Below are 57,315 nucleotides of genomic sequence, written 5' to 3' on the forward strand. Positions count from 1 at the left end.
GACCCTCGTGGCGCTCTCAAGGAACACACCGAAGACGAGGGAGCTGTGCCTCCGTGAGGGGATTTCCTTCGTTGATACTCCTGGGAAAGGCTATGTCGAGGACGTTCAGTGGCTTCTGAGTGAGCTCGGCCCTTTTATAAGCTCCTCCGCAGACATTCCCTTCATCAAGCCGAGCGATTTTTATGCCGTTAAAAAGGCCTTTGATGGGAGGGAGAGCCTGACGGGAGTTCTGCCCCTTGAAAAAGCCCCAAAAGACCTTAAACCGCTCGTTTATCGGGGCTACGCGATAGTCGGCCTCAACGCGGTGGGCTTCGAGGGCGAGAGGTTCCTTGAGCTTGAGAACCCGCTTTTGGCCTTAAACGTCAACACGCCGGAAGAGTTAAAGCTCGCTGAAATGATAGCGGAGCTGGTGGGAAGATGAGCCGGGAGAGATAAAAGGTGCACTGGTCTTCATAGGCCTCATTCTCATCGCGGGCCTTCTCTTCTTTGGCTTCCTTCTCTTCGCGCTGGTATTCATAGCCCTGGCTGTGGTTCTATTCCTCGGGTTCTACGCCTACATCAGGATTAAGCTCTGGTGGAGAAGGAGACACCCGCCGAAGATACTGGAGGGGCCGGAGGACTATTTTAGAACACTTATCTTACTCTCTGCTGGGTCACTTCATCTCTCCTCTGAAAACAAAAACGTAGAGAAGAGAAGCAGCATCGCTAATATGAGCGCATCGAGTGTGGGGAACAAAGAGGGCACTTCCACTCTGTCGGGCATTATCATTAGGCTGACAATGTACTCCCCGGGAGGGAAAGAGCTGTGCTGCCTGTCACAGGACATGAGCGTGAGGTTGTATTGGGAAAGCGCCCGTTCAACCAGGTACCTCTTGTCCGCGGTAATCTCCTGGATTATCTTGCGCGTTTCATTAATAACGCTGAGTTCCTTGGGGGTGACGGACGGGGGGCATTTGTATCCGTACGTGTCTAGGTAACATTTCTTAGATTGAAGAAACCTTCCCGGGACATAGCCTGTGAACCTCAAGCTAACCCAGTTCCCTCTGAGGGATCGTTCTACCACAACTTCCGTAGAATTGACCTGCTCCAGTATTCTCTTCAGCTCCTGGGTGTTTTTAACGAAACACGAGATTCCAACGCTTCCGTTAATATCCTTGGGCGATGTCCAATCATAGCCCTTTTCGGGCATCCTAAGTATATAATTCCTTACGGCCTCATGGTCCTTTAGGGCTCTTTCGTAATTCGACAATTCGTACACAGGCACCATAAGGACAAGTATTGAGATCGAAAGTAGTGCCCGAATTCTTTTGTCATTTTCCACGAAGAGAATAACAAACAGTACCACCTCGACCCCCACAAGTACTGCCAGTTCCCATGACATATCTGGCAGATTCTTTTTCACAACGGATGACGGCTCTAGCACGGTGATCTCGTAGTAGCTCAAGCCCCTGTGGGACTGGATGAAGCTCCGGGCTCGTTTTATTGAGTTCAATTGCTCTTCCATTTTGTTCTTTTCATTAAGCAGGTAGTTACGAATGGGTTCCGGAAAATCGTAGTTGCTCAGGAGGAAATCCAAAGCCTCATTCCTTTGTTCCACCTCTTGCGGGTTCCCATAACCGTAGGGAGGAAGCTCCGCTTCGTTCCAGTAGTCGGCGAGTTCTAACGCTCTCCTCATATCTTCCCTTCTCATTAAAACAGTGGCACTGAACCCATAGGAGAATACTACAACCGAGCGGTTCTGAATAAATGCGGAAAATTTCTTCGCGTTCTCCCAGTCCCCAAAGAACACCTGAATGCGGGAGGCATTTGTGAGATATCTCGTGTAGTAAAGGGCTGGAGTTTCGTTGGGGAAGACCAGCGGAGGGTCTAAGGGACGCTCCATAACCCCACTAACCTTACAACTGAGGTGTATGGCCACAGACGACAAGATGATGAGAGTGACGATCGTGAGTAAAGATACTAATTTCCTCTGCAACATGTTAGCTAATGTATAACTCGAAATCCTTAAATTTTTCGCTCATTTAAACAAAACGTTTAGTAAGGATCCAACGTTAATGTTATCCCCCACAACCTTCGCGAACCTCTCTATCTCTTCTTCTATGCTCCACTCTTCAACCTTCACTGGCTCAAGCCCCTTCTCAGCTCTCAGTATATTGAGAAACCTCTCCGTGAAGGCGAAGTTGTGGAAGATTCCGTGGAGGTAGGTGCCGAAGGCCCTCTCCCCTATCGCGCCCTCCGGCTCGAAGGCTTTGGCCCCGTTTATGGAGGTTATTATTGAGAAGGGGTTCCTGCTTGCGGAGCGCCCCATACGTATTTCGTACCCCTCAACGATCATCCCCCTCGCCGGTTCCCAGAGCACCTTGGCATTCAGGTGGTTCGTCCTCTTCTCCCGGGAAAAGACGGTTTTGGCCGGCAGGAGGCCGATGCCCTTAACTTTACCTCTCTTCGATTCAACCTTATCGATTATCTCCTGTCCAAGCATCTGGAAGCCGCCGCAGATTCCAACGACGAAGGAGCCCTCCCTGTGGGCTTCAATTATTGCATCCTCAATCCCGTTTTCCCTCATCCAGAGCAGGTCTTCAACGGTGTTCTTGCTTCCAGGAACGATGATGAGGTCGCCCGTTATTTCCTCCGCCCTCGTGACGTAATCCACGCCGTTCGCCCAGTGGAGCGGTTCAAAGTCCGTGAAGTTGCTTATGTGGGGAAGCTTGATTATCTGAATATGGAGCTCGCCCTTAACCCTCGGGAACTCAGCGAGCGAGTCCTCTTCAGGTAGGCGGTGCTCGATGTAGGGCACAACGCCGAGGACAGGTCTTTCATATTTCTCTTCGAGGAACTCGAAGCCCGGCTTCAGGAGGGAAAGGTCACCCCTGAACTTGTTGAAGACGAAGCCCGTAACGAGGTCACGCTCCTCCTCGCTCAAAAGCTCCATAGTCCCTACTATCTGGGCGAAGCTCCCACCCCTGTCTATGTCCGCCACTAAGATGACGGGAGCGTTTACGGCCTTCGCAACGCGCATGTTGGCTATGTCGTAGTCCTTGAGGTTTATCTCCACAGGAGAGCCCGCACCCTCGATTATCACAAGGTCGTGCTTCTCCATCAGCTCCCTCAAGACCGCAACGGCCTTTTCAAAAAGCTCGGCCTTCTTTGAGAGTATGTAATCCCTTGCCAAGACGCTCCCTATCGACTTGCCCATGAAGACGACCTGGCTTCTCATGTTCCCTTCTGGCTTGAGGAGGATTGGGTTGAACTTCACGCTTGGCTTTTTCCTGCAGGCGAGCGCCTGAAGGTACTGGGCGCGGCTTATCTCTCCCCCCTCAATGCTTGGGGCAGAGTTTAAGCTCATGTTCTGGCTCTTGAAGGGGACCACATCGTAGCCGAGGTTCGAGAAGATCCTGCAGAGGGCAGCAACGAGGAGCGACTTTCCGGCCCCTGACATTGTCCCCTGAACCATGAGCGCCTTCCCCACCTTCACACCTCCGGGTAGAGAACTTCGGGAGGCTCAACGCTCCCCTTAACGCGTACCCTATCTGTTTTCGGCAGGATTTTTCTCACGCGCTCTATGCACTCGTCTACATCCTTAAAATTCGCTCCCTGGACGAGCGGGTCAATCCTGAGGGGCATGTCCGGGTTAAGGGACGCTATGAAGCGGGCTATCCGCTCTATCTCGTCACACTCCACAAGGCCCGGCACAAAAACGGTCTCTGCAACGAGCTTCCCGGTTTTTGCGTACCTCTCAAAGTTCTCAAGTGCCCTTTCGTTTGAGACCCCCGTTATCCCGCGGTGCAGCCTGTCATCGAGGGCCTTTATGCTGAAGGTTATTCCCTCCGCTAGCTCCACCATCTCGTCATCAAGGTTCTCGCCGTTCGTGACGAGCCACGGTTTTATTCCCTCCCTCCGAAGGGCGCGCATTAGAGCCTTAAGCTCCGGGTCGAGGGTGGGCTCTCCTCCACCGAGGAAGGCTACCCTCGCGCTGGCTTTCATCAATAGTTCCACGGCATCATCAACGGAGAGGTATCTAACTCCGCGCTCCCAGAGGATGTCAAGCCTCTTCTTAGCCCCATCCGGAAGGCAGAGGCTCCAGCGCGTTACCTCACGCCACACGCAGAAGGAACAGTTCCAGTTGCAGCCATCGAAGAGCACGTAGGCGCTTCCGCTCCTGAACCTCACGATGTGGTAAACCCTCATGGAACCACCCAAAAGGAGAAAAGGGTCAGCCCTCGACGGGGCAGCTCACGGGCTGGAAGGAGTACCCGTAGGCCTCGGGGTGGATGAAGTAGGAGAGCTCCTTTAGAGCATCCACGAGCCTGGGCCCCGGCCTCGAGATGGCGTTGTCGTCGCTGACCACGTATATCCTCCCGTTCTTAACGGCGTTTGTGTTCGCGAGTTCGCTCTTGCACACTTCCTCCGGGGTAATCCCCGAGTGGGCAGAGAGTATAATCACGTCGGGGTTCCTGGCGAGCACGTCCTCCATGCTAACCTGTGCCCAGCCGTTAAGGTCGCTGAAGATGTTCTCACCGCCCGCGAGCTCTATAAGGTCCCCCTGGAAGGTGTTCTTGCCCGGGGTGTAGATGGGGTTCCACCAGCTTATGAAGAACACTTTGGGCCTCGTTGCGTTGGCCACCCTGAACTTAACCCCCTCAACCTCGGCCTTCATGAACTCCACAACGCCCTCGGCTTTGCCCTTCTCGTCGAGGACATCTCCCAGGAGCTGAACAGCTCTATAAACCTCCTCCATGTTCTTGGGGTCGAGAATTATGACAGGCGCTATCGCTTCAAGCTGGTCAAGGTACTTGAGGTGCATCGAGGTTCCTATGATGAGGTCGGGCTGGAGGGAGGCGATGACCTCTATGTTGGGGTCGCTGAAACCCCCTATTATCTCCCTTCCGCCCTGCACTCCAGGGGGGTAGTCGTCGAACTTCGTTACGCCGACCACACTATCCAGAGCACCGAGGAAGTAGAGGGTCTCCGTGACGCTCGGGGCAAGGGAGACTATCCTTTGGGGCTTTTTCTCGATTTTAACCTCCCTGTCCGCGAAGTCCTTAACGGTCAGGGGGTAGTGCGTGGGAGCTATTGTTTCCGTAACGGTTTCCGTGGTTTTAACCTGCTGTGTGACGGTCTGCGTCGTGCCGTTCCCTATGCAACCGCTCACGAGGACGGCAAAGACCAAAAGGGCTACTCCAAGGAACCTCAGCCTTTTCATTCCAACCACCTGGATTATTTGTCCAGTATGCGTGGGGGCAAAGGGTATATAAACCTATTGGATAAAAATGCCAGCCGGTGATAGCATGTTCGTGCTCGTGCTTGGGAACACAGAGGTTAGCACAATACCGGGAATAAGCGTTGCTGGAGCCACACCGGAGCTCACAAAGCTCACCCCTCCGGCCGATGCGGAGTTTTTGTTTTTTGAGAAGCCGAGGATCGTTGATGTCATTCCCGTGACGCCCGAGGGTCATCCAACTCCTGCCATAATAACGAAGGCCGCGAGGGAACTCGCGGGATTTCCCGTCATGGTGGTCAGGGGAGGGACGTACCTGGCACCGCTGATCCCTCACGTCCACATAAGCGATGCCGTTGGGAGGGACTTTCGGAAGGGGCCGGCCCTTCCGGAGGCGGGGGAGATAATAGCCCGCGCCAAACTTTTTGGAGAAGAACTTGGCAAGGCCCCCCTAAAAGAGCTGGTTATAGGTGAATCAACTCCCGGGGGAACCACTACCGCCCAGGCCGTTCTCTGGGCACTTGGATACGACGCCAAAACAAGTTCTGCCGCCCCCGAGAACCCACAGAGCCTCAAGGAGGAGGTCATAAATGAAGGCTTCAAAAGGGCCGGGGTAGAGAGGGGCTCCCTCGAGGACAGGCCCCTCGAAGCGCTCAGACAGTTTGGAGACCCTATGATGGTCACGGTTGTTGGCCTTGCGCTCGGCTTTAAAGGGCAGGTTGTTTTGGCCGGCGGGACGCAGATGCTGGCAGTTTCGGCCCTCCTGAAGGCCCTCGGCGAGGAGGTGGGCAGGTTTATGATAGCGACGACGAGGTGGGTGCTAAGCGATGGGAGCGCCACATTCTCCAGCACGGCCCGGGAGATAGGTGTTATGACCTACTCAGCCGACCTCGACTTCTCTAAGAGCGAGTTCAAAGGCCTGAGGGACTACGAGAGGGGCTACGTCAAGGAGGGCGTTGGCGCTGGTGGAGCCACGTGGTTGGCTATCAAAGCGGGCTTCTCGCCAGAGGACGTCTCGGCCAAGGTGGAGGAGCTCTACAGGGGGCTCATGGAGATGAAAGCTCCCTGAGGAGCTGACTTTCGTCCAATTTCTCTTTTGATCTTCGTGCTTTCCTGAACTTCAAGCCCGCTTCAGCGCCACGAGCCAGTACCTGCTTTCCCTTGGCCCCATATCCCTCTTAAGGTTCCCGTATACCCTCACATCGTCGAAGCACGACCCTGCCATAAGCCTCATCTCCCTCGGCGTGTAGACGTTGAGCTCATCGTCCACCATGAAAGCCCTAACGCTCCCGTCCGGCCTGATTATCTGCACGAGCCTCTTGAAGCGGAGCTTTTGAAAGGCCGGCTCGAGCTCCCGCCAGTCGGTGATTACAATCCCTTCTTCCCCCTTCCTCTCGTCCCACACCGTGGGATTGGCCCTTCCGCTATAGTGCCACGCCGGGAAGTCCGCTATGAACACACCTCCCGGTCTGAGGGCCCTCTTCACAGAATTAAACAGTTGTTTAATTGCAGACTCATCGAAGTATGTAATCGATGAGAAGAACATGGTCACGGCGTCAAACTCGTCCTCGAAGTTTATGCTGAGCGCGTCCCCCTGGAGGAACTCGACGCTTAAGCCCCTCCCCTCCGCCTTCCGCCTCGCGATCCTTAGCATCTCCCCGTGAAGGTCCAAACCAACGACGTCGTATCCCCTCTCCGCGAGCTCAAGGGTCGGGATTCCCGTGCCGCAGGCGAGGTCGAGAACGCGGCTAACCCTTCTTCCCGCGTCCTCCCTGAAGATTTCCTCGACGAAGTCAATCTCCTCCTTAACCCTCTCGGCCCTTCCTCTGTAGATGGCATCGTAGTATTCAGCGAGAGCCGTGTAGAGCTCGTGCATGGCACCACCGGAGTATGAAAAGCAGTTCAGGTTAAAAGCCTAACTCCCTTAGTGTTTCAATGAGAATATCGTTCTCCTCCGGCCTTCTCACCGAAAAGCGGACGTACTCGGGTAATCCAAAGCTCGTGCAGTCCCTGACGAGGATGTCCCTCTTTTTCAGTTCCTCGACGGCATTTCGGGCATCGCCCACGCGCTTTATGAAGAAGTTGGCGTCGCTTTTAACTCCAAGGGCCTTTTCCATCCGCTTCTTCTCCTTCCATATAAGGGGCATGGTCTTCTTGAGGTGCCTGAACTTATCCTCCAGCAGAAACTCAAGGAAGGCCACACCCGTCGAGCCTATCCCCCACGGCATCCTCACGCTCCGGAAGGCCTCCGGGAATCCAAGGAGATAGCCCACCCTTATGCCGGGCAGTCCGTAGCTCTTCGTGAAGGTCCGGAGCTTTACGATGTTCTCCCCATCGGGGCTTTCGGGATTTTGCACGAAGTCTATGAAAGCCTCATCGAGCACAAGGAGGGCGTTTTTCTCTTCGACGGCATCCAGGAGGGGTTTGAGCTCCCCCTCCCTGTAGAACCGTCCATCGGGGTTGTTGGGATTGCAGAAGAAGACGATTGAGCCTTTTTCAACGATCCGGGAAAGTCCCTCCGGGTCGTTCGGCCCTTTGACGACACTCGCCCCGAAGACCCTCGCGGCCCTCTCGTACTCGCCGTAGGTGTGCTCCGGGATTACGACCTTCTTTCCCTTAAGCACAATGACTCCGAGGAGGTAGAGAGCCTCCGTAATACCAGCGGTTACCGTTACATCCTCACCGATTAGAGAGGACAGGCCCTCTTCGAGGGCTTCGTAGTAGGGGTAGCGGTTGCTTATCTCTTTGGCACGTTCGAACACCTCACCCAGCCATTCCGGCGGATACGGGTTGAGCGAAGCCGAGAAGTCGAGGAGCCCTTCCTCCCTTGCCCCACCGTGGTAGGTTTCGAACTTCAGAGGTTCAAGCACGGACACACCCCCGTTGAGAGCAGTGAAAAGGTTATTAAAACCCATTCGGCAACGATGAAGGTGGAGACCCTCAAAGCCCGTTTTATGTCCTCAACGCCGGGCTCTCTCCCCGGGAACCGGTAAACCCCTCCCTTCTCAAGCCACACCCCGAGGACTGCACCCATAGCTGCTATAGGCTTGTCGGAGTTTATTTTAAAGCGCGCGAGCCTCCAGTAGCGGAGCACCCTTCTCCCTCCGAGCGGGAGGTAGAGGAGCACGGTGATTCTAGCCGGGATGAAGTTTAAGATGTCGTCAAGCCTGGCCGAGAACTTCCCGAAGTACTCGTAGCGCTCGCTCATATATCCCAGCATGGCATCAAGGGTGTTCACTGCCCTGTAAACCATCGCCCCCGGCAGGCCGAAGAGGAGGAGGTAGAAAAGGGGAGCGATGACGGAATCGTTCAGGTTCTCGGCGAGGCTCTCTATGGCCGCGGAATTCAGATACGCCTCATCGAGGTTTGAAACGTCCCTGCTGACTATCATTGATACTGCCTTCCTCCTTTCCTCGATATTATCCACCGCCGTTTTTGATACGTGCTCGTGGAGGCTCCGTATGGCGAAGGAGCTCTTGAGGAGGTAGATGGCCAGGAGGTAGTTCAGGGGGGAGGGCGCGTAGAGGGGAAGGAAGGAGAGGGTGAGCGCAAAGGCCACCACCACTCCGGCCGTGAAGAGGCCCGCGATGAAGTCAATAATGGGAGAGCGCCTTTTGTAGAGCGCATCCATATAACCCGCTACCCTGCCGAACCACACCACCGGGTGAAGCCTCGATGGCGGCTCGCCGAGGATGAAGTCCCAGAGCAGGGAGGCTACTATGAGGAGGGTCATGGGCCTAGTGGATATTTTATCCTTTTTAAGCCTTGCCCACCAAAAGGTTTATTGGTGCCGGCCCATAACCTTCGGAGGGTGTTAGGATGGAGGATTTTAGGGAGAGGGGACTGGCATTCTACAAAGCCGCCAGAGAGACTTTTGAAAGAATAAAAAGAGAAGAACCGAGTGTTGACGGCCTTCTGCGCCTCCAGTCCAACGTCCTCCTCAACCTGGCGGACGCTTCGCTCTACCTCTTTGCCGCGGGGGACTTCGAGGGAGTGGAGGAAGTGTACGGACTTTTCAGCGAGGTTATGGACTTCCTGCGGGAGAACGGGCTTTTCCTGAGCGATGGGACCCTTCTCCAGCTCGGGGCCCTCGAGAAGGTAGATTTGGAGAGGGGCTTTTCCCTCGACAGGCGCTTCTCTTCCCTCGGTGTCCCAAAGCCAGTCCAGGTCTGGGCCAACAGAATCATAAGGTTCCACAGGTACGCGGGGCTGATAAGGGAAGGGAGGGAGATACCATCCGGCTTGATAGGCGACCCGTTCTATGCACTCTTTGCCACGAGGGACGAGAACGACCGCTCATTCGGGGCATTCATAACCGCCCTGCGCAGGCTTTTCGAGCACTCGAGGGTTTCGTGGAGGCTCATGGCGGAGCTTCTGAAGTGGGAGCTCCTCCTCGGCACCCTAGAGCCGGGAAGGAGGTACGAATGCCCTGATGGGGTGTGCGAGACGTTTGAGGGGCACTTTGAGGTTTCCGCAGGCTTCCGGGAGGTCAGGCTCTCGGATGAGGTGAGCATCTACGAGCGCCGCGAAGGGGGGAAGAGGATAACCCTCGAGCTCGCCGAAGGGAGCGCGGAGATGCCCCTCGGTGAGGTGGTTGAACTCATAGGGATCGGCAGAGGTGTCGGCTTTGTGGCGAGAAAGCTTCCTTAGGCCCTTTGAGGAGGAAATGCTCGCGTTGAGCAACGCACCCCACAACGGCGGCCTCTTTAGAGCGAGGGGATTCTTCTTCATGGGCGTGGAGAAGAACTACAGCGGGGATTACCGCAGGGACTGCCGCGAGTTCGAGGGTGCCCACGGGGTGGAGCGCTTCGTGGGCTTCATGACCGCCGCGAACATTCCGGAGGTTCTCTCCAAAGCGAGGAGTGGAAACGTTAGGGCCTACGTCACGGCCGGGATAACGAACCCCGCGATAGCCGGCGAGAGGGCTCCTCCGTGGGAGCCGGGAACCATAAACCTCGCCATCATTGTTGAGGACGGTCTCACGGTTGGTGCGCTGGCCAACGCGATAATGACCGCGACGGAGGCAAAAACCTACACCCTGCTGCGCCTTGGGTACAACGCGACTGGAACGACGAGCGACGGGATTGGCGTTTTTGCCTTCGAGGGGGAGAAGGAGTGGACGGGGACAGCCACGGAGCTCGGGCTGAACATCGGCATCGCCGTCAGGGAGGCCCTCGAGGAGAGCATAAGGAAATGGGAGGCGCTCACTGGAGGGCCCTGAGGACACCTACGACCCCTTCAAGGGGCGCGTCCGTCTTTATCCCCGTGGGGGAGAAGTGGGTCCTGCTGGCGTTAAAGCCTCCCTCCCTCAGGGACTCCACGACGTGGTCAGGCTTCCTCACCTCGAGGCCGTTCCTCTTGGCGATCATGGAGAGCTCGTAGAAGAGCGGGATGTCGAGCTCACCGTTTAGAATGCTCAGGAACTTGAGGGCCTTCTTTTTCTCCGCGAGCTCGCTCTTCTCGGCTTCTTCGAGCAGGGCCTCCACAAAGGAGTCATCCTTGAGCTCGCCGAGCCACATCGGACCGTGGGCCTTTCCCCGGGATGGGAGGAGCCCTTTCTCCACCTCAAAGCGGCCCGTTTTCTGGTCGAAGTAAACGTAACCGAGCTTCTCCACAGTCCCGTCCCCCGCCTTCGCCCCATCTTTGAGGCGGAGGAATGCCCTGAAGTAGTGGTCGCGGTAATAAGCTAGGAGAACCTCGAAGCCCATATCGTACTTGCCGATGTACCTCGCTATGGTTCCAAGAAGGATTCTCAGACCGGTCTCGTGGCACAGCTCGCCCCTCAGGGGAAGGGCGTTGTACTTCCTTATGCAGGCGCTTTTGTAGGCTCCGCAGAGCACGCCCGTGTCCGTGGCCGTTACCGCGAGGTAGCCCTTCCTCCTGACGGCCCTCAGAGAGGCGTCAATGAAGGGAAGGGGCGTCCCGAAGGGGTCGAGGTCAACGAACTCGAAGTGCCTGAAGTTCTCGTCCATGAGTAGATTAGCGTCGAGGTTGGTCACGACGAGCTCTCTGAGGCCTTTAAAGAGGGCCCTCTTTTCGGAGCGTTCCGGAGAAAGGCCGAAGTTGAGTGAAACGTTCCTGATTATGAGCTCGAAGGCGTCGGGGTTTATGTCGTTGAGCCAGACCTCCTCCACCTGACTCTCGAGGGCGTACCTTATCCCCCTTATCCCTGTGGCGCTTAGTGCATCGAGGGCGTTCCCAACTCTCAGAACCCTCACGGCGAGGACGCTTACGTCCCTGTTGAGCGCCATCACCGGGTTGTAGAAAACCGGCGCATCGTAAATCCTCTCCGCCTCGGGGACGAGAATCCTTGCTTTGCCCTCTTTTATCTCGCGAAGCTCCACGGTCTCACCGAAAAAAGTTTGGGAGGGGATTTTTAAACCTGTCGTCACCTTATGATGACTTCATCGCCGAGGGCCTGACCTGGAAGTCCAACCTCAAAGTAGACCCTCACAACTCCCTTCTCGCCGTGGGGCCTCAAAATCTTCCCCGTGATCCTCTTTCCCCTCGGGCTCTTCCATACGACCTTCCTGCCGATGTAGCGGGAGGCCTCCTCCCTCGTCCTCACTCCCTCAATCTCCACCAGCATGTGGTGGTTCCTCTGGTTGTGCTTCCCTCTGGCGTAGTTTAGGATTACACCCCTCATCACTACACCACCTCGAGAATAACCTTCCCTGAGGGGTTTTTAAAAATTGCGCGCCAAAGCTTTTAAGCTCCCGGGAGTAGCATCACCTGGCGGATGAAGACCCTTGCCCAGTCTGAGCGATGATGACGTCGGTATTATCGGACGCCTGGGGAGGCGCACTGCCACGTTTTTCGCGCCTCCCCGTTAGATTATCCCCTCCGCGAAGAGCTTGTGGTATGCCTCGAGGAGGGCCTTTTTAACCCTCGCCGGGCCGTACTTCCTAAGCGCCGCCTTCAGACCCTGTTCGTGGATGTGGGAAACGATTATATCAACGTCCTTGCCCGCGGAAACTCCGCTCTCAACGTAGAGTTTGGCCACTTCCCCTGGCTCCCTGTAGTTTAAGCCTTTGAGGAGCTTTAAAGGGACGGGCTCCACCCGCTTGACCAGCTCGAACTCGATTACGCTCACCTTATCTTCGGCATCCAGCGGGCCGTAAATTCTCGTCAGGGCATTTAAAAGCTCCTTAACGTCCCTGAAGCCGTCCTTCCTTGCGTCCTCATTGGTGAGCTCCCCCACCCGCTTTTTGGTCACGCCTCTGATGAGCACCTTCGCAACGGCGGTGTCGCTGGGGCGCGAGACAACGTAAACATCCCTTCCAGGCTTCGCCTCGTAGTCGCCGAACCTTATCGTGGTCGTCTTCTTCCCAGAGAGTATTTTCGGGACGTAGGCGCTATCCACCAGCATGAACTTCCTTATTTGAACCCTCGCCACCGTTCAGCACCTCCAGAACCTCCGGGAGCTCCAGGAGGTCGTTTATCACGAAGTCGGCGTACTCCCTGTATTCAAGCTCCGCGTTTCTTCTCTTTCCGTAGCGGAACCAGACCGTGTGCATTCCCACGCCCTTGGCCCCGTAGATGTCGGAGTAGAGCCTGTCCCCCACCATCACCGCCTCTCCGGCACTCACGCCAAATACCTTGAGGGCCTTCTGGAATATCTTGGGATGAGGCTTTTTCACGCCCTCAAAGTCCGAGATTATGACCTCCTCAAAAAAGTCGTCCAGCTCAAGCCTCAGAATCTTCTCCCACTGCTTTATGGGGTCGCCATCGGTGATTATGCCAAGACGGTAGCCGGCTTTGCTGAGCCTAATGAGGGTTTTGCGCGCGTGTCTCACATCTCTGAGCTGGGTAAACTTGGTGTTGTGGTAGCCTATAACCCCAGCCGCCACCCATTTGGGGTTGTAAGGAATGTCAAGCCGCCTGAGGAGGTAGTCAAAGTGACGCGAGAAGTTGCTTCCGTATTCGTTTATGAGCTCAAGAAGCTCGTTGTAGGCCGTCTCGAAATCCACGGGGAGACCGTGCTTTATCATGTTTTCAATCGCGTTTCTCCGGGCTCTCTCGGCGAGAACAGAGGTATCGGCTATCGTATCATCCAGATCAAAGAACACAACCTCTATCATCCTCCCACCGATAAAAAGTAGGAGAGAGGGTATTTAACGGTTGCGAAGGGGCTCCCGGACGATGCTGAACTCCATCGGGGCGTAAAGGGAGTCCCTCAGTTCCTCAACCTTGCCGGCAAGCATCCCGTTGAGTTTCTCACTTCCGTTGCCGCCGACTTTGGCCGCTAGTACCGCCTCAGCCTCAAGGGCTAAGCGGTAGCTCTCGATGGCGTTCCAGTAGTACCTCCTCTCAATGGTGACGAAGGTGCCGTTCAGGGGTATGTGCTCCCATCTGAGCCCCATTACGAGAACTCCGCTTCCCAGGCGCTCGGCATCCTCCGCGGTGGAGAGGGCATAAATCCTTTTCCTGAGGGTTCTTGCACCTTCAAGTGCCCCCTCGTAGTCCCCCTCAAGGTAGGCGCTGTAGAAGCTGTTCCACTCGCTCAAAAGGCCGGGAGGGATCCCCCTGGCCCTTGCCTCCGGGACGGTGCCCTCTCCGTTCCACTTCCACCTCTCCAGGGCCCACGCGGAGTAGTCGGCGTACTTGAAGCTCACGTTGATGAATGCAATGCTGAAGTTCTCAAGGAACTCGGACATGTTGAAGTCCCCGTTTATCTCGTCCACATTGTTAGCGATGTAACTCTGGAGGGCCAGTATCTCGCTCTCGCTCCACCCCTGCTCTCTGAAGTTTTCAACGGTCTCAGGAGGAAGACCATTTTGGGATACCTCCTCCGCCATGGCCCGTAGCTCTTCCTCCGTGTAGTACAGCTGAACCCCCGAGGCTTCAAGCTCTTCCTTGGCCTCCCAGACGAGAGTGGATATTGTGATGGCGTTGTCTATCCCATCCAGCGTGGAATTTATGAGCGCGGGAGCCAGGGTTTCATTGGCGGTGGCGTTGAACTCAACTATTAGCCCCGCTGTGCGCTCGAGTATTTCCCAGAATTCCGCGTATGGGTCGGTGCTTTCGGCGCCGGCCGGGATGGAAAGGAAGATGAGGCCGAGCACAAGGGGTACCATCAGCTTTCTCATGCTCTGCATTTTAGCACCTCCAATCATTCCAAAGTTTTGAGGATAGGTGGGATTTAAATACTTTTTGGAAAAGTTAACAAGTCCTATCCCCCACCGAGGGAAAGGCATATTAGGAGAAAAGGTCAGAGGCCAACGTCGAGGTATGGGCCCTTCTTCCTCTGGCGCATCTGCCTGAAATATGCCTCCTCCTCAAGCCATTCCTGGATCAGCTTTTCTAGGGGCCACGTTAGTGAGATCGGCGTTGTCGTGGCGTATATAACCCTCCTGAAACCGAGCGCCCTCATCTTTGAGAGAGCCTCCTTAACCTCGCGGTTCTCCATGCCGTGCATGACGAAGAACTTCCTGTCGTGCCAGTCGCCGCTCCCCTCGAGTGAGGGCGCCCTGTCAATTATCTCCTTGAGAACCCAGTCCCTGCAGTAGCTTGGAACCTCGTAGACCTCCTCAAAAGCGGATTTAATCAGCTCGACCTCTTCCCCTGAAAAGCCTATTATGAGTATCATGAGACCACCTCAGCATTTCTCCGCGAGACATGACTTAACCTTTTCGAGGAGCCTCTCCATAACATCCCCCGCACTCCCGCGGAGGACGACGTCCGCCAAGTGCGTAATGCCCGTGTTCTCGGGGTTTACCTCTACGAGCCTGCCGCCCTCGTCCTTCACTATCATGGGAATGTATGCAGCCGGAAATACCTGCGCACTCGTCCCTATGACGAGGCAAACATCGGCCTTCTTTGCGAGGCTGACGGCTCTCCTCCATTCCGATTCCGGCAGGGGCTCACCGAACCACACCACGTCCGGTCTTAAGAGGGCACCACATTCCGGGCACCGTGGAAGGGCTTTTTCCTCTATGAACTCCTCAAGTCTGCCGCTCTCCTTCAGGTTTTCCCTGTAGGAGCAGGAGGAGCATTTGACGCGGTAGATGTTCCCGTGTAGCTCAACAACGGTGTTACCTGCCTCGCGGTGGAGGTCGTCTATGTTCTGGGTTATCACCGCCTTCAGGAGGCCCATCCTCTCCAGTTCCGCAAGGGCAAAATGAGCGCGGTTTGGTTTTGCCTCCATCATCTTCCGCATCCTCATTCGGTAGAAGTCCCATACGAGCTCCGGGTTCCGGGAGAATGCCTGGGGCGTTGCCACTTCCTCTATGCGGTAGTTCTCCCACAGGCCGTTCTTTCCGCGGAAGGTCGGTATACCACTCTCCGCACTAATACCTGCACCTGTGAAGGCTATGAGAAAGCGGGAGCGCGCTATCAACCGTGCGGCTTCCTCTATCATGGCTACCCCCAGGGATTTTATGTCCCCCGGTTTTATAGCTTTGCCTCCGGAAAGCTTAATTATCGGGAACTCCAAGGTTTGGGATAAGGAAGTGACGCAACCTCCGTGAGGGTCTAAAATGAAGTACAGAAGAGGGGCGAGTGCTGAGAGGGAGCTCATAAAGCGGCTTGAGGAGAACGGCTTTGCAGTGGTGCGCTCGGCGGGAAGTAAAAAAGTGGACATCGTGGCCGGCAACGGCAGGAAATACCTCTGCATCGAGGTCAAGAGCACGAAGGGGGACAGGATATACCTGAGCGATGAGGACATCGAAAAGCTGACCTCCTTTGCGGGCCGCTTTGGGGGGGAGGCGTACATAGCGGTGAAGTTCATCGGGGATGGGTGGAGCTTCTTCGAGCCCAAAAGCCTCCCGAAGAGCGGAAAGAACTTCAGGGTGGATAAGAAGCTCGCCAAATACAAGGCGCTCACGTTTGAGGAGGTTATAGGCGTTCAGAAGAGCCTCTTAGAGGTGGTGAAAGGTGAATAAGTGGATAATACCGTTCATAATAGCCATGCTCATTCTCCCTGCGTCATTCTCTACCGGAGAGGCCGTTATCGTTCTCCAGCCGCTCCAGACATCATTCACTGGCGAGCCGGGGGAGAGCGTTGACGTTGCCTTCAACATAACCAACATGGGCAACGAGACCGCCGGGAACGTTCTTGTACTCATAGAGAACCTGCCCGAGGGCGCTACATATACCCAGGCCGTTTTCAAGGACGTCGGTCCCAACGAGACAAGGGAGGGCCACGTTCAGATAATCCTCAACAAGGTTCGCGCCGGAGTTTACAACGTAAACCTCGTGGCGAGGGTCACGGGACAGCCGGGACTGTTCAAGGTGCCCCTCACTCTGAGGGTGAAGACGGTGGTGGACTACTCGCCCGTTATCGAGGTTGAGGACAGGTACCTCTACGGAAGCGACGTGACGGTAAGCTGTGAGGTGCGCTCGAACTCCAACGGGGTGATAAACGGCCTTATTGAGATAGAACTCTACAGGGGGAAGGAGCTCCTCAAAAGGATAGCCGAAAGCACGTACATCGCCCCCTACGACAAGAAGGAGTACCGCATCGTTCTGCCGAAGCCCGACACCGGGAGCTACCTCGTGGTGATGCACACCAAGTTCGGGAGTGAGGAGAAGACGGTGAGTAAGTCCTTCGAGGTTTACAGGAGGAACCTCGCCTATGAGGCCTACTTCGAGAACGGGGTTATAACCGTCAGGGTGTACAACGAAGAGGGCAAGGGGGTTGAGGGAATTCCCGTTAACGTGAACGGAATGGCCCTTAAGACGGACTCCAACGGCCTCGTCATGATCGAGGCAAAGGAACCAGGGAGCTACCGCATAACCATGGACTTCGATGGAAAAACCGTCGAGACCGTTGTGGAGGTAAAGAAGCTCTTTTTGGACTACTCCCTCTCCAACGAGATGCTTGAGGTGTACGTCAGGGACTCGAGCGGGAAGGGGATAGCCAACGTGAGCGTGTCCGCGGAGGGCGTTAAGGGGAGGCTTTACGGTGTCACCGACGAGGATGGAAGCGTCGCTTTCAAGGTCTCGCAGCTCGGCTACGGACCGGTCAGGATAAAAGCCCAGAGCTCACACTTCCTCGGCGATGAAAAAACCCTGAACATCCCGCGCCCCACCACACCGACCCCCACACCAACTCCCACGGTAACCGAGACAGTCACCTCCACACCAACGCCCACCGAGACGCTGAACGTCACAAACACCACGATACCCACGCTCCCCGTGGAGGAGGGAAGAAACTACGGCACGCTGGCCCTGATACTCCTCCTGTCCGCTCTGACCCTGACGGGGAGCTCCTACATGGCCTTCTTCAGGCCGGTTATAATGGAGGAGCAGCTGGACAGGTACTACTTCATAAAAGTGCGGGCGCCGAAGCTGAAGAGTATGAAGGAAGTTAACATCATCAGAGAAGTCAACGCCGTGGATGCCCGCGCCACAAAGGGAAAAGTAACTATAGACGGTAGCAGAATAGTGTGGGAAATCGAGGAGCTGGAGCCGGAAGAGGAAGCCTCCCTCCAGATCCTTCTTTAGATTGACCAGCTCCCCTCTTTTTTCAACACTTCCCGCGCCCTCAGGAGGCCCTGCCTGACACACTCCTCGATGTCATCTCCCCTCACGTATCGAGCAAGGAAGCCACCGGCGAAGGCATCGCCAGCTCCGGTGGGGTCAACTATATCCTCCACGGGCAGGGCAGGGAACTCCCTGAACTCGCCGTCGTAAACGAGCACTCCCCTCTCGCCGCGCGTTATTATGACGGTCTCCGCACCCCATTCCACCATTTTCATGGCGGCACTCCTGATGTCCCTCTCCTCCGTTATCGTAAGCGCCTCCCGCTCGTTGGGGAAGACGGTGTGGGAAAGGGAGATTATCTCCCTCATCAGCGCCTTTTCCGTCCGGTAGGCCTCCATGTAGGTGGGGTTGAAGTCCACGGCAACCCTCTTCCCTTCCAGCCGCTTGAGCACCTTGAGCTGCTCCTCGGGGGGTATGGGGCTTATGTGGAACACCCTCGCATCGAGGTACTCCTCCGGGATGGGTGTCTCTCCCATGAGCCTCGCGACCCCCATGTCCACGGGGGCATCAACGCTCCCGTCCTCCCTGTATATCATGTATATGTGGGCCGTTTTGCCCTCGAGTACCTGAACGCCGCGGGTGTCAACGAGTTTGGAAAGCCTTTGCATCCACTCCGTAGGGAAATCTCTACCGACCTTGCTCACGAGGCCGACCTTTGCTCCACTGAGCGCGGCGGAGGTTGCCACGGCCGCCGCCGCTCCCCCGGGACGGAGTATCTCCTTTCCTCCCGGAAAGATTATGTGATCTATAGAGATGTGTCCAAGAACCACCAGCTCCATACCGCTCCCCATGGTGCATGGGGGAGAGCGTTTAAAAACCTTCTCCGAAAGAATAGAACATGAACCACCGGAACGTTCTTTTCACCGCGTTCCTAAAATATGCCGGAGTGAATGTAAGCATGGTGGGGAAGATGGAGTGGAAGGCCGTTGGTGTAATAATGATGATACTCACCGCGCTCATACCACTGGGTCTCTCCAGCGACGAGCCGGAAGTTAGCGGGCTTATGAAGACCCTTGAGGGAGCACACCTGCTTGCAGAGGAGTGGATAACACCGCTAAAAGACGAGCTCCCCGCGGATTCCCCAATTCTTAAGGACTACTCTCTGGCAGAGGAGTACAGAACCAAGGCCCTCGACGCTTTCTCAAATGGCGACGAGGTTGCTGCAAGGGAGTACGCGTTGAAGGCGCTCCACAGCTACCGTCTGGCCCTTGAGGGGGTCAAAGAAAGCGGGGAGACTTACAACGCCAGCGCGGAGAGGGTGAAGGCTGGACTGGAAAGGCTTAACGCATACTTCACCCGGGCGGAGGAGCTTATACGCTCGGCTAAAAGGGGAGGCCTCGACACGTCGGATGCCGAGAAACTCCTGAGGGAAACAAGGGATTCCTACTCCCAGGCCCTGCACGAGCTCAAGGAGGGAAACGTCGAGGGGGCCCGCAAGAAGTTTGAGGAGGCCGAGTCAAAGAGGAGGGAACTCGATAGTGTTCTCAAGGAGCTTCAGGAGCGGAGCCTAAAGGAGCGGGAGCACGACTTCGTGAAGGCGTTTCTGGTAAAAACGGAGAGGGGATTGTGGGCCGCGAGAACCTACCTAGAGGCAGCTAAGAACAGAGGGCTGGACGTTTCAAGGGCCGAGGAGAGGCTCGCCAAGGTTGAGGGGGCCTATCTAGCGGTGAAGACGCTGGCCGAGGAAGGCAGGTGGGACGAGGCCCTAAGGGCGATGAAGAAAAACGCGCCAATCTTCACAGCTTTCTTTGAGGAACTCAGGCGCGTGGAGCACATAATGGACGGTAAAAGCTTTCCGAACGTCCAGAGCTTCCAGGAAAATCTGGGAGAGCGGGTGCGGAAGGATACCCTCGCCCTCGAGGCCCTGAAGAGGAGGGGCGTGAACACGGTTCCGGCCGAAATAGTGCTCAGGAACGCCGTGATGGAACTCCAGACCGGGAGGGAGCTCCTCAAGCGCGGGGAGCCCGAGAAGGCCAGGGAGCACTTCCTGAGGGCGCTGGCGCTGCTGAAGAGGGTGGAGGCATTCATAGGGGAGAAGAGCTGAGGTGGTAGAATGAAGAAGGCGGCTCTAATCACTCTCCTGCTCATAATTCTTCCCCTTGCGTCGGCCCAGTATACCGCTGAGCTCTCCCTAACGGTCTACAGGGACGGCTACGTCGGCGTTGATATAAAAATAGTCCCGGATGAGTACACGGCACAGGTCAGCATCCCCCTGCCCGGGAGCACCTACGAGAGCCTCTTCGTTGTGGATGAGGAGGGAAACCCCCTCGACTACTCCGTGGAAGGTGGCACGATGGTCATAAACACGGGGAACGCCTCCCTCGTGGAGGTGAGCTACTACACCCCCGACCTCACCACAAAAGCAGGCCCGGTGTGGACTTTGAGCTTAAACAGCAGCGTCCCCTTCACCGTGGTTCTGCCCGAGGGCACCACGGTCGTGGACCTGAGCGACGTGCCCCTCTCAATAGCGGGGGAGAACATAACGATGCCCTCCGGAAACCAGAGCATAAGCTACGTGCTGAGCGCGTCCGTTAACGTGGAGGAGCCGTCTCCCTCAGGCAGCTCATACACGCCCGCCATAGCTGTTATCCTCCTTCTCTTTGCAGCTCTCGCCGCGGGGGTTTACCTACGGCGCCCGCGGGAGAAAGGGGAAGAGAAACCCCTGGACAAAGATGCCTACCTAAAGAAGATGGAGGGGTTTGAGCTCAACGACTACGAGAGGGATGCGCTCCTCTACATCCTCGAGAGGGGCGGCAGGGCCAGCCAGGCCGAGGTAAGGAAAGCCCTCGACATACCCAAAACCACAGCGTGGAGGATGTTCAAGCGCCTCGAGAAACAGGGGCTGGTGAAAATCGTCAAGGGGTCAAAGGAGAACTGGGTGGAGCTCAAACCCTGAGCTCACGGCACTATCTCCACCTCTATCTCTTTTCCATCGCTGGTGTAGGCCTTAACGCTCCAGTACTCGAAGGGGAAGCCGATTATCAGGTGAACGCCCCCAAATTTTGAAAAGAAGTGAAGGTCTGCCTTCGATGGTCGAGGGAGGCCAGGGTGGGAGTGGACCGTCCCCTTCACGTCCTCGTCGTGAGGGAGGAGGTAGGTGTCGAAGAACACGCTCCCCCTGCCGTAGTAGCCCTTCGGGAGTATAAGCACCTCCTCGAAGATTCCATCCTTCTCCCGAAGCAGGCCCGCGAACTCGTTTGGGTAAAAGCTCCTGGCCATCTCAAGGAGGTAGTCGAGGAGCTCGCGCCTTATTCTGGCCTTCATACTTTACCCTCCAGCATGTCGAGGGGGGTGTAGAGGTTTATACCCTCCTTCCCCCTGCACATGTCCATGGCCTTATAGAGCTCCCTGAGGAAGAGCTCCCAGAGCTCCCCATCGCTTTTGAACTCCTCGAGGACGCGCTTCAGGTTCTCTTTTTCGTGCCTGAGTTCAAGGCTCGAGTGCAGTGCCCCGTAGTCTGCTTCCCCTATATCCTCGCGTATGATGTACCTCGCCAGGGCGTTCGCGGGGAGGGGTGATATGGGTATCGAGAGGAAGAGGGCGTTTCTGAGCTCCGTTTCTTTGTAGGGCGAGATGGAACGGAGCCCCCGAACGACCACGCCGTACTTCTCTGGTATCTCCGCCGTTCTCGTCACCATGAGCCTCCTCCTTAGAAGGCCCCTTTTGACGTCGAGCCTTATCCTGCCCTCCCTCACGAGGAGGGCCAGCGTAACGCCCACCGCCGCCGAAGCCGCTTCAAACGTGTCGAGGCGCTTCTGCCAGTCAAAGAACCTCGCACCCTTCTTGAGGGAGCGGTTCTCCTTCGCGAACTCCTCCGCAAAGAGGTAGATGATCGCCGCCGGTGATAACACCTCACTCACCCGGAATGTAAGCGATGGCCTCAACCTCTATGGCAACGCCCTTGGGGAGGTTGGAAACCTCAACCGCGGCCCTGGCCGGCTTTGAACTATTGAAGTACTCTGAATAAACCTCGTTCATCGCCCCAAAGTCGCCCATGTCCCTCAGGTAAACCGTCACCTTGACGACGTCGTTGAGGCTCCCTCCGGCAGCCTCGACTATGGCCTTAACGTTCTCGAGGGCCTGCCTCGTCTGCGCCTTTATGTCCCCCTCAACGAGCGCTCCCGTTTCGGGGTTTATGGGTATCTGCCCTGCTATGAAGAGGAAGCTGCCAGCTTTAACGGCCTGGCTGTAGGGGCCAACAGGTCTCGGAGCCCTTTCAGTAAAAACAATCTCCTTCATGCGAGCCACCGTAAAAATTTGGAGAAAAGGGGTAATAAGGTTTTTGAGCTATGCGAAGGTGTAGTAGTACTCCCCGATTTGCTTCTGCTCCCTGTCCTTAACGCTTCCTTCCTTGTTGGCCCTCGGCCTTCCGGTGTCCGGATCCCTGCGGAAGGTTATGCCGACATTAGCCAAAAAGCGGTTCATTCCCTCGCGCATCTCCATTGGAGGCAGAGCCCTTCCGTGCTTTCCGGGCTCGCCCTCGAAGACCATAACGCGGTCGCTTATGTAGTCTATCATGAGGACGTCGTGCTCGACCACGAGGGCGGTCTTGTTGTTCTTGGCCATGAGGTTCCTTATCGCCTTCGAGACGGCCAGCCTCTGCTCAACGTCGAGGTAAGCGGAGGGCTCGTCTATGAGGTAGAGGTCGGCATCCTTAAGGAGGGCCGCCGTTATGGCCACCCTCTGGAGCTCTCCACCGCTGAGCTGGCTTACATAGCGGTCGTAGAGGTCTGGAATCCCGAGGGGGTTGAGGAGCTCCGTCTTGTAGAAGTTGCTCATGAGCTTGGAGGCGTCTATCTTGCTCAGGAGTTCGAACACCGTCCCCTCGTAGTCGGCCTTTATGTACTGGGGCTTGTAGGAGACCTCAAGCGTCCAGTCAACCTCGCCCTCCGTCGGTTTCTCCACTCCAGCGAGCATTTTCACAAAGGTCGTCTTACCAATACCGTTGGGGCCAACGATGCTCACCACTTCCCCTATGTAGAGCTCGCCACCCTCTGCCTCGAGTTTAAAAGAGCCGTAGTCCTTCTTGAGTGCCGGGTACTGGACGAGAACGTCCCCTCCCTGGGACACCCTCTCGCTCGTCTTCGTGAAGCGTATCTCGTAGGGCCTGAAGCGCACGTTCTCATCCGGAAGGTAACCGCTGAGGAAGACGTTTATCCCCACGCGCGTGCTCTTGAGGGTCGAGAATATACCGTAGGCGCCGGGCTTACCGTAGACTATGTGGATGTTGTCGCTGAGGTAGTCCAGAACGGCTAAATCGTGTTCGACCACGAGGACCGATTTACCCTCCTCGGCCAGCTTTCTTATCGCCCTCGCTACCTTCAGCCTCTGCCTTATGTCGAGGTAGCTCGAGGGCTCGTCGAAGAAGTAGAACTGCGCGTCCCTCGCCATGGCCGCGGCTATGGCCACTCTTTGGAGCTCTCCACCGCTGAGCTGGCTTATCTCCCTGTCGAGGATGTTCCCAAGCTCCAGCTCCTCCACGAGCTCCCCCATGATTCCGCGCTCGTCGGCTTTCTTCAGGAGGTCACGAACCTTGCCCTTGACAACCTTGGGGATTAAGTCCACGTACTGCGGCTTCACCACGGTCTTGACCTTCCTCTCCTTAAGGGCCTCGAAGTAGTTCTGGAGCTCGTTGCCGCGGAAGGCCTTTATGACGTTGTCCCAGCTGTCGTTGGAGCCGCAGAGGTTTGGTAAAAGCTCACCGGAGAGTATCCTAACGGCAGTTGTCTTACCCGTTCCGTTGGGGCCGAGGATTCCCGTAACGCTACCTGATCTCACGACTGGGAGGCGGTAGAGGACGAAGGAGTTGATGCCGTAGCGGTGCACACAGTCCTCGTCTAGCTCCTCCGGAAGGTTCACAATGGTTATCGCGTTGAAGGGGCACTTGTGGACGCAGATTCCGCAGCCGGTACAGCTGGCCTCCTGGATTATGGGCTTATAGTTATCCTCGTCTATGACTATGGCCTCTCCACCCATTCGATTAACCGGACAGACGCGCTCACACAGGAAGTGACCGCACTTGTCCGGGTTACACTTGTCGTAATCAATGACCGCCACTCTCGTCATGTTCTCACCCACAGTGCCTCTGGGAGGGTGCTTTAAAAGGTTGCGGGAGATTTTATGCAAAACTATGCATATTTTTTGCCATTAAAAATAACCCACCGTAATGTTTAAAACCACAATATCTTATAAACCCTAAACCGTTAATTCCCGGGGGGTGTGAGAATGAGGTACACCGTGACATCAGCGTTGCCTTACGCTAACGGGCCAATTCACGCGGGGCATCTGGCTGGGGCCTACCTTCCGGCGGATATCTTCGTGCGCTACCTCCGCCTGAAGGGTGAGGAAGTGATTTTCATCTGCGGAACGGACGAGCACGGGACGCCGATAACATTCCGCGCGCTGAAGGAGGGCAGAAGTCCGAGGGAGATAGTTGATGAGTTCCACGAGCACATAAAGACGACCTTTGAGAGGGCGAAGATAAGCTTCGACTACTTCGGGAGGACTGAGTTACCGGTTCACTACAGAATAAGCCAGGAGTTCTTCCTCAAGGCCCTTGAGAACGGCCACCTCGTTAAAAAGGTGAGCAAGCAGGCCTACTGCGAGCACGACAAGATGTTCCTCCCTGATCGCTACGTGATAGGCACGTGCCCCTACTGTGGCGCCGAGAACCAGAGGGGGGACCAGTGTGAGGTCTGCGGGCACCCCTTAACTCCCGAAATCCTCATCAACCCGCGCTGCAACATCTGCGGCAACCCGATCACCTTCAAGGACTCGGCACACTACTACATCCGCATGGGGGATTTCCAGGAGAAGCTCAAGAAGTGGGTCGAGGGGCAGGAGCACTGGAAGCCGAACGTGCGCAACACCGTCCTCGGCTGGATAAACGAGGGGCTCGAAGAGAGGGCCATGACGCGCGACCTCGACTGGGGTATTCCCGTTCCGCTCGAGGACGAGGATATTAAGGGAAAGGTGCTCTACGTCTGGTTCGAGGCTCCCATCGGCTACATCAGCATAACCGTGGAGCACTTCAAGCGCCTCGGCGAGGAGGAGAGATGGAAGGACTTCTGGCTCAGGGGAAGGAGCAAAATAGTCCACTTCATAGGCAAGGATAACATACCCTTCCACGCCATATTCTGGCCGGCCTTCCTCATGGCCCACGGCGGGGACTGGGAGCTGCCCCACGACATCCCCGCGAACGAGTACCTCCGTCTTGAGGGCAAGAAGTTCTCAACGAGCAGAAACTGGGCCATATGGGTTCACGAGTTCCTCGATGCGTTCCCTGCCGACTACCTCAGGTATTACCTCACCGCAATAATGCCCGAGACGAGGGACAGCGACTTTTCCTTCGCGGACTTCAAGGCGAAGATAAACGATGAGCTCGTTAACATCCTTGGAAACTTCGTGCACAGGGCCCTCACCTTCGCCAACCGCTACTTCGATGGGGCCGTTCCGGAAAGGGGCGAGCTGGACGAGCTCGACAGAGAGGCCTTTGAGGAGATAGAGAAAGCTTTTACCGAGGTCGGAGAGCTCATAGCGGAGTACCGCTTCAAAGATGCACTCAAGAGGGTTATGGCGCTCGCGGCATTTGGGAACAGGTACTTCGACTATAAGAAGCCATGGAAGACCGCTAAAGAGAACCGTGAGAGGACTGCCACAACGGTCAACGTCTCGCTCCAGATCGTTAAGGCCCTCGGGATACTCCTCGAGCCGTTCCTGCCGGATGCAAGCGAGAAGATATGGCACCTCCTCAACCTCGAAGAGGTTAAGCGCTGGACCTTCGAGGAAATTCCCGCAGGCCACCGCGTGAGGCAGGCAAGCCCGATGTTCAGGAAGGTCACGGACGAGGAGATAATCCACTTCATAGTTAACTACATCGGAAGGGGCAACCCCGAGAGCGCAAGAACGCTCCTCGACAAGTACTACAGGAAGGACGACGTGGTGAAGGTCACGCTCGAACGCTTCGGCGAGGGGAGGAAGGACGAAGCCCTTGCGCTCCTCAAGGCCATCTACGGCGAGGAGGCATTTAGCAAGCCCAAGAAAACCAAAAAGAAGGAAAATAAGGAGGGTAAGAAGATGGAGTACGTCAGCTTTGATGAATTCATGAAGCTCGACCTCAGGGTCGGAAAGATAATAGAGGTTAACGACCACCCCAACGCGGACAAGCTCTACGTGGTCAAGGTTGATCTTGGAGATGAAGTCAGACAGCTGGTCGCTGGCCTGAAGAAGTACTACAAGCCGGAGGAGCTCCTCAACCACTACGTCGTCATCATAGCGAACCTCGAGCCCAAGAAGCTCCGCGGTGTGGAGAGCCAGGGAATGCTATTGGCAGCGGATGACGGCGAGCGCGTGGCTTTACTCATGCCGGACAAGGAGCTCAAGCTCGGCTCAAGGATAAGGTAAAAACTAAAGGTTGAGCTCCACCCAGTTTTCCCTCTTTTTCTTGTATACCCTAACCAGCCCCTGCTTCTCGAGGCGCTGGAACATTCTCCACGCGGTTGTTCTCGGTATTCCCAGCATCTCCCTAACCTCGGACTGCTTTGCCCTCCCTCCGCGGTCGAATACGTAGAACAAGGCCTTTTCCTCGTCCTTTGTCAGCTCGTACTGCCCGAGCAGTCTTTCGAAGTCCTCCCTGCTTATGCCGGGGGACGACGTCTTCTTCCCATCTCTTTTGATGTAGGCAAACCCCGCCACCCCAAGGATCAGGAGAGCCGTTAAACCGGCGAGCAGTGCCCCGCTTCCCGGTCTCCCCGGGGGGGCTTCATTTTGGGACACTGTTCCACTCACGTTTAAGGGGGCCTCAGTGGAGGACGTGCCAACAGGACCTCCCACAGGCGATGACGTGGGTGAGGATACCGTTTTTGCCCCGTCCGTCCGGTATTTGATGACGTAGGAAATGCTCTGATTGCCAGGGGGCATCAGAAGGGAGTTCCCATTTATCTCAAGGGGTATGTCCGTCAGGTCAACTATAACCGCACTCTCGGGGAAGGTTACCCTAACCGCTACGTCGGAGGAAAAGTGAACACCCCATATGGAGCCGTTCTTGGCGGTTAAATCAGGGGTGTAGTACGTAATCCTGAGGGGGGTGGCGTTTTCAAAGTAAACTATGAGCCTGCTCCCGTTTACCTCGTAGGGCACGGGGTTTCCGATTTCATCAACGACGGTTAGACCCTCAACGTTCGGGGTAAGGAGAGGAATGGAAACGCTCACGGTGTAGTTCTCGGGCTGAACTGTTTGGGCCACCCTAACGTATCCGTCGGTGTAAACAGTGAGCTCAAGTGATTCGATGGCGTACTGCCCCGCAACCACGGGGATGAGCGAAAGGAGTACGATAACCACTGCCACCAATTTAGCCCTCATCCCAACACCTCCAGAAATTTGGCGTTACTGCTTTAAAAAGATGACCAAAAGAGGAGGGACTCACTGCCCCTCCTCGTCCCCTTCCTCGTGATCATCGCTCTCGTTTCCATCCCCGCTGTTCATCTTGTCCGAACCGTCGCTCGGATTTTGCTCCTCTTCGTATTCCTCGCTCTGATTCTGGTCCCCGGGGGTATCGCTCTCAGAGTACTCACCATGCTGTTCCGTATCTTCCTCGTCTTTCTCCATGCGCTCCTCTTTCTCTTCCTTTTCCTCGTGATCCTCGTCCTCTTCCCATTCCTCTTTCTCCTTGTGGTACTCCTTCTCTATCTCCCTTGTTTCCTCTATTATGTCCTTTAGTTCATCATTGATATCGTGCAACATGTCGAGCGCTTCCTCATACTGCCCCTCCTCAACCAGTGCGTTGAACTCCTCGTACATCGCCTGAAGTTCCTCAAGGTTTTCCTGGAGGTCCGTTGAGTTCACAGTGGAGTTTTGGAGCGTGGATATGAGCTCCTGCATGAGCACCATCTGCCCCTGGAGTTTTTCCACAAATGTCTGGCTTATCTCCTCCGCCCTTGCGTCCACTATCTGCTCCGAAAGCTCCTCAATGGCGTCCTCCAACTTATCCTTGAGCTCCTTGGCGTACTCAAGGTCGCCCTCTAGTGCGGTAAGGTTACCGTTGGCAATGTCCTGTGCAACCACTGTATACGCGGCCTTGGTCGCGTTGTAGAGTTCCTCAACGGGTGTTACATCAATGCCCTCGCTCCTGCCCTCTTCTATCACCCTCTCGGCGTAGGGGAAGTATTCCGCAGACCTCTGGAGCTCCTCCTTCGCGTCGAGGGCAAGCCCATAGTACTCCTCCTCAGACTCCATTTTGGATTCCCCGTGCTCCTTATAGTATTCGGTCAGCTCCTCCACGACCTCTTTATAGAGGTACAGGGCAGACATTGAGGCGTTTATGCTCTCGCTGTAATTTGCCGCGTTGTAAAGCTCCCACGCCTGTGCCCTAAGCTCCTCTGCCTGAATGTAGAGTTCGAGAGTCTCGTTTGGAATGGTCGAATTGTTGGCCCTAAGATCCGCCATCAGGCCCGTCGTATAGTTGGCGACGTTGTCAACTATCACGAGCATGTTGTATGCCATAGTAATGGTTGTGTTGGTCTCGTTCGTGGTTATGTTTGACGTGCTGCTGGACAGTGTCTGGTTGGCCACCTCTGGAGTACTGGTTTCCGTTGCGTTGATGCTCGCTGCCCACGCCGCCGTGCTCAGCGGTATCAGTGCCCCCATAAACAGTACAATCAATATTCTTAAGTTGCCCCTCATGGTTCTCACCTGTATTCAACTAGGAAAAGCATGTATATTAGGAACATGCTGAAATTACCGTGTTTCAAAATGTTTCTACGTGTTTCTTTGGCCGGGATATTCCCATGTGGCAACTACTAACTCTCTTACAGTCCCCTCACTCCTCACGCCCACTCCTCCTGCTCAAACAAGCACCCTTTCTCAACCGACATCCTTAAACACAATATCATTATATTGTATAAGTGGTGATGCCATGAGAGAAGCTGCCTACTGGGAACCGCTTGACGGAGGGAGGGTAAGGTGCCGCCTCTGCCCCCTCAACTGCATCATAAACGATGGTCACCGCGGTTCCTGTAAAGTGAGAAAAAACGTTGGGGGAAAGCTTTACACCCTCAACTATGGCAGGGTATCCTCCATGGCCCTCGACCCCATCGAGAAGAAGCCCCTTTTCCACTTCTACCCCGGTTCGTGCGCCTTCTCCATAGGCACCGTCGGGTGCAACATGCACTGCAAACACTGCCAGAACTGGGAGATAAGCCAGGCGGACGAGAGTTTTCCCTACCTGAGAAGCGTTTCCCCACGGGAGATCATGAAGCTGGCGGAACAGTACGGCTGTGAGAGCATAGCCTACACCTACAACGAGCCGGTCATATGGTACGAGTTCGTCCTCGACACTGCCAAGCTGGCCAAGAAGGAAGGCTTCCACAACCTAATGATAACCAACGGCTACATCAACGAGGAGCCCTTCAGGGAACTTGCACCGTACATAGACGCCATGAACATTGACATTAAGGCGTTCAACGATGAGTTCTACATGAGGATAGCCTCCGTCCCGAGTGGGGAGCCGAGCAGGAGAACTGCCCTAATAGCGAAGAAGGAATTCGGAATCCACGTCGAGCTGACCTACCTTATAATCCCGACCCTGAACGACGAGGAAGAGGAAATTCGCGCCTTCGCCCGCTGGGTGGTTGAGAACCTTGGGGATGACACACCGGTCCATTTCTCGCGCTACTTCCCCCACTACCGCCTTCATCTCCCGCTGACCCCGGTGGAGACGATAGAGATGGCCTACCGGGTTGCCAAGGAAGAGGGTTTGAAGTTCGTCTACGTTGGAAACATTCCCGGTCACCGCGGTGAGCACACGTACTGCCCGTCCTGTGGAAAACCTTTAATAGTGCGCTGGGGCTTTAGCATTGAAGAGTATCATATCAAGGATGGAAAATGCGAATACTGCGGCACCGAAATTCCCGTGGTCGGGGAATACTCGGGGAAGAGGTACCGCGGAATGTGGTGGTAGTCATGGAGAGCGTCCAGGTTGTTCTTTACATTGAGGGGCTCGGGAACGAAAAGAGGGCCCTTGAGGAGGCCATGAAAAAAACGGCGGAGAGCCTCAGAAAGGAAACCGCCGTGAAAGTCAAGCGGGTGAACGTGGAGAATGTAATAGAGAACGACGAAGTTGAAGAGCTCAAATACTCCGGCATGATCGAGGCGGAGATTGAAGGTCCCCTTGAGGGTGTTGTTGGAGTGGTCATGAAGTACGCCCCGGCGGTTGTTGAGGTCCTCGGGCCCGGCAGGCTGGAGGTCGAGGGCAGGAGACTTATGAAGCTGCTCGGTAACGTTTCATTGTTTATGGGTGAGCTCATGGAGAGGTTCGGTGGGCTTGTCGCTTACCCTGAGCTGGACGAGCTCCCGATGCCGCAGATTGGATACTCCAAAGAAGAGCTGGAAAGCTTTATCCTGGACGAGAGGAACATCAGATACCTGTTTATCATCGAAGCGTTCGGAGAAGAAGAGGAGAAAGTAAGAGAAACCATGCTGAAGGCTTTTCTTCTCGAGGGATGCAAGATTAACAAGGTGGCTGTCAAGCGCGAGGAGGGAGAGGGAAGGGTCAAGCTGTTCATCGCGGCCGAGCTGCTCTCCCCATTCGAGGTGATGTTCCAGCTCACGGCCAAGTACGCGCCGGTGGCGATATCAATAGAAGAACCTGAGATAGTGGACATCACCGCCACGGAGCTTCAGAACGCGCTGACAGATTTAGCGGGCTTCGTCTACGAGCTCGTCCACAGGCCAATAAAGAAGAAGCTCATCGAGAAGGACACGTTCAAGTTCAGGCTCGGCTCCTGACGAAAAGATATTATCGGCAAATGGCGAAGAGTCAGTAGGCATTTAATTAATCCCCTTTGCATTTTTACGGCGATTATCGAGCTTTTTTGCCCTCCAGAAAGGGTCTGAAAGCGAAAAGTATATAAAGTGTGATGGCACAACATGGTAGTGAAAGACCTTGGTAGGGCTTAGCCCATAAGGTTTGGAGGTGTATGAAAAATGAAGGTAAGGAAGATCGCGGCCCTCGCAGTTGGTGCCGCAATGATTGGCGCAACCATGGGATACGCCAGCGCTCAGCTCAACGTCCCGAAGGACTTCTTCGTTAAGGACGGAATGCCCAACGCTAAAATCGTGGTTGGAAGCAACGCAGCCGCTATGGACGTTGCCAGCGCGGCCGACATAGCCGTCGCCATAGGAAGCATGCTCTACACGGCCGAGGAGGTTCAGGCCGACGGTGTGAGCGTTGTCGTTAAGAAGGACATAACCACCTACCCCGACCCGATAAAGGTTTACAGCAACTGGTACGAGGACTACGGTACCGTAACCGCTACCAAGTACGATGAACTCCCCACCGACGCCTGGTGGAACGGAAGCGCCTACAACGGCAGCTACACCGACTGGGACGCCATAACCCCCAAGTTCACCACTGAGATTGAGAACATGGACTCAATCAAGGGCGACAAGCAGATTGACTGGGACATCAACATTGACAAGATAATGATCCTTGACAGCGACGGCAAGACCCCTGACCAGACCGGTAACCTCCCGCCCAAGAGTGCCACCCTTAAGATACCGGCCGGAAACTTCACCATCACGTTCAACTTCGTCATCAAGAAGTGGGAAGTCACCACCAGCAGCACCGACCCGCAGTGGGGTCTCACCACCACGAGCACCGAGACCGTCGTTGACGACGACCAGCCAAGCGGAGGCGTTGAGAAGGAGACCGTTTACAGCGGCATAACCTCCGGCACGACCTTCACGCTCCTCGGCAACGAGTACTACGTCCTCAACGTCCAGAACGACACCCTCACCTACGGTAAGGACCACGGCGTCCAGTGGTTCCACGTCGGCGACGAGATGGAGTTCGACGGCTACAAGATACAGGTCGTTGACATAAGCATCAACGAGCAGAGGGTCCTCCTCAGGGTCACCGCCCCCGACGGAAGGAACGACCTCGTCATCATAAGCGTTACCGACGGCGAGAAGGACGTCAGCGAGCTCTCAACCAAGTTCAACCCCGGTGAGCTCGTCCTCACGCTCGACAACACCTTCGTCGGTATTGACGGAAACCTCATCGCCCAGCTCGAGATAAGGACCAACGTCGTCTCAGTCAGCAGCGGCGATGAGTTCATTTCAGGCTGGACCGCCACCTTCCTTCCGGGAACTGGCAACACCATCGAGACCATCGTCCTCACCAACAAGAACGACCTCAGCGGAAGTGACCTTGACATCCTCGGCAAGTACAAGGTCTCCTACGAGTTCCACGAGTGGACCAAGACCGCCGACTTTGACAACGACGGTGAGGCCGACGACACCAGGTACACCGCCAAGGCCCAGATCGTCATAGACCCGACCGAGAAGGTCTACGACGAGAAGGAGCTCAAGGTCGGCGACGAGCTCGAGGGCTGGAGCATCGAGCAGATCAAGGGCGCCACCTACACCAAGATAACCGTCAACCCGGCCGAGAGCATAACCGTCCTCGACACCGAGGTTGACCTCAACGCCGTTGACAGCAACCTCATCCTCGTCGGCGGACCGGTCGCCAACAGCGTCACCGCCTACCTCGTTGACCAGGGACTCAGCCAGATCAACTGGTACCTCAGCGATGGAGACATCGAGTTCATTGAGAACGCCTTCGGCGACTTCTCCGTCATCATCGTTGCCGGTAAGAACAGGGAGAGCACCAGGGCTGCCGCCCAGGAGCTCCTTGACTACCTCAAGGACCTCGCTTGAATTCTCTCCCTCCCTTTTTAATTAACTTTTCTGGAGGTTTTTGAATTGGACAGAAAAGCGGTAGCATTGATTTTCATTGGCCTCATGGTAGTAGCTTCCTTCGGAACGCTCATATACGGTTACACGCGCTTCGATTCCGTGGTACACAGAGGAAACCCCCTCGCGGTTAAGGCGATAGAGGTGCCCTACGCAAACCAGCGGTACACTATCCTTCTGGGGAGCTTCATCACCGGAGACCCCACCGTTGATCTGAACGTAACCCTCCGCGCCGTCTACGACGAGGCCACGCTAATCGTGGGGGACTCATCGTTCAAGGGTTGTTCTGGAGATGCGTGCGTATGGCGCACGAGAACGTCTGCGGAGCTCGGCGCCACCATCGGGGCACTAATGGGGAGAAAGTACTACTACCAGGCCATCGTTGAGGGCAAGGACAACGCGACGGCGGAGCGCATAGCGATGGAAGAAGCCAAGGCACGCATCCACACGGAGTACCTCGCCTTCATGAACAAGGCGATGCTTGGACTCGGGAGAATCGGCAACTCCAGGCACCTAGTCGTCCTCCTGATCGGGCCGAGGGAGGGGGCCAAGTCAAACAGGATATACACCCCGAGGCAGGGAGTGCTCGTACTCGAGGCCACGGATGAAAAGACGCTCTTCGTCGAAGTCCTTGTGGTGAAGACCATAATAAACTCCCAGGTGGGTCAGATCACCGAAGGGTGACCTTTCCCCTGAGGAGTTCCCGGCTTTTTTCATCTTCCACTATATCGAGAAACTCCTCCTCACTCCTGAAAGGCCTTTTTGAGAGTATCTTTACCACGGTCTTTTTCCCCACCCCCGGCAACTGCTGGAGCACCTTGGGACTCTCGTGGTTAACGTCTATGGGAATGGGAACTCCCGTGATGCTCCTGAAGCCGTGTCCCACTATAAGGACACTGTAAAAGCGGTTGGTTGGAACCGCCTTGGGAATGCCAACTATGAGTGGATAGCTCCCTATCTGCCGGCCGTAGGTGAGACCGTTGTCAAATACCTCAGCACGAACATCGTGGAGTACCGTTCCAACCGGGACAACGCGCTGGAGCATGGGGAAGTCAATCTCATGCCTTATCTTGTACTTGTAGTGCTGGATGAGCTTCTTGTGCTTCTCAGTCCTGACCTTCTCCCTCATGTGCCAGAGGGGCGTTCCCGGGAAGACGACAACCTGCCGAATGTTTATGCGCCTCACCATCAACCCATCGTCAAGAAGCCGCTTGAGGAAGTGGAAGGTTATCTCGTAGCTTTTCTTCGTCTCGCCCGGAAGGCCAAAGATTATGTTTATCCCCGGCAGAAGCCACGGCATTCCGTTGGGCCCCCTTTTCCCACCGATTTCGTTGAGGATCCTGACGGCTTCGTAGGTCTCCTCGGCTGTTGCGTTGAGGTTGTTGAGTTTGGCAACCTTCGGGTCGGCGCTCTCGAGACCGAAGGCAACGACGTTGCCGGCTGTTCCGTATTTAATGAGGGTCTTCGCTATCCTTCTGCTCTCCTCGGGGTAGTTCGCTATAACCGCTGGATTGGCGTTGTCCACGTGAAGCGTCTTAATGTCCGGTGCAACGAAGCGTATTCCGCGGAAAAGCTTTTCCAGTGCATCGGGGTTAGGTATGGGAACCCTCCCGTTGGGCTTAGCCATGTACGAGAAGATACAGCTCTGCCTGCCCACACGGAAGTGCCTCACACCGAGGTCGTAGAGAGTCTTGACCTCCTCAACGATATCCTCAACCGGTCTGTCCTCAACTTTACGGTAGCGAACGGGCTCGGTGCAAAAGGAGCAGCCGCCTATGCCCATAGCTTTTGGACAGCCCCTCTGTGTCTCTATCTCAACTATGACGAAGTCGGGATAATCGGGGAACTGCTTGACAACTTCAGCCCCAATAATTGCATAATCTCCCAATTCGTCGTAGTTTCTGAAGCGGAATGGGTCGGCGTCCTTTGGGTTCTTGAGGTAGTCGAACAGAAAAGCCTCGAGGTCGCCGTACACGATGTGGTCAAAAACCGACTGGGCAAGGAGGAGCTCGCGGGAGCCTATCTTGGTCCCGCCTTCGTGGGCCGAACCCATGAAAGCCGGCCCGCCGAGGATTTTAACACCCCTCAAGGGGCGCAGAAATCTCGCCACTTCCTCCACCTGTGAAGGAACCGCGGACAGATACTTTCCGGGCGTGTGGAGGCCGCCGATGTAGATTATGACGTCGGCCCTCTCAAGTATCTTCGCGGTATTGGGAAAGTTAGGGGTTTTATTCTTGGTCTTTATACCCTTCTCACCCTCAAAAGTCGCCCTGAGGTCGTCTATTGTGAGGTAGAAAATTCTGGCGTCCTTCCTCGCCTTCTTTATCGCCCCGTAGGCGTATCGGGGGTAGATACCGAGGTAGGGCGGGACGCCGAGACCAGCCGGTTCGTCCGTGTAGCCGTCTATTATCGCAACTATCATGGTTTAGAGTGTGGGGGGAGGGTTTAAAAGTCCAGCGGCCGCTCGGGTGTGGAACTTAAAGGAAAGGAGGGCCTCAGCGAAGCACCCCCTCCGCCCTCAGAAATTCCTCTATGTCCTTCACGTCCTCCACATCCAGCTGAAAGACCCTTTCCTCCCCGTGGGGAACCCTCTTTATGACATCCCTGACCGCTTTAAACCGCTCCCTGTCAAGACCCAGCATGTGATGGGAGTTCTTCAAAGCCTTGGCCACCTTCTGCCTTCTGTGCTGGAAGAGGGCCTTAACAAGGTTCTCGTCCAGCTGGACCTGTTCCTTCTTCGGTTTTGGCTCTAAGATAACCACCGCGGAGTCCACTTTGGGCCGGGGGTAGAAGGCACCATTTCCTATGCGCTCCACGAGCTCCGCGTTGGCCTTTGCCCTCACCGCGAGGGAAAGCCGGGAGTAGTTCCTGTCCCCTGGTCTCGCCACCATCCTCTGGGCAAACTCGAGCTGGTATATGAGAACGGCCCTCTCGAAACCGTGCCTCAAAAGCCTGAAGGTTATGGGGGATGAAATCTGGTACGGGAGGTTCGATACGACCTTGTTGAACTCCGGAAAGGGCACCTCAAGGGCGTCCCCAAGGATCAGCTCCACGTTTGACCAGGAGTACTCCTTTTTCAGTATCTCCACGATGCGGGCATCCTTCTCCACGGCGTAAACCTTCCCCGCGTGCTTTGAGAGCTCGTCCGTGAGAACTCCAAGTCCCGGCCCTATCTCCAGCACCGTATCCGTCTCCTTCAGCTCAGCCCTCTCCACGTTTCGCTTCACTATATCATCAACTATCAGGAAGTTCTGACCGAGGGAGTGTTCGGGGCGGAGGTTGTACTTCTTGATGAGCTCAAAAACGCGCCGGTTTATCATGTGATTCACCGATAAAAATAGGGAATTAGCGGAAGAGCCTGTCGTGTCCAACGAACAGGCGGTACTTGCACTTCCCGCTCAGCTCGTCCATCACCCTTCTGGCGAGCATCTTCACGGGATCCGGGAGCCCCTTAACGCGGTGCTTCAAATCCTCAAAGCTCTCAAAGGGGACCTTACGCTCCTCCAGTATCTCCCACATGTGCTTCTTGCCTATTCCCGGTAGGAGCTCGAGACTGTGGAGCTTGTTCGTTATGGGGGGAGCCTCGTTAAAGAAGCGGAGGAAGCGGTCTTCGTTGTGTTTGATAATCTCCTCCACCACGTATGGGAGCTCCGCCCTGGCAGTTGAGGTTAGTTCGTCGTATCCGATTTTCCTATTTATCTTTATTATCTTGTCCCGCGGCCCCTTACCTATGAATATGCGCTCGTAGAGGGATAAATCAGTTTTGGGGGTCACCTCAAGGAGGGTGAAAGCCTTATCCCCAATAACCTGGGCCAGAGCGTGTTTTAATGTTCTGTTGTGATCCAGGTCAACGTAACCGGCGGGCATGTAATCTAGCACGTAGGCGTAGTCCTCATACTCTGAGTGCCTGTGCCGCCTCTTATTCATACTCGGACCGTAAGATGGGTATCCTCTCATTTTCACTCCCCCAGAGTTATAGGCATAAACGCCTTTTTATACTTTTGCGCCCGTATATGATGTCCCCTCAACCGAAGCATGCGGAAGGTTTATCTAGTATCACGGGAAGTTTTAATGTGAGTGGTTTCGGACGATGGTATCATGAGTGAGATGTACTATGGTTTAATGAGCCTCGGGGGCATACTGGCCCTTGTGGGGATATTTCTCACGTGGGGGCTCTCCAGGAGTGTCGAGACAAAGGAACTCGGCACTAAAAGGCTCTCGAACCTGCTCCTTCTGGGTGGACTTCTAACGGCCCTCGGTTTCATAACGACAATGGTCAACATCTCCGAGGGTGTCATAACATTCGCGATACTTCTCGGGCCGGCGGTGATAGTGTACTCCCTCTCGGAGAGCGGCCTCGTGAGGGCAAATCTCCTAACGCTGATACAGGTCGCGCTGGTGGTCGTTGCCGCCCTGGTTTCTCCAGGTAGAAATTTTCGAATAGCTGGGATAGCATCCTCCATATCCCTAGTCCTTCTCATCAATGTGATCACAGGATATCCCAGAGCACCGACACACTTCAGAAGGCTGGCGTGGCTTTCCTCATGGGGTCTCGTGGCGTTCTTAATGATGATGGCTTCACCGAGGACGGGCACCATCGGTCCCGTGGTTTACGTGTTCTCCATGGCACTGTGGATATACACACTACTCCATCTCCTTCACCTAATGAACGCCGAAGTGGAGGCGTCCAAAGGGAGCATCATTGAGTGAATACGATGAGCGGCTAAACGTTTATATTCACGTTTTTCCAAACATTATCCGGTGATTTTTATGGAAGATCCGTACGCCTGGATGGAGAACCTCAACGATGAGCGCGTTCTGAAGCTCGTTGAGGAGGAGAACAAGCGTTTCAGAGAGTTCGTCGGAGACCTCAGCGATGAGCTCTTCCCCGAGGTGTGGAAGCTCTATTCAATTCCGACCCTAACGGGGGCGAGACTCACCGACAAAGGCATAATAAGCATGTTTAAAGAAAAGGACAGGCAGGTTATCCGGTGGCTCGGTGGGGATGTCATCGTTGATTCAAAGGCCCTCGAGGCCGAGTTCAACGATGAAGTTCTCCTACAGGGATTCACCGCGGATAAAAGCGGCAAGAGACTCGCCTACAGCTTCTCGATCGGTGGTGCCGACGAAGGGGTGACGAGAATAATAGACCTCGAGAGCGAGGAGGTCATAGAGGAGCTCAAGCCCTCGGTGTGGAACGTTGTCTTTCTGGGGAACGGTTACTACTTCAGCCGCTTCTACAGGCACGGTGAGACTCCAGACGGTGTCAAAGCTCCAGCCGTAAGGCTCTTCTGGAAGAATGAGAAGGAAACCCTGGTTTTCGGAAAGGGCCTCGGTTCGGGCTACTTTATGGGGCTTAGAAAGAGCACCGACGGAAAGTGGGCCATGCTCACCGTAACCTTCGGCTGGAACAAAGCTGATATCTACATCGGCCCGATTGAAGCCCCGGACCTCTGGGAGAAGGTTTACTCCGCGGAGGTTCCCGTGGAGCCCATTGATGTCGTTGGGGGTAAGCTCTACGTCCTCACGAGGGAGGGAAGGGGCCTCGGGAAGGTAGTTGCCGTTGAGGGCGAGAAAACTATCGAAGTCATTCCAGAAGACGAATTCCCGATCGAGTGGGCCGTTGTGATGGGGGATAGGGTACTGGCCGGGAGGTTAATCCACGCCAGCCACAGGCTTGAGGTGTACTCGCTCGACGGTGAGAAGCTCGATGAGATTGCCTTTGACCTTCCCGGAAGCGTCTACCCGCTCCACACCGATGGGGAGAGGGTTCTCCTCAAGTACGAGAGCTTTACCGTGCCCTACAGGCTCTACGAGTTTGATGGTGAGCTTAGGCTCATCGAGGAACAGGAAGTTGAGGGAGACTTTGCCGTCGAGGAGGACTTCGCGGTAAGCAGGGACGGCACTAAAATACACTACTTCCACGTTAAGGGTAAGGAGGACAACAAAAAGGTTTGGGTATTCGGCTACGGCGGCTTCAACATCTCCCTTACCCCGAGGTTCTTCCCGCAGGTCATTCCGTTCCTCAAGCGCGGCGGAACCTTTGCGATGGCGAACCTCCGTGGGGGGAGCGAGTACGGCGAGAAGTGGCACCGCGCTGGAATGAGGGAGAACAAGGGGAACGTCTTCGACGACTACATAGCGGTGCTGAGCAAGCTCAAGGAGGAAGGGTACAGGGTTGCTGCGTGGGGAAGGAGCAACGGCGGACTTTTAGTTTCAGCCACGCTCACGCAGAGGCCGGACGTTATGGACGCGGCCCTAATCGGCTACCCCGTCATCGACATGCTCCGCTTCCACAGGCTCTACATCGGAAGCGTCTGGGTTCCCGAATATGGAAACCCCGACGACCCCAAAGACAGGGAGTTTCTGCTGAAGTACTCCCCCTACCACAACGTTGACCCGAACAAGCGCTATCCTCCAACGCTCATTTACACTGGCCTCCACGACGACCGCGTCCATCCGGCCCATGCGCTCAAGTTCTTCGCGAAGATGAAGGAGATAGGGGCACCGATTTACCTCAGGGTAGAGACCAAGAGCGGCCACATGGGTGCCTCTCCAGAAACGAGGGCGAGGGAGCTGACGGATTTGCTCGCCTTTGTTCTTAAGACTACATGAGTCTTTGATTTTCACATTTCTTTTTCATCTCAAAATGCAACAAGTTAAATCCCAATGTGAAACTACGATGTAAAAACCTATAACTCTCAGTAGGAAGAGTAAGTGGGGGGAATATGCGATGGATAGGATAAAGGTGCTGGCGTTAGTAGCTGCTGGTTTAATAACTCTTACCACAGCGGGCACGTGGATAACTACTAAAGATTTGAATCTAACCCTTGCCATATTAACGCTCGCATCAACGATAGCCACGGTGATCATGGCGATTACAATCTACGAGCTTGATATCGCGATAAAAGAGCTTAATTTTGAAGCTATTTTTGCAACCTACAATCTCATGGATGATAAATTAAAGAGACAGTTGAAAGAAATCAAGTCATGGAGATCGAACAATATTTCAGTTGAAAAGTTTCTAAGGGATGCAGAGAAAAAGAAAACCGTACAGGAAGCCAGTAGAACCCTTAATCAGGTAGGATACTTTGTTTACAAAGAATTCGTCGGAGATTGGTTTATCCAAGAGCAATATGCGGGCTTGATACTTGATTCTTTTCTCGCTATGAAACCATATCTTAAAGCTCTTCGTGATGCTTCTGAATGCGATAAGGATAATCTCGACAAAGAAGAAAAAGAGTCCTGCAAAAAGAGTCCATGGTTTATGCGTCGCTTCTACCTTCTCTTAGTGATTATCAGCTATGAGTATTTGAGCAGAAAATTTTCCCAACAATTGGTGGCACTCTTTAAAGACTACGGATTTAAACCCCACAATCCTGTTCCCAAGGAATGGATTGAAGAGGATATAAAGAAGTGGCTCAAAAGGAGGGGGTACAAACAATACATATAATCACTTCTCGACGCCCCTCCTCACTTTGACGGCGAGCCCGCTCTGGAACGCATTCAGTTCCTCACCGTTCAGCAGGCTCTGTCCCGTGGCAAGGAGCTCATCCCTTCTGTTAACCACAAGAACCTCGTCGTAGGGCCTTATGTTGGGGTCGGCATCCACTACAAACTTGGCGAAGACGCTCTTGCCCTTCCTCGCGAACGGTTCCGCGTCTTCATTGACCACGACACGCATCCTCGGGTAGGGGAGGACTTCAAGGAGCCTCTTGGCCCCTTCAATGCCGAGCGTTAAAAGTCCGTCGTCTGCCCTGAACGTCGCTAAATGCTCACCCCCGACCTTTATCTGCCTCGGCATTCCCGTCTTCCGGGAGAGCTCGACGAAGGCATCTTTAAAAGCCTCTCCAGCCCCCTCACCGAACTGGTACTCGGCGATGGCCATTATGTAACTCCTCGCGTTGTTCTTGGAGGGCCTTTTTATGCTGAAGTCCTCCTCACCCTCGCTCTGGGCGAAGGGATAGCTCAGGCTGAGGTACTTTGGTATTTCGCCGAATATCGGGTGTGTTATCGTCTCCGGGAACCTGGTCTTAACGCGCTCGGCCCTCTCCTTCGCCCTCACCGCGGTCGGCCACTTCAAAGCCTCCTCGCTAACCTTGAAGAAAGCGCTAGCCTTGGTTACTGGCTCGTTCTTCTCAAGGTACTCCTTATACTCCAGCAGCCTCTTGTAGGCCGCGAACATCTTTGGATGACTCCTAGCTCTCTCGTCCACCAGTTCCCACAGCGTGCCCTCCTTTATCGCCTGCTTGACCCTGTTGAGTTCCTCCCTTATGACCCAGAGGTTGTGCAGAGCCAGAAGCCTCGTCCTCTCCTCCTTCGGCATCTCGCGGAGTTCCTGCGGCGTGTAGCGGGAGCAGACCGGGCAGGAGCACGGGAAGTACTCAAGCTCCTCAAGCCTCTTCGTCCCCTCAGGTGTCATGTAGCGGTCGTCCTTGGCGTAGAGTGCATAACTTGCGGAGTCGAAGAGGTCTATACCCATCGCAACGGCTAAGGCGAAAACCATCGGGTGGCCGGCGCCGAAGAGGTGAACCGGCCTATCAGGCCTGAGGCCCATCTTTGATGAAATAACGACATCAACCAAATCCCTGTAGCGGTAGCTCTCCATGAGCGGAACGACGGCGCCAATTGGGTGAATCTCAAAGTCCATTTCGCTGAGCTTCTTCGCGGCGTAAGTTCTCAAATCTGGATAAGTTGAGCCCTGAACCGCGGCGTTCATGGCTATCTCCTTTATTTCCCTGGTCTCCCTGGCCCTTTCGAGGGTTATCCTGAGGTCTTCCTCCGCTTTCTCCCTCGGCGCGTCCGGAGGTGTTGGAATGTCGAGGAAGGTGCCTACGTCAACGCCTATATCGTGCTGGAACCTTACTATCTCGTCGTTGGTCACCTCAACGCCGCCGTAGCGCATGAGCTGGAAAGAGCCGGAGTCAACCTCAATTATCCCGTCGTAGTCGAGGAGTTTGTGGATACCGCTCTCGAGGGCCCTCTCCCTGAGCTCGGGGGTTTTGTAGATGATGTAGGAGTTCGTAATAACCATCCCGAAGCCCATCTCTTTGAGCTCCTTGGGGGTCACGATGAGCTGCTTCGGGTTGATAACCGGCATTATGGCCGGCGTTTCTATCGTCTTCCCGTTAACGGTAAGCTTCCCAATTCTGCCCGCGGCATCTCGCGCCTTAACATCAAACCTGAACTCGACCATTCTCACCACCTCCCGAGAGTAGGAGGCAGGGTTTAAAAGTCTAAGCTAAAAGCTGTGAAGATACCCACGAGAACGTAGGTAAGCAGTCCCGCAAAGAGGGGTGCCCTGACCCAGCCAGCGGCAATATCTTTAACGACCACAACGTTCACCCCCTCACCCTTGTAGATGCCGAGGCCAGCTATCGCCCCGACTATTGCCTGGCCCGAGCTTACGGGGAGGCCCATTAAGGTGGCCACTGTAACGGCTAGAGAAGCTCCGAACTGACTTGCAAAGGCCGATGTAGGGCTGAGCACGGAGATGTGTTTTCCCACTGTCATCATAACCCCCCGGCTGAAGGTCAGCGCCCCTAACGTGAGGGCCAGCGCCAGTATGGGGCCGGGGGAACCCATTCCAATCCTCCCACTCAGGCCGATGACATTCGCAAGCTCGTTCGTCCCGAGGTTGAAGGATGAGTACGCGGCCGCCAAAAAGACAAGCCATTTTTGAACAACCTCAATGGTTGCGAGACTCTTAGCACGCCGTATTATTGGTTTGTAGACATTGTAAATCCCGATGGCCAGAAGGGCCGAAGCCACGGGGGAAAGCACCCACGCGAGGACTATCCTGCCCACCGTCCCCCAGTCCATTGGGAGGCCCAGTGCGAGGGAGGCACCTGCGAGTGCACCCACTATTGACTGGCTCGTCGAGATGGGGCGCCCCCACAAGCTCGCGAGGGTCACTGCAATCGCCGCACTGAAGAGCACGAGGAACACTCCCCCCGAGCCGATTCCATCCGCCAATCTGGTCACTGTGTTTGAGACGTTTGAAGTGCCCACAAGCACACCCAAGAGGGTGAAAACGCCTATCAAGGTCACCGCGTTCTTAAAACCAAGGATACCAGAGCCCACCGCTGTTCCAACCGCCTTTGCACTGTCGTTTGCACCTATCGCCCACGCCATGAAGAGCGCCGCAGCAATCCCCAGCATTCCCGGTCACCCTATAGACTATATAGACTATAGGGTCTATGTAGGGCCTTAAAAGTCTTTTCCCCTCAGAGCTGATACTGTCAGGATAACTGGGGCATCACCTCCTGGAACCATTCGGTAATATTGCCCGGAGGACTACCAAGCGTGGAGTGCACCCTAACAAAATTATACCAGAAAGCAAACAGGAAAATAAACCTGTGAACCCTCCTCCAATCCTTACCCCTGAAATTATTCCAGAAACGCTTAATCCGCTCCTTAACAGTCCTAAACCAACGCTCAACGTAATTCCTGGGCCCAAAAATCACGTGAATAAACGGCAATTTCAAACCATTAAACGCAGGCGGGTACCAGACAGCCCCATCAACCAGAAAAACCGGCGTTCCCTCACAGGATTTCAAAACAGTCCCAATGAACCTTTTAGCAATCCACAGGTTCCTGGTGGGAGTAATCCAGACTGTTAACACTTCCGGCTCTCAATGTCAATAGCCGCCCAGAAGTACCACTTCCTCCCGTTGATCTTCACCACAGTCTCATCAACTGCAATGAAATTCCGCTGTTTCTTCACTGCAAGGGTCCTGAACTGGTAAACAGTCTCCCCGAACTTTTGAACCACTTCCCAGACGGTTGTGTGACTGATTCCGAGGATTCTGGCGACTTGTCTGTAACTCAAACCCTGTAAGTACAGGCTTATTGCCTGAATTTTCTTCTCCACTGGGATTTTATTCCTGCGAAAAGGTTTTAAGGCTGAAACCAACCAGTAAATAATGGTTTCAGCCTTCATATTTCTCCACCACTTTTTCTGAGGTGACACAACCAGATTTAAACATAACCCCTCAGCTTATCCTGACAGTATCTCAGAGCTTCCCAGCCAGTTTACGGGTATAGCCGTATACATGGAGCGTGAGGTAAAAAAGCGCCCAGAACCACATAATGGCGGGGAAAAGAAGGGCGTTTAAGAGAGCGCCGCCCTCCATGAGCGTGGGCACGAGCATCGTAGTGACCTCAAAGAGCCACCAGAGGGAGAAGAGCGCGAAATGGCCAGATAGCAGGAACAGGGGCGGGGCGACAACATCGAACAGAGCCACAACATCGCCGAGTAGCAGAAAGCCCCACTCCTTTGTGAAGCCACCGCCGAGGTTCTTCAAATCACCCAGGAACCAGCGCTTTCTCTGAAGCCACAGCATTCTCAGGCTCTGGGGCATCTCCGTCCAGACTCTGGCGTTTGGTGCGTAAACAACTCTTCCAAGCTTTTTCAGCGCCTTAGTTGTGGCGTAGTCCTCAACGACGTCCTCAACGAAGCCGCCTATCCTCTCGAGTCCCTCTCTCCTGAAGGCAGATATGGGACCGGGGGCGACACTTAAGTCCTCCATCTCCTTGGCTCTTCTGAACATGGCTATCCTCAGGTGCTCCGCGTCCTGCGCCCTTTCGAGGAACGAACTCCCAAACACGCGCACCTGCCCACCGACACCCACGACGTCATCCGAATAGAAGCGCATTACAAGCTCCTTAACCGCGTTTTTCTCAAGGTGGCCGTCGGCATCGGCCGTAACCACCACCTCCCCCCTTGACACGGATAGGGCAAAGTTCAGGGCCTTTGCTTTCCCCCCGTGCTCCCTGCGGTAAACCCTAAGCCTGGGGTCCCTAATGGTGGACGCCCTCGCGTAGGTATCGTCCTCACTCCCATCATCAACGAGGATTACCTCAAAATCCGGATAGTCCTGATTTAAGGCGGCCTTCAGAGCGTCAACGACCTTCCCCCCCTCGTTGTGAGCGGGAATGAGTATGCTGACCTTCGGCCACCACTCCCTAATTCGGTAATACTTGAAAAGGCTAATTATGTAGTTGATGAAAAAGTAGCCATCCCAGAGGAGCACTGGAATCAGGAATACCCACAGCATATGCGGGCATTAAGGGAGATGGTTTATAGGGTTTTCTCAGAACACGTGGAGAGCGGTCACCTTGAAGCCGACGTAGACGGTCCTTCCCTTCTCTATCCCCATCTCAAGCATGGACGAGCGCGTGATGAATGCCCTGAGAGGGAGGTTCCCAACGAGGAGGTGCACCCTAACGAGGGCTCCGAGCTCCTCAACGGAATCAACAACAGCTTTGAATTCGTTCCTAGCGGAGGTCCTAACGGGCTCAAGGGACAGTATTATGTCCTCCGGCCTTAAACCAACGCGGACTCTACCCTTTGCCTCAACGGGGAGCTCTATCTCAACGCCGTTGGCCTTCAGCGTCCTCCCTTCGGCAACACCTTCTATTATGTTCTCAAAACCCAAAAAGCGGGCAACCTCTTCACCCGCAGGCCTCGAGAAGACCTCCCTCACGCTCCCGACCTGGACGAGCCTTCCATTAAGCATAACCCCCACGCGGTCACCCAGACTCACAGCCTCCTCGAAGGAGTGGGTGACGTGCAGAGCCGTGAAGCCGAGCTCTCTCCTCCAGCGCTTCATCTCGCCGATGAGCTTTCCCCTTGTTTGGACGTCGAGGTTCGCGAAGGGCTCATCCATGAGGACTAGGGGCGGTTCAACCACCAGAGCTCTCGCTATTGCCACGCGCTGGCTTTCCCCCCCGCTCAGTGTCTTAGGCCTTCTTCCGAGGAGGTGGTCTATGCCAAGGACTTCAGCGGTTTCCCTTACTTTTCTCTCGATTTCAGCCTTTGGGAACTTCCTAAGCCTCAGCCCGAAGGCTATGTTGTCGAAGACGCTCATGTGCGGGAAGAGGGCGTAGTTCTGGGGGATGTAAGCCAGACCGCGCTTCTCGGGAGGGAGGGTCGTTACGTCCTCACCGTTCAGGTAAACGCTTCCCCGGTCTGGCTCAATGATGCCGGCTATAACTTCGAGCAGAACCGTCTTACCCGCTCCGCTCGGGCCCAAGATTATGAAGTGCTCACCCTGCTCTACGCTGAAGGTGATGTCCCGCAGGCGGAACTCTCTGTAGTCCTTAGAGACTTCCTCAACCCTGAGGGCCATAAAACTCACCGAGCAATGGTGTCTAAAAATGTCCTCAACCTCGACTCATCTAGAAACTCCTCAACGAGCTCACGGTTTCTTCTGACCAATGTCTCGATAAAGTTTCTATATAGTCCCGACATGGAGTCTCCTTTGTATTTTCTGGCAATTGCCAAGAGATGCATGACGTCTTTTGGAGTGAGCTTCCTTCCTAAGTCATTGCTGAGCTGACTTATAGAATTCCCCAGCTTTGAGAGGCTACTTTCCCTCTTAGCGAGGAGAGCTAGTAAGAGCTCGAGTTCTTTTTTTATGTCGATGTCCTTTGCATCAAAATCAACATCTCCAATTCCGAATGGAACGATCTTTATCCCATTTACCAGGAGATAACTATCTTTTACTTCAGGCTCAAAGCCTCCCCCCTGCAAAGTGCTCTTAGCCCAGTTTAGAATGTCTTCCTCAGTATCAACGTCCCTTGCAACCCCAATGATAGCGGGTTTATTCTCAAATCTCTCCACTGCTCTGAAAATCAATCTAAGGGCATTTTTGAGGTTATCCTTTCCATTGGTGTGCCAAACAACCAGCTGGACACCGTTTTTACTCAGACAGATAGCCTTTGATAATTCTCTATTTTTTGAACCCCCTTCCGAAATTGGCAGATTTTCACAGTTGATCTCATGGAATCCATAGAGTTTCTTTATTATAGGAAGAAAGAAATTAACATCCGTTCTACCTTCCAAAAGCAGAAGTCTAATCTTCATATTTCATCCCCTCAGGTCTAGTCCTAGGGCTTCTCTTAGTTTCTGTGATTCTTCAAATGTCTCCACAGAGGCTGTCATTTTTCCATTCTCGCGCTTCATGTAAATCACCCTTCCGTCAACCTTGCTTTCTAAGCCATATTTGATCAGCATGTCGATAAGCTCAAGGCTGTGGGTAGTTAGAAACACTTGGACGTTGTTTTCTTTTGCCCCCTTAACTAGGGCCTTAGCCATGATTCTCAGTGATTTGGGGTGGTGAAAAGCTTCAGCAGAGTCTATGAGAAGGTACCCTCCTCTTAAAAGCGAGGACAGAAAAGCTATAATCATGGCGTTTTTGAATCCTTCACCCATCAAGTAATAGGGATAAACCCCATATTTGGTCTCTACGTGAAGTATCCATTTATTTGATTTAAATAACGGACTAAATCCTTCAACTTCCGGATAGGCCTCCTTGAGAATTTTTATGCTTTTTTTTAACGACTTTCTCTTCGTATGCAATGGAATAAAGGCTCTCAACGTATCCAAACTTACGGAGAGTCAGAGGGGTTATGAATTCAAAATTAAGACTGGGGTCGAATTTTGATGAGAGCAGGAATGAGGATAATACACTGTTCTCAACAAGATGATGAATCTGAACTCCAGTATCCAACTTTGGCGGCTCCTTATCAATCTGCTTTAGTGTAACTTTAAGCGTGGGCAGTGTGTTGAGTCCTGCTATCTCATTTTTTAGCACGAGTTCCCACGAAGTACCCTTCTGTACAGATATAATCTTTGCAAGTTCTGCCTTTGTAAAGAATAAGTCCTCTATAGCCTGATGTCCATACCATCCACGCCATATTAGGATTTCTTGAAGAAAACTCCTAACTGACTGACCTCCTCCAAAAGCAGCTAAAAAAAGAGATAGCGCTTCAAGCACACTCGATTTACCTGCATTGTTTTTACCTGCAATTACGTTAATTTGGCCAAGATTATTTAGCTTCAATTTCTCTATGCCTCTAAAATTCTCAATTCTAAGAGAGGTTATCATAAGCATCCCCTTTTTATTGTCGATGTTACTCTAATTAAAGTTTTATCCTCAAGCATTTTTTGACCTCCCGACGAGCCAGCGCAGGAGCACGAATATCGTGAGACTGAGCGCTATGAGAACTACGGAGATGGGCCTTGAGGCCCTCAGCCCGTAGTTGTTGAAGTACTCCATGACGAGAACCTGGGCGGTCTTGGGGTAGTAGGCGACTATCAGTATCGCACCGACCTCGCTTATGGCCCTCGCCCACGTCATTATCGCCCCGCTCGCTATCGAGGGGAACGCCATGGGCAGAGAGACGGAGAAGAAGGCCCTCAGCCTGGAAGCTCCGAGGGTTCTCGCGACGTGCTCTAGCTTTTCATCAACGGCAAGGAACCCGTCGCGGGAGGCGTTTATCGTGAATGGAGCAGAAACGAAGAGCATGACAGCTATTATGCCCGTGTAGCTGTCGAGGATGGCGTTTGAGAACGTGACGAGGAGCATTATGCCGACGACGGAGTGGGGGATGACTATGGGCACGTCCACGAGAGCCTGGGCGAGGCTCTTCCCCCTAAACTCCCTCCTGGCCAGGACGTAGCCCAGGGGGACGCCGAAGAGGAGCGCTATGAGTGCCGTGGCCGTCGCGGTGAGGAGGGAGTTGCGGAGGGACTCGATAACCAGCGGATCTTGGAGCGTTTTTACGAGCATGCCCGGGTCAGCGACCTGCTTGAGGAAAATGACGACTAGGGGAAGGGCTATGTAGATGATTAGAAAGCTCCCAAGTGCGGCGAAGAGGTAGAGCGTGTAGTCCCTGCGCATGTTCCTCCCCCTATGCTGGAAATTGAAAAATAAAAACCTCACCCCTTAACCTTCACGAGATCTTTTATCTCTTCGGGCACGTTCCCGAAGGCCACCGGCGGGTTCAGGAAGTCCTGGTGGTTCTCTTTGAAGACCTTCTTGCCTTCGTTTCCAAGCAGGAACTTGAGGAACTCCATTGCCAGCTCTCTGTTGGGGGCGTCCTTCGTAACGGTCACACCGTAAACGATGGGCTTTGCCTTTATCGTCTTCCCGGTCGAGCCGAGGGTTATCTCGACCTGGGAGTAGTAGTCGGCCTTGCTGAAGTCCTTCAGGTTTATCTCGTCCGGGAGGGTTATGTAGCTCAGGTTGTGCTGCTCGGCGACGCTCTTGTAGATGAAGAAGTAGTCGAGGCTTCCGGACTCCACTAGCCCCACGAGGTCCGTCTCCTTCGGCCTTATGACTACTTTACTACCCACCACCTGTATCTCCTTCGGTGCGTAGATGCTCGTGCCGTTGGCGCGGATGTTGGTGTTCTTCTCGACGAGCTCCTCAAAGACTGGCTTTCCGTAGTAGATGTCGGCCAGCTTCATCACCATGACCGAGCGATAACCACTGGGATCCTGATTCGGGTCACTGAAGCCAAAGGTAACGTCGGGCCTGGCGAGAATCTCGTACCAGTTGTCGGAGTTTATTTCATCCGAGTACTTGCTCTCGTCGGTGAATGATATAACCTTCTCGTTCGTGGCGAATAGCACGTAGAAGTCGGTGTAGTTGGGCACCATCAGCTGGGGGATGAGCGTGTAATCCGCAACCGCTACAATGTCCGCCTTCTTCCCGAGGTCGGTGACCTTTCTGACGGCTTTGACGCTGCCGCTGGCCTCGTCCTGGAACGTGACCTTGACGCCGAGTTCCCTCTCCGCGTAATCCGAGAACTCCTTCTCCAGCTCCTGGAAGGGGACGCTCAGTGAGCCCGCGTGGAATACCACGAGGGTTACCTCTTTACCAGACCCACCGGCCCTCTCTGAACCGATGCAGCCGGCGGTGACGACAACCAGGAGAAACAGGGGAACCACGTATTTCAGCTTCATGACACCACCGGGAAGGCTATAGAAGGGAGAGGATTTAAATTTTTGTGTTAACAGTATTGCTTAATGGTAAATGCTAAAATTCAACACCTATGTCGAGACCGAAGTAGTCCTCCACCTCCTTGAGGAGGAGAAAGGCCTTGGAGGAATCTATTCCGAGCTTGTCCATGTATTTGAAAACCGTTTCAAGCTCCCTCCTTTCCTGAGGCTCGATCTCGCGGTTTTCGAGGAGGTACCTCACAACCGCCCGGAAGGCGCCCCGCCAGCTTTCACCTTCAAAATCGAGCCTCCTCCAGAAGCCTTCGTAAACGTAGAGAGACTTGGGTCTCCGGGTGTGGCTCTTCACGTTCTTGAGACGGGTTATGCCCCTCCAGAACTCCCGGGGCGGGGACGTCACGGACTTCAGGTACTCTATGAGAACTTCCTCCGAAAAACCCGCCTTCCTAAGGCCCTTAAAGCTCTCTTCAAGGCTCTTTAAGTAGGAGCCGAGGGTTCCGAGGTTCACTATGTTGTCCTTGCTCAGGAGGGAGAGCTTGAGGGCGCTCTTCGTGGGGGACTCCCCTTCGAGGTTAACCCTGAAAAGAACCCTCTCTTCTATGGGCGTGCCCTCCTCAAAGGCCTTTATAACCACCCACTGGACGCCGTTCGTCAGAATGCCGTAGCTCACGCCCTGGGAGAAGCAGTACTTGCCCAGCTGGTGGAGGGGTTTGGTCTTCTTGAAGACGTCAACCCCGAGGTTCTTGGCCTCCACGTAGGCCACGACCTTTCCGTCGAGAATGAGAGCGTAGTCAGCCCTACCCTCCTCCGTCCTGTATTCGGGGCGAACCTCATGGGGGTTTGACCAGTCCCAGCCGAGGGTGGAGAATATCTCGCCAATTAGGTGCTGCTTAACGGCCTCCTCGTTACCCTCGTACAGCGCCCTGTGCTTTTCGACCTTCTCGACGACGTGCATTATGGTGCCTATCATAGCCCTCAGAAAAGGTATGTTGGGGGATTTTAAAATACTTCCCCCTTCATGGTCTGAAGTGCCTTATGAACTCAGCTACCCTTATGGCATCCAGGGTCTCCCTCACGTCGTGGGCCCTTATGATGTTTGCACCGTTCCATACGGCTATTGCCGTGGCGCTCAGACTTCCGGGGAGCCTCTCCGAGGGGTCTTTTCTCCCGGTTATGGCACCTATGAAGGACTTGCGCGACACTCCAACGAGGAGCGGTCTTCCAAGGGCCTTGAGCACATTGAGGTTGGCTAGAACTTTTGAGTCCCACTCGTACCAGGGGGGCCACTCCGGCCGGAGGAAGCCTATCGCCGGGTCGAGCGCAACCTCCTCTATCCCCGCGTTCCCCGCAATGGTGAGGCTCTCCTGGAGCATGTCCATCACGGTGTGGACGGGGTCGCTCAGGTTCCTGACGCTTCCGTGGGCGCAGAGCACCACTGGAACACCGTGGTCAGCGGCAACCTTCGCCATATCCGGGTCGCCCTTAAGCCCCGTCACGTCGTTGATTATATTCGCCCCAGCTTTGAGGGCCTCCTCCGCGACCCTTGCACTCGTCGTGTCTATGCTTATCGGGACCTCCACGTGGTCGCGTATCGTCTTTATGGCCCACACCGCCCTCTCTATCTCCTCCTCCACGGGTATCTGTGTTTCGAGGTACGGCGCGGTGGACTTTGCCCCTATGTCTATGAAGGAAGCGCCATCCTCCACCATCCGGATGACGGTTTCAACGAGAGCGCCCTCGTCCCTCTTCACGCTTCCCTTGTAGAAGCTCTCGGGGGAGACGTTTATCACACCCATTACCCTAGGTTCCGAGAGGTCAATTCCCGCGAACTTCATACACCCATCACCTCAAACTCCTCTTCAACGGGCTCTTCTTTCAGCTCAAGGTAGAACATCAACCCACCTATGCCCTCGAGTGTCATAACCAGCGCCTCGAAGGGAACACTTATGAGCTGGAGCAAGAGCACCGCCGTGAATCCGGAGCTTCCGAGGAAGAAAACCCCACCGAAAGAGCCGGGTATTATGGATATCACCACTATCGCCATGACCAGCAGCCAGCCGAAGGCTATGGATGAGTAAACCTTGGATTTCGCGAGGCCGAAGCTGTTGAGGGCCGCTCCGAAGGTCCCCTCCCTGACGTAAGCGGGCAAAGCCATGTAGGAAACGCTCAGTAGGTAGCCCATGGCGGGAAGCAACACGAAGAAGGACACCATAACCCCAACGCCCATAAGGGCCCCGCTGTTCATCATGGCCCCGGCCGCGATGAGGGCTATGCCCGGCAGGAGGACGAGCGTCAGGAGGATGCCCACAAGGAACCCTATCGCTATGCGAACCAAGATAACACCGGGCAGGTTCCTTATGGAATCGCCAACCAGGGCCCCGAAGGAAACCTCCTCTCCCTCCATGGAAAGGATGGCCTCCTTTATTACGCCGTAGAGGGCGATGCTCGTGAATATGAAGCCTATTAGGCTTGAGAGGATGGACTTCCAGATGAGGTCCTTCACTATACCCATCATGTCCTCGATGTTGCCTATGGCCCCGTGCTCCTCGGTTATAACGCCGTTCTGCGTCTCAACGGGAGTTATGTTCTCAAAGGCCATGAACTCGCCCATCGGGAGGTCTTTTAACACGTAAGCGTTTATCGGAGCGACGAGCAGGGCCATAATGAGGGGCAGCAGGAGAAGCCTCGGTCTCTTGGTGATAGTGTCTATGGTTTTCGCAAACGCATTAATGGCACCCATTCGCACCACCAAGCTTAGTAAAATTCTTAAAGTTTAAAAGCTTTTTTGAGGCAGGGTTTATAAAGGATTAGGGGGGTATTTAAGCCGGCAGGTGAGCGAAATGAAGGCCGTATACCGGGAGATGTGCCCCAACTGCGGGGACAGAATAAGCGACGAGAGGCTCATCAAGAAGAACCCGTGTGAGGAATGTCTTGAATCGGACGTTCACGCTCATCCGTATTTTGACCTTCTAAGGGCCGTCCGCGAGGCCCTAGCCGTCAGGGGCACGCTCAAGGAGTGGGAGAGGCTCTACACAATTGAGAGTCAGCTGGGGGAGGTCGAAAAGTTCTTTATCGAGGCCACCGGAAATAACTTCTGGAGCGCCCAGAGGACGTGGGTGAGGAGGCTCCTCAAGGGCAAGAGCTTTTCTATAATCGCCCCAACCGGAATGGGGAAGAGCGTTTTTGGCTCCTTCATGGCATACTACTACGCCCTCCAGGGAAAGAAGAGCTACATCATCCTCCCCACCACCCCACTCGTGAAGCAGACGGTGAAGAGACTTCAGGCATTCATGGAGAGAACAGGGAAGGAGGTGAAGCTGGCGTACTTCTACAGCGGGATGCGGAAAAAGGAGAAGGAGGAGATGAACGCCAGGATAGACGGCGGTGACTTCGAGATACTCATAACCTCCGCCCAATTCCTCGCAAGGAAGTTCGAGAGGTTGGAGGGGTTCAGGTTCGACTACATCTTCGTTGATGACGTTGATGCCTTCCTCAAGGCGAGCAAGAACATAGATCGCTCCCTTCTCCTCCTCGGCTTTACCCAGGAGGCCCTGGACAAGGCGTGGGAGCTCGTGAGGCTGAGAAAGCAGATAGGGAAGCTCCTCAACGGCAGGAGAACGGAAGAAAAAGAGGAAGAGCTGAAGCGCGTTAACGAGGAGATAGCGAAGAAAGAGGCCGAACTGAGAGAGTACATGGCGCAGAAAAATATAGGAACGCTCGTGATAGCCTCGGCAACGGGAAGCGCGCGCGGCGACAGGATAAAGCTCTACCGCGAGCTGCTCGGTTTTGAGGTCGGAAGCGGGAGGAGCGCACTGAGAAACGTGGAGGACGTCTACCTCTTCCCGGAGAAGAGCGTGGAAGAGCACGTGGAGGGGCTCCTCGGGAAGCTCGGGCCAGGGGGGCTGGTTTTCGTCCCCATTGATCAGGGGATAGCCTTTGCGGAGGCACTAACCGCGAGGCTCAAGGAGAAGGGCTTCTCCGTGGAGCTCGTCTCCGCCAGGAGCAAGAAGGGCCTCGAGAAGTTCGAGAACGGAGAGGTTGAGGTCTTAGTGGGGATGGCGAGCTACTACGGCAGCATTGTCAGGGGTCTCGACATGCCGGAGCGCGTAAGGTATGCGCTCTTCACGGGGGTTCCCAAGTTCAAGTTCAGCCTCGACCTGGAGGGCCCGACGATATACCGTGTCCTCGGACTGATAAGCGAGATTTTTGACTTCCTCGACGATGAGGACAGACGCGAGGGGGAGAGGGTTTACGCAAGACTGCGGAGACTCATAAGAACCATGCCCCAGTACGAGCTCGTCAAGATAGAGGAGGCACTCGCCGAGGGGTTACCCTTAGAGGGCTACCACAACCACGTTCTGGACGTCTTCCGCACGGCGGTGGAGTTTCTAAAGCGCGTCCTCAGGAAGGAGGAGGTTGTGAAGCGCATAGAGGAGGACCCCTTCATAAGCCTCAAGCGCGAGGGGGATAAGGTCTTCATCGAGATACCCGACGTCAGGACGTACATCCAGGCGAGCGGAAGGACCTCAAGGCTTTTCGCGGGCGGAATAACCAAGGGCCTCGCCCTCACGGTGGTTGACAACGTCAAGGTCTTCAACGGTATGAGGAGGCAACTCCGCTGGCGCTTCCCCGAGTTCGAGTGGAAGAGCCTCGAGGAGGTAAACCTCGATGAGGTGCTCAGGCAGATTGACGAGGACAGGGAGAAGGTAAGGCTCGTCCTCGAGGGGAAGCTCCGGCTGGAGAAGCCCGACCTCGTTAAGTCCTCACTCCTCATAGTAGAGAGCCCCAACAAAGCGAGAACCATAGCCAACTTCTTCGGACAGCCGAGCAGGAGGCGCATAGGCGAGCTGGTCGCCTACGAGGTGAGCATTGGAGACAGGATGCTCACCATCTTGGCAAGCGGGGGCCACATGTTCGACCTCGTTACGAACGAAGGCTACCACGGCGTTGAAATCAAGGAGGAGAACGGGAAGTTATTCTTCCTTCCAGTTTACGACACCATAAAGCGGTGCCGCGACTGTGGACATCAGTTCGTTGACTGGGAGGAGAAGGGCGTCTGCCCGAGGTGTGGAAGCAAAAACGTGCGCGACGCCCTCGAAAACGTTAAGGCGATGAGGGAGCTGGCGCAGGAAGTGGACGAGATACTGATAGCGACCGACCCCGATACGGAGGGTGAGAAGATAGCGTGGGACATAAGGAACGTGCTCTCGCCCTACACGCCCAACATAAAGCGCATAGAGTTCCACGAGGTCACGAGGCCTGCCATACTGAAGGCCATAGCCGAGGCGAGGGACGTTAACGAGGCGCGCGTTGAGGCGCAGATGATCAGAAGGATAGCCGACAGGTGGATCGGCTTCGAGCTCAGCACGCTCCTCCAGAAGGTCTTTGAGAACTACAACCTCTCCGCGGGGAGGGTTCAGACGCCGGTTTTGGGCTGGATAATCGAGCGCTACCGTCAGTTCAACGAGGACAAGGCGGACTTCACGCTCCTCACCCTCGAAAACGACCTCAACGTGTTCATAGAAGGGGAGAAGCTCGAGGACGTGGATAAGGTCGAGGTTGTCAGGGTTGAAGTGGAGGAGAGGGAGATAAACCCCTTCCCGCCCTACACCACCGATGCACTCCTCCAGGACGCTTCAAGATTCCTCAAGTTCTCCGCCCCCCAGACCATGCGCCTCGCGCAGGACCTCTTCGAGGCGGGTCTGTGCGTCACTCCGGATACACTAGTTAGCCTTGCCGATGGAAGGATCGTGGAGATAAGGGAGGCTGTTGAGAAGTCCGAAGATAGACTGCTATCTCTAAACGGTCTCAGGCCAAAGGAGGCAAACGCGCTCAAGTTCTGGGAGATTGACTGGAACGGGCCGCTTAAGGTGGTAAAGCTCAAAAACGGGCACGAAGTTAGGGCAACCCCTGATCACGGCCTTCTCGTAATGAGGAACGGCAAACTCGGCTGGGTCTCTGCGAAGAACATCCGGGAAGGTGACTACGTTGCCTTCGCCTACAACACCGGACACCCCGGAAAAGATGAGTACACCCTCCTCAAACTTCTGATAAAGCTTGGGATAACGGATGTTATGGCAGAGTTCGAGAAAGAATACTTCGACTCCACCCTTGCTCCGCTTGTGAAAGATCGCGTCCGGACGAGCACAAAATACAAATACCTCCGCAAGCGTGTCCTTCCGCTCTATCTCCTTCAGGAATGGGGAGTTGACGACTACGAACCGCACGTTAAGTCCCTCTACCGTCAGAGGAGCGGTTCAAAGCCCATACCCAACTTCAAACTCGACGAGAGGTTCTGGTACCTCTTCGGTCTCGTTCTGGGCGACGGAACCCTGAGGGAGAGCAAGGTTTTGATCGCGCAGACCCCTCTGAAAAAAGTTAGGGCAATACTTGAAGAGACCCTTCCCTTCATCCACGTCTTTGAAACAACAACTCAGGTTGGCTTCTCGAACTCGATCCTCACAGAGGTCTTCAGGAGGCTCGGGGCGAGGAAAGGCAAGCTCCACCCGCTTGTATTTGGACTTCGTGAAGACTACATCAACGCAATGGTTGCGGGCTATTTTGACACGGACGGAACTTTCTCGATCCTTAATGACAGGAAGGGACCGAACTTCCGCGCGATTCTGACTTCAAAGAGGGCCGATGTGCTCAAAATGTTCAGCGTTTACCTATACCAGATCGGGATAATGAACTACCTCAGAGAAGATGAGCGCACGGGAGTTTGGGACTTAGTAATAAGCAACAGGAGCCTCGAGAGGTTCAGGGAGAAAATTTATCCATATCTCCGGATTAGAAGGGCACAGTTCGACGAGGCTTACTCGATTTACAGATCATCAAGACGGGCCTTTGAAGGGGACTTACTCCCGGTAGCTTCGGTATTCAGAAATCTGAAGTTCGGAAGAGGGGCCAAAAACAGAATATTGAAGGAAACCGGAATTGACGTATGGAACTGGCTCAAACACTCGGAAGGGGAGATCCCAAGGGACAAACTCACCAAGGTGCTCGAATACGCCGAAGAGGGCCCGGAGAAGGAGTTCTTAAAGTCCCTCGTTGGAGCGGGGGTTACGTGGGTCAGGGTGAAGGAAATCAAGGAGGAGCACTACACCGGAAAGCTCTACGACTTCACGACGACCACCGAAAACTTCATCTCCAACGGTGTCGTCTCCCACAACTGCACCTATCACCGCACAGACTCAACGCACGTGAGCAACACGGGAATAGGCATAGCCAAGGAGTACATTGCGGACGAGATAGGGGAGGACTATTTTAAGCCGAGGAGCTGGGGCGAGGAGGGAACCCACGAGGCCATCCGCCCCACCCGGCCCATAGACACGGGCAGGCTGCTCCAGCTCATAAAGGACGGCATCATAACCCTCTCAAAGCCCCTCACAAGCGGCCACTTCCGCCTCTACGACCTCATATTCCGCCGCTTCATGGCATCCCAGATGACGCCGGCGAAGGTGCTCTACCAGAAAGCCACCGTCCGGGCAGGCGGGAGGGAAGTTGAGGTGGAGGGCTATACGGAAGTCATCTACGACGGGTGGAGCAGGATAAAGCCCCTCCCGCTCTGGAAAGTGCCCCCGCTCGAAGAGGGAGCACGCCTCAAAGTCAAGGAAACCAAGACGTGGAGGGCCCCGAGGGTTCAGCTCTACACGCAGGGCGATATCATCGCCCTTATGAAGGAGCGCGGAATCGGAAGGCCCTCGACCTACGCAAAGATAGTGCAGACTCTCCTCTCTCGCTACTACGTCATAGAGACGAGGGGCAAGAAGCGTCTCGTTCCCACTGAGCAGGGCATCAAGGTGTACCACTACCTGCTCAGCCGCTTCAGGGAACTCGTAAGTGAGGAGAAGACGCGCCAGCTCGAGGAACTCATGGACAAGATAGAGGAGGGCGGCCTCAATTACATGGATGTACTCAATGATATGTACAAGGAGATAAAAATATATCTGCCGTGACAATATTTACTTTTTGTGTCACAATTATTCCATTTTTCTTCTGTACTTCATGTTACAGTGGTAACCCCATAATCCTGTCCCTGCGTTCCAGTGGAAACACCAAAAAGCTTAAATTTAAAGGTAGTAATAAGATTGTATGTGCATGCAATGCA

General features: G+C 54.7%; 53 protein-coding genes and 1 pseudogene (1 of these 54 only partly in view). 17 read left to right on the forward strand and 37 right to left on the reverse strand.

The window, feature by feature from the left end:
• Positions 1-421, forward strand: partial view of an NTP transferase domain-containing protein gene (locus tag PFER_RS01540; protein ID WP_048148022.1) — the 3' portion only. 119 nt of this gene lie to the left of the window's left edge; only the last 421 of its 540 coding nucleotides appear in the window; its start codon lies off the left edge, out of view; the stop codon is at positions 419-421.
• Positions 422-658: 237 nt separating this feature from the next.
• Here the strand turns inward: PFER_RS01540 and PFER_RS01545 are convergent, their stop codons facing one another.
• From PFER_RS01545 to PFER_RS01560, 4 genes are all read right to left on the reverse strand, one after another.
• Positions 659-1,882 (reverse strand): hypothetical protein, encoded by a 1,224-nt coding sequence (locus PFER_RS01545; protein ID WP_048148024.1) that lies wholly within the window; start codon positions 1,880-1,882, stop codon positions 659-661.
• A 135-nt stretch (positions 1,883-2,017) separates the two neighbouring features.
• Positions 2,018-3,469 carry a cobyric acid synthase gene (locus tag PFER_RS01550; protein WP_048148026.1) on the reverse strand — a complete coding sequence of 484 codons (1,452 nt, stop codon included), beginning with the start codon at positions 3,467-3,469 and terminating at the stop codon, positions 2,018-2,020.
• Between the two features lie 2 nt (positions 3,470-3,471).
• Positions 3,472-4,188, reverse strand: a complete 717-nt coding sequence (locus PFER_RS01555; RefSeq protein WP_052696160.1) for a radical SAM protein — start codon at positions 4,186-4,188, stop codon at positions 3,472-3,474.
• Positions 4,189-4,213: 25 nt separating this feature from the next.
• Positions 4,214-5,203 (reverse strand): ABC transporter substrate-binding protein, encoded by a 990-nt coding sequence (locus PFER_RS01560; RefSeq protein WP_048148030.1) that lies wholly within the window; start codon positions 5,201-5,203, stop codon positions 4,214-4,216.
• A 67-nt stretch (positions 5,204-5,270) separates the two neighbouring features.
• Here PFER_RS01560 and cobT point away from each other — a divergent pair, with 67 nt between their 5' ends.
• The gene (cobT, locus tag PFER_RS01565; protein WP_048148032.1) at positions 5,271-6,287 is read left to right on the forward strand and encodes a nicotinate mononucleotide-dependent phosphoribosyltransferase CobT; all 1,017 of its coding nucleotides are present in this window, start codon (positions 5,271-5,273) and stop codon (positions 6,285-6,287) included.
• Positions 6,288-6,338: 51 nt separating this feature from the next.
• Here cobT and PFER_RS01570 read toward each other — a convergent pair whose 3' ends face one another.
• Genes PFER_RS01570 through cbiB form a run of 3 tightly spaced genes read right to left on the reverse strand, consistent with a single transcriptional unit; the run spans position 6,339 to position 8,951 of the window.
• Positions 6,339-7,094: a class I SAM-dependent methyltransferase gene (locus PFER_RS01570; protein WP_048148035.1), complete on the reverse strand. Its 756-nt coding sequence runs from the start codon at positions 7,092-7,094 to the stop codon at positions 6,339-6,341.
• 31 nt (positions 7,095-7,125) lie between these two features.
• Positions 7,126-8,088, reverse strand: a complete 963-nt coding sequence (locus PFER_RS01575) for an aminotransferase class I/II-fold pyridoxal phosphate-dependent enzyme (RefSeq protein ID WP_048148038.1) — start codon at positions 8,086-8,088, stop codon at positions 7,126-7,128.
• Positions 8,073-8,951, reverse strand: coding sequence for an adenosylcobinamide-phosphate synthase CbiB (gene cbiB / locus PFER_RS01580; protein ID WP_048148040.1), 879 nt, complete (start codon positions 8,949-8,951; stop codon positions 8,073-8,075). The genes PFER_RS01575 and cbiB overlap by 16 nt, the downstream gene beginning before the upstream one ends.
• An 86-nt stretch (positions 8,952-9,037) precedes the next feature.
• On the opposite strand from cbiB, the gene PFER_RS11815 reads away from it, so the two are divergent.
• Together PFER_RS11815 and PFER_RS01590 are read left to right on the forward strand one after the other, a co-directional pair.
• Positions 9,038-9,868: a hypothetical protein gene (locus tag PFER_RS11815; RefSeq protein WP_052696161.1), complete on the forward strand. Its 831-nt coding sequence runs from the start codon at positions 9,038-9,040 to the stop codon at positions 9,866-9,868.
• A gap of 16 nt (positions 9,869-9,884) precedes the next feature.
• Positions 9,885-10,439 (forward strand): adenosylcobinamide amidohydrolase, encoded by a 555-nt coding sequence (locus PFER_RS01590; RefSeq protein WP_048148341.1) that lies wholly within the window; start codon positions 9,885-9,887, stop codon positions 10,437-10,439.
• Here PFER_RS01590 and PFER_RS01595 read toward each other — a convergent pair.
• The 7 genes from PFER_RS01595 to cobB form a co-directional block, all read right to left on the reverse strand.
• A complete protein-coding gene (locus PFER_RS01595) occupies positions 10,423-11,562 on the reverse strand; it encodes a tRNA (guanine(10)-N(2))-dimethyltransferase (protein WP_048148043.1) in 1,140 nt (379 codons plus the stop codon). The two genes, PFER_RS01590 and PFER_RS01595, sit on opposite strands and share 17 nt — an antisense overlap.
• A gap of 44 nt (positions 11,563-11,606) precedes the next feature.
• A complete protein-coding gene (locus PFER_RS01600) occupies positions 11,607-11,864 on the reverse strand; it encodes a 50S ribosomal protein L35ae (RefSeq protein ID WP_048148045.1) in 258 nt (85 codons plus the stop codon).
• 183 nt (positions 11,865-12,047) lie between these two features.
• Positions 12,048-12,614, reverse strand: a complete 567-nt coding sequence (locus PFER_RS01605) for an ASCH domain-containing protein (protein WP_245612395.1) — start codon at positions 12,612-12,614, stop codon at positions 12,048-12,050.
• Entirely contained in the window at positions 12,574-13,299 is a 726-nt protein-coding gene (locus PFER_RS01610; RefSeq protein ID WP_048148047.1) for a TIGR02253 family HAD-type hydrolase, read from the reverse strand. The genes PFER_RS01605 and PFER_RS01610 overlap by 41 nt, the downstream gene beginning before the upstream one ends.
• Positions 13,300-13,332: 33 nt before the next feature.
• On the reverse strand, positions 13,333-14,316 hold the full coding sequence (locus PFER_RS01615; RefSeq protein WP_048148049.1) for a hypothetical protein: 984 nt from the start codon (positions 14,314-14,316) through the stop codon (positions 13,333-13,335).
• Between the two features lie 113 nt (positions 14,317-14,429).
• Positions 14,430-14,807 (reverse strand): DUF3783 domain-containing protein, encoded by a 378-nt coding sequence (locus PFER_RS01620; protein ID WP_048148050.1) that lies wholly within the window; start codon positions 14,805-14,807, stop codon positions 14,430-14,432.
• A gap of 9 nt (positions 14,808-14,816) precedes the next feature.
• The gene (gene cobB, locus PFER_RS01625; protein WP_048148347.1) at positions 14,817-15,578 is read right to left on the reverse strand and encodes an NAD-dependent protein deacetylase; all 762 of its coding nucleotides are present in this window, start codon (positions 15,576-15,578) and stop codon (positions 14,817-14,819) included.
• A gap of 118 nt (positions 15,579-15,696) precedes the next feature.
• Between cobB and hjc the strand changes: the two genes are divergently transcribed.
• Complete coding sequence (gene hjc, locus PFER_RS01630; RefSeq protein ID WP_048148052.1) at positions 15,697-16,101, forward strand: Holliday junction resolvase Hjc; 405 nt, start codon at positions 15,697-15,699, stop codon at positions 16,099-16,101.
• A complete protein-coding gene (locus PFER_RS01635) occupies positions 16,094-17,665 on the forward strand; it encodes a COG1470 family protein (RefSeq protein WP_052696162.1) in 1,572 nt (523 codons plus the stop codon). The genes hjc and PFER_RS01635 overlap by 8 nt, the downstream gene beginning before the upstream one ends.
• Here PFER_RS01635 and PFER_RS01640 read toward each other — a convergent pair.
• Complete coding sequence (locus PFER_RS01640; RefSeq protein ID WP_245612397.1) at positions 17,662-18,495, reverse strand: carbohydrate kinase family protein; 834 nt, start codon at positions 18,493-18,495, stop codon at positions 17,662-17,664. The two genes, PFER_RS01635 and PFER_RS01640, sit on opposite strands and share 4 nt — an antisense overlap.
• A gap of 47 nt (positions 18,496-18,542) precedes the next feature.
• Between PFER_RS01640 and PFER_RS01645 the strand changes: the two genes are divergently transcribed.
• Entirely contained in the window at positions 18,543-19,748 is a 1,206-nt protein-coding gene (locus PFER_RS01645; protein ID WP_157254998.1) for a hypothetical protein, read from the forward strand.
• A gap of 9 nt (positions 19,749-19,757) precedes the next feature.
• On the forward strand, positions 19,758-20,600 hold the full coding sequence (locus tag PFER_RS01650; RefSeq protein WP_048148058.1) for a helix-turn-helix domain-containing protein: 843 nt from the start codon (positions 19,758-19,760) through the stop codon (positions 20,598-20,600).
• A 2-nt stretch (positions 20,601-20,602) separates the two neighbouring features.
• Here the strand turns inward: PFER_RS01650 and PFER_RS01655 are convergent, their stop codons facing one another.
• Genes PFER_RS01655 through PFER_RS01670 form a run of 4 tightly spaced genes read right to left on the reverse strand, consistent with a single transcriptional unit; the run spans position 20,603 to position 23,770 of the window.
• Entirely contained in the window at positions 20,603-20,968 is a 366-nt protein-coding gene (locus tag PFER_RS01655) for a Mov34/MPN/PAD-1 family protein (protein WP_048148061.1), read from the reverse strand.
• Positions 20,965-21,555, reverse strand: coding sequence for a hypothetical protein (locus PFER_RS01660; protein WP_052696163.1), 591 nt, complete (start codon positions 21,553-21,555; stop codon positions 20,965-20,967). Before PFER_RS01660 ends, PFER_RS01655 begins: the two co-directional genes overlap by 4 nt.
• Before the next feature lies 1 nt (position 21,556).
• Positions 21,557-21,943 (reverse strand): RidA family protein, encoded by a 387-nt coding sequence (locus PFER_RS01665; RefSeq protein ID WP_048148065.1) that lies wholly within the window; start codon positions 21,941-21,943, stop codon positions 21,557-21,559.
• A gap of 48 nt (positions 21,944-21,991) precedes the next feature.
• A complete protein-coding gene (locus tag PFER_RS01670) occupies positions 21,992-23,770 on the reverse strand; it encodes a ribosome biogenesis/translation initiation ATPase RLI (RefSeq protein ID WP_048148067.1) in 1,779 nt (592 codons plus the stop codon).
• Positions 23,771-23,929: 159 nt separating this feature from the next.
• On the opposite strand from PFER_RS01670, the gene metG reads away from it, so the two are divergent.
• Positions 23,930-26,107 carry a methionine--tRNA ligase gene (gene metG, locus PFER_RS01675; protein WP_048148069.1) on the forward strand — a complete coding sequence of 726 codons (2,178 nt, stop codon included), beginning with the start codon at positions 23,930-23,932 and terminating at the stop codon, positions 26,105-26,107.
• Between the two features lie 3 nt (positions 26,108-26,110).
• Here metG and PFER_RS01680 read toward each other — a convergent pair whose 3' ends face one another.
• A complete protein-coding gene (locus PFER_RS01680) occupies positions 26,111-27,064 on the reverse strand; it encodes a helix-turn-helix transcriptional regulator (protein ID WP_048148071.1) in 954 nt (317 codons plus the stop codon).
• A 60-nt stretch (positions 27,065-27,124) separates the two neighbouring features.
• Positions 27,125-28,384 carry an HsdR family type I site-specific deoxyribonuclease gene (locus tag PFER_RS01685; RefSeq protein WP_048148073.1) on the reverse strand — a complete coding sequence of 420 codons (1,260 nt, stop codon included), beginning with the start codon at positions 28,382-28,384 and terminating at the stop codon, positions 27,125-27,127.
• A gap of 232 nt (positions 28,385-28,616) precedes the next feature.
• On the opposite strand from PFER_RS01685, the gene amrS reads away from it, so the two are divergent.
• From amrS to PFER_RS01705, 4 genes are all read left to right on the forward strand, one after another.
• Positions 28,617-29,660 carry an AmmeMemoRadiSam system radical SAM enzyme gene (gene amrS, locus PFER_RS01690; protein WP_048148075.1) on the forward strand — a complete coding sequence of 348 codons (1,044 nt, stop codon included), beginning with the start codon at positions 28,617-28,619 and terminating at the stop codon, positions 29,658-29,660.
• A gap of 2 nt (positions 29,661-29,662) precedes the next feature.
• Positions 29,663-30,487: a hypothetical protein gene (locus PFER_RS01695; protein ID WP_048148076.1), complete on the forward strand. Its 825-nt coding sequence runs from the start codon at positions 29,663-29,665 to the stop codon at positions 30,485-30,487.
• Between the two features lie 198 nt (positions 30,488-30,685).
• On the forward strand, positions 30,686-32,419 hold the full coding sequence (locus PFER_RS01700; RefSeq protein WP_048148078.1) for an S-layer protein: 1,734 nt from the start codon (positions 30,686-30,688) through the stop codon (positions 32,417-32,419).
• A 45-nt stretch (positions 32,420-32,464) separates the two neighbouring features.
• Complete coding sequence (locus PFER_RS01705; protein ID WP_052696164.1) at positions 32,465-33,139, forward strand: hypothetical protein; 675 nt, start codon at positions 32,465-32,467, stop codon at positions 33,137-33,139.
• Here the strand turns inward: PFER_RS01705 and PFER_RS01710 are convergent.
• The 3 genes from PFER_RS01710 to PFER_RS01720 form a co-directional block, all read right to left on the reverse strand.
• Positions 33,126-34,877, reverse strand: a complete 1,752-nt coding sequence (locus PFER_RS01710; RefSeq protein ID WP_048148080.1) for a radical SAM protein — start codon at positions 34,875-34,877, stop codon at positions 33,126-33,128. The genes PFER_RS01705 and PFER_RS01710 overlap by 14 nt on opposite strands.
• A 73-nt stretch (positions 34,878-34,950) precedes the next feature.
• Entirely contained in the window at positions 34,951-35,775 is an 825-nt protein-coding gene (gene rsmA, locus PFER_RS01715) for a 16S rRNA (adenine(1518)-N(6)/adenine(1519)-N(6))-dimethyltransferase RsmA (protein ID WP_048148082.1), read from the reverse strand.
• A gap of 25 nt (positions 35,776-35,800) precedes the next feature.
• A complete protein-coding gene (locus PFER_RS01720; RefSeq protein WP_048148356.1) occupies positions 35,801-36,382 on the reverse strand; it encodes a DUF655 domain-containing protein in 582 nt (193 codons plus the stop codon).
• Between the two features lie 171 nt (positions 36,383-36,553).
• Here PFER_RS01720 and PFER_RS01725 point away from each other — a divergent pair, with 171 nt between their 5' ends.
• The 3 genes from PFER_RS01725 (at position 36,554) to PFER_RS01735 (ending at position 39,908) form a co-directional block, all read left to right on the forward strand.
• Positions 36,554-37,165 (forward strand): hypothetical protein, encoded by a 612-nt coding sequence (locus PFER_RS01725; protein WP_048148083.1) that lies wholly within the window; start codon positions 36,554-36,556, stop codon positions 37,163-37,165.
• A 60-nt stretch (positions 37,166-37,225) separates the two neighbouring features.
• Entirely contained in the window at positions 37,226-39,070 is a 1,845-nt protein-coding gene (locus tag PFER_RS01730; RefSeq protein ID WP_048148085.1) for a prolyl oligopeptidase family serine peptidase, read from the forward strand.
• A 118-nt stretch (positions 39,071-39,188) separates the two neighbouring features.
• Positions 39,189-39,908: a hypothetical protein gene (locus tag PFER_RS01735; RefSeq protein WP_048148087.1), complete on the forward strand. Its 720-nt coding sequence runs from the start codon at positions 39,189-39,191 to the stop codon at positions 39,906-39,908.
• On the opposite strand, the gene tgtA is transcribed toward PFER_RS01735, so the two are convergent.
• From tgtA to PFER_RS01800, 13 genes and pseudogenes are all read right to left on the reverse strand, one after another.
• Positions 39,909-41,651: a tRNA guanosine(15) transglycosylase TgtA gene (gene tgtA / locus PFER_RS01740; protein WP_048148090.1), complete on the reverse strand. Its 1,743-nt coding sequence runs from the start codon at positions 41,649-41,651 to the stop codon at positions 39,909-39,911. It lies immediately after the preceding gene.
• 32 nt (positions 41,652-41,683) lie between these two features.
• Entirely contained in the window at positions 41,684-42,616 is a 933-nt protein-coding gene (locus tag PFER_RS01745) for an inorganic phosphate transporter (protein ID WP_048148092.1), read from the reverse strand.
• An 80-nt stretch (positions 42,617-42,696) separates the two neighbouring features.
• Positions 42,697-43,397, reverse strand: a pseudogene (locus PFER_RS01750) (IS6 family transposase).
• A gap of 73 nt (positions 43,398-43,470) precedes the next feature.
• On the reverse strand, positions 43,471-44,514 hold the full coding sequence (locus PFER_RS01755) for a glycosyltransferase (protein ID WP_048148094.1): 1,044 nt from the start codon (positions 44,512-44,514) through the stop codon (positions 43,471-43,473).
• 36 nt (positions 44,515-44,550) lie between these two features.
• Positions 44,551-45,588: a tungstate ABC transporter ATP-binding protein WtpC gene (wtpC, locus tag PFER_RS01760; RefSeq protein ID WP_048148096.1), complete on the reverse strand. Its 1,038-nt coding sequence runs from the start codon at positions 45,586-45,588 to the stop codon at positions 44,551-44,553.
• A 5-nt stretch (positions 45,589-45,593) separates the two neighbouring features.
• A complete protein-coding gene (locus PFER_RS01765) occupies positions 45,594-46,325 on the reverse strand; it encodes a DUF3226 domain-containing protein (protein ID WP_048148098.1) in 732 nt (243 codons plus the stop codon).
• A gap of 3 nt (positions 46,326-46,328) precedes the next feature.
• Positions 46,329-46,820: an AAA family ATPase gene (locus tag PFER_RS12395; protein ID WP_245612400.1), complete on the reverse strand. Its 492-nt coding sequence runs from the start codon at positions 46,818-46,820 to the stop codon at positions 46,329-46,331.
• Complete coding sequence (locus tag PFER_RS12400; RefSeq protein ID WP_245612402.1) at positions 46,753-47,355, reverse strand: AAA family ATPase; 603 nt, start codon at positions 47,353-47,355, stop codon at positions 46,753-46,755. The genes PFER_RS12395 and PFER_RS12400 overlap by 68 nt, the downstream gene beginning before the upstream one ends.
• Before the next feature lie 42 nt (positions 47,356-47,397).
• Positions 47,398-48,144: a tungstate ABC transporter permease WtpB gene (gene wtpB / locus PFER_RS01780; protein ID WP_048148100.1), complete on the reverse strand. Its 747-nt coding sequence runs from the start codon at positions 48,142-48,144 to the stop codon at positions 47,398-47,400.
• Between the two features lie 38 nt (positions 48,145-48,182).
• Positions 48,183-49,211, reverse strand: a complete 1,029-nt coding sequence (gene wtpA / locus PFER_RS01785; protein WP_211255070.1) for a tungstate ABC transporter substrate-binding protein WtpA — start codon at positions 49,209-49,211, stop codon at positions 48,183-48,185.
• Positions 49,212-49,284: 73 nt separating this feature from the next.
• Positions 49,285-50,175, reverse strand: coding sequence for a type I restriction endonuclease (locus tag PFER_RS01790; protein WP_052696165.1), 891 nt, complete (start codon positions 50,173-50,175; stop codon positions 49,285-49,287).
• Between the two features lie 46 nt (positions 50,176-50,221).
• On the reverse strand, positions 50,222-51,040 hold the full coding sequence (folP, locus tag PFER_RS01795) for a dihydropteroate synthase (RefSeq protein WP_048148104.1): 819 nt from the start codon (positions 51,038-51,040) through the stop codon (positions 50,222-50,224).
• On the reverse strand, positions 51,037-51,954 hold the full coding sequence (locus PFER_RS01800; protein ID WP_157255005.1) for a hypothetical protein: 918 nt from the start codon (positions 51,952-51,954) through the stop codon (positions 51,037-51,039). Before PFER_RS01800 ends, folP begins: the two co-directional genes overlap by 4 nt.
• A 91-nt stretch (positions 51,955-52,045) precedes the next feature.
• Between PFER_RS01800 and rgy the strand changes: the two genes are divergently transcribed.
• A complete protein-coding gene (gene rgy / locus PFER_RS01805) occupies positions 52,046-57,163 on the forward strand; it encodes a reverse gyrase (protein WP_048148107.1) in 5,118 nt (1,705 codons plus the stop codon).
• The last annotated feature ends 152 nt before the right edge of the window (positions 57,164-57,315 follow it).

The sequence above is a fragment of the Palaeococcus ferrophilus DSM 13482 genome (assembly GCF_000966265.1).
In the GTDB taxonomy this organism is placed as follows: domain Archaea; phylum Methanobacteriota_B; class Thermococci; order Thermococcales; family Thermococcaceae; genus Palaeococcus; species Palaeococcus ferrophilus.

Bases quoted from the DNA above. Each gene is read 5' to 3' on its own strand.
- PFER_RS01545 (WP_048148024.1), bottom strand. From the start codon at position 1,882: ATGGAGCGTCCCTTAGACCCTCCGCTGGTCTTCCCCAACGAAACTCCA.
- PFER_RS01555 (WP_052696160.1), bottom strand. From the start codon at position 4,188: ATGAGGGTTTACCACATCGTGAGGTTCAGGAGCGGAAGCGCCTACGTG.
- PFER_RS01560 (WP_048148030.1), bottom strand. From the start codon at position 5,203: ATGAAAAGGCTGAGGTTCCTTGGAGTAGCCCTTTTGGTCTTTGCCGTC.
- cobT (WP_048148032.1), top strand. From the start codon at position 5,271: ATGCCAGCCGGTGATAGCATGTTCGTGCTCGTGCTTGGGAACACAGAG.
- PFER_RS01570 (WP_048148035.1), bottom strand. From the start codon at position 7,094: ATGCACGAGCTCTACACGGCTCTCGCTGAATACTACGATGCCATCTAC.
- cbiB (WP_048148040.1), bottom strand. From the start codon at position 8,951: ATGACCCTCCTCATAGTAGCCTCCCTGCTCTGGGACTTCATCCTCGGC.
- PFER_RS11815 (WP_052696161.1), top strand. From the start codon at position 9,038: ATGGAGGATTTTAGGGAGAGGGGACTGGCATTCTACAAAGCCGCCAGA.
- PFER_RS01590 (WP_048148341.1), top strand. From the start codon at position 9,885: ATGCTCGCGTTGAGCAACGCACCCCACAACGGCGGCCTCTTTAGAGCG.
- PFER_RS01600 (WP_048148045.1), bottom strand. From the start codon at position 11,864: ATGAGGGGTGTAATCCTAAACTACGCCAGAGGGAAGCACAACCAGAGG.
- PFER_RS01610 (WP_048148047.1), bottom strand. From the start codon at position 13,299: ATGATAGAGGTTGTGTTCTTTGATCTGGATGATACGATAGCCGATACC.
- PFER_RS01615 (WP_048148049.1), bottom strand. From the start codon at position 14,316: ATGCAGAGCATGAGAAAGCTGATGGTACCCCTTGTGCTCGGCCTCATC.
- PFER_RS01620 (WP_048148050.1), bottom strand. From the start codon at position 14,807: ATGATACTCATAATAGGCTTTTCAGGGGAAGAGGTCGAGCTGATTAAA.
- cobB (WP_048148347.1), bottom strand. From the start codon at position 15,578: ATGATAGAGGAAGCCGCACGGTTGATAGCGCGCTCCCGCTTTCTCATA.
- hjc (WP_048148052.1), top strand. From the start codon at position 15,697: ATGAAGTACAGAAGAGGGGCGAGTGCTGAGAGGGAGCTCATAAAGCGG.
- PFER_RS01640 (WP_245612397.1), bottom strand. From the start codon at position 18,495: ATGGGGAGCGGTATGGAGCTGGTGGTTCTTGGACACATCTCTATAGAT.
- PFER_RS01645 (WP_157254998.1), top strand. From the start codon at position 18,543: ATGAACCACCGGAACGTTCTTTTCACCGCGTTCCTAAAATATGCCGGA.
- PFER_RS01650 (WP_048148058.1), top strand. From the start codon at position 19,758: ATGAAGAAGGCGGCTCTAATCACTCTCCTGCTCATAATTCTTCCCCTT.
- PFER_RS01655 (WP_048148061.1), bottom strand. From the start codon at position 20,968: ATGAAGGCCAGAATAAGGCGCGAGCTCCTCGACTACCTCCTTGAGATG.
- PFER_RS01665 (WP_048148065.1), bottom strand. From the start codon at position 21,943: ATGAAGGAGATTGTTTTTACTGAAAGGGCTCCGAGACCTGTTGGCCCC.
- PFER_RS01670 (WP_048148067.1), bottom strand. From the start codon at position 23,770: ATGACGAGAGTGGCGGTCATTGATTACGACAAGTGTAACCCGGACAAG.
- metG (WP_048148069.1), top strand. From the start codon at position 23,930: ATGAGGTACACCGTGACATCAGCGTTGCCTTACGCTAACGGGCCAATT.
- PFER_RS01680 (WP_048148071.1), bottom strand. From the start codon at position 27,064: ATGAGGGCTAAATTGGTGGCAGTGGTTATCGTACTCCTTTCGCTCATC.
- PFER_RS01685 (WP_048148073.1), bottom strand. From the start codon at position 28,384: ATGAGGGGCAACTTAAGAATATTGATTGTACTGTTTATGGGGGCACTG.
- amrS (WP_048148075.1), top strand. From the start codon at position 28,617: ATGAGAGAAGCTGCCTACTGGGAACCGCTTGACGGAGGGAGGGTAAGG.
- PFER_RS01695 (WP_048148076.1), top strand. From the start codon at position 29,663: ATGGAGAGCGTCCAGGTTGTTCTTTACATTGAGGGGCTCGGGAACGAA.
- PFER_RS01700 (WP_048148078.1), top strand. From the start codon at position 30,686: ATGAAGGTAAGGAAGATCGCGGCCCTCGCAGTTGGTGCCGCAATGATT.
- PFER_RS01710 (WP_048148080.1), bottom strand. From the start codon at position 34,877: ATGATAGTTGCGATAATAGACGGCTACACGGACGAACCGGCTGGTCTC.
- rsmA (WP_048148082.1), bottom strand. From the start codon at position 35,775: ATGATAAACCGGCGCGTTTTTGAGCTCATCAAGAAGTACAACCTCCGC.
- PFER_RS01720 (WP_048148356.1), bottom strand. From the start codon at position 36,382: ATGAATAAGAGGCGGCACAGGCACTCAGAGTATGAGGACTACGCCTAC.
- PFER_RS01725 (WP_048148083.1), top strand. From the start codon at position 36,554: ATGAGTGAGATGTACTATGGTTTAATGAGCCTCGGGGGCATACTGGCC.
- PFER_RS01730 (WP_048148085.1), top strand. From the start codon at position 37,226: ATGGAAGATCCGTACGCCTGGATGGAGAACCTCAACGATGAGCGCGTT.
- PFER_RS01735 (WP_048148087.1), top strand. From the start codon at position 39,189: ATGGATAGGATAAAGGTGCTGGCGTTAGTAGCTGCTGGTTTAATAACT.
- tgtA (WP_048148090.1), bottom strand. From the start codon at position 41,651: ATGGTCGAGTTCAGGTTTGATGTTAAGGCGCGAGATGCCGCGGGCAGA.
- PFER_RS01745 (WP_048148092.1), bottom strand. From the start codon at position 42,616: ATGCTGGGGATTGCTGCGGCGCTCTTCATGGCGTGGGCGATAGGTGCA.
- PFER_RS01755 (WP_048148094.1), bottom strand. From the start codon at position 44,514: ATGCTGTGGGTATTCCTGATTCCAGTGCTCCTCTGGGATGGCTACTTT.
- wtpC (WP_048148096.1), bottom strand. From the start codon at position 45,588: ATGGCCCTCAGGGTTGAGGAAGTCTCTAAGGACTACAGAGAGTTCCGC.
- PFER_RS01765 (WP_048148098.1), bottom strand. From the start codon at position 46,325: ATGAAGATTAGACTTCTGCTTTTGGAAGGTAGAACGGATGTTAATTTC.
- PFER_RS12400 (WP_245612402.1), bottom strand. From the start codon at position 47,355: ATGCTTATGATAACCTCTCTTAGAATTGAGAATTTTAGAGGCATAGAG.
- wtpB (WP_048148100.1), bottom strand. From the start codon at position 48,144: ATGCGCAGGGACTACACGCTCTACCTCTTCGCCGCACTTGGGAGCTTT.
- wtpA (WP_211255070.1), bottom strand. From the start codon at position 49,211: ATGAAGCTGAAATACGTGGTTCCCCTGTTTCTCCTGGTTGTCGTCACC.
- PFER_RS01790 (WP_052696165.1), bottom strand. From the start codon at position 50,175: ATGATAGGCACCATAATGCACGTCGTCGAGAAGGTCGAAAAGCACAGG.
- folP (WP_048148104.1), bottom strand. From the start codon at position 51,040: ATGAAGTTCGCGGGAATTGACCTCTCGGAACCTAGGGTAATGGGTGTG.
- rgy (WP_048148107.1), top strand. From the start codon at position 52,046: ATGAAGGCCGTATACCGGGAGATGTGCCCCAACTGCGGGGACAGAATA.